At 58.9% G+C, this 56,595-nt stretch carries 54 protein-coding genes (2 of these 54 running past the window's edge); 24 read left to right on the top strand and 30 right to left on the bottom strand.

The annotated features are described in order from the left end of the window. A protein-coding gene (ccoN, locus tag BY454_RS03980; RefSeq protein ID WP_104415223.1) for a cytochrome-c oxidase, cbb3-type subunit I crosses the window boundary here: on the bottom strand, positions 1–1,422 show its 5' portion. 15 nt of this gene lie to the left of the window's left edge; the window shows 1,422 of its 1,437 coding nt (coding positions 1–1,422); its start codon is at positions 1,420–1,422; its stop codon lies off the left edge, out of view. A gap of 231 nt (positions 1,423–1,653) precedes the next feature. Here ccoN and BY454_RS03975 point away from each other — a divergent pair, with 231 nt between their 5' ends. Then, positions 1,654–2,307 (top strand): alpha/beta family hydrolase, encoded by a 654-nt coding sequence (locus BY454_RS03975; RefSeq protein WP_104415358.1) that lies wholly within the window; start codon positions 1,654–1,656, stop codon positions 2,305–2,307. A 24-nt stretch (positions 2,308–2,331) separates the two neighbouring features. Next, positions 2,332–3,402 carry a 23S rRNA (cytidine(2498)-2'-O)-methyltransferase RlmM gene (gene rlmM, locus BY454_RS03970; protein ID WP_104415224.1) on the top strand — a complete coding sequence of 357 codons (1,071 nt, stop codon included), beginning with the start codon at positions 2,332–2,334 and terminating at the stop codon, positions 3,400–3,402. Between the two features lie 2 nt (positions 3,403–3,404). Here rlmM and BY454_RS03965 read toward each other — a convergent pair whose 3' ends face one another. Next, complete coding sequence (locus BY454_RS03965; protein WP_104415225.1) at positions 3,405–3,695, bottom strand: antibiotic biosynthesis monooxygenase family protein; 291 nt, start codon at positions 3,693–3,695, stop codon at positions 3,405–3,407. 86 nt (positions 3,696–3,781) lie between these two features. Here BY454_RS03965 and tusA point away from each other — a divergent pair, with 86 nt between their 5' ends. Then, a complete protein-coding gene (tusA, locus tag BY454_RS03960; RefSeq protein WP_104415226.1) occupies positions 3,782–4,021 on the top strand; it encodes a sulfurtransferase TusA in 240 nt (79 codons plus the stop codon). A 9-nt stretch (positions 4,022–4,030) separates the two neighbouring features. On the opposite strand, the gene dsbD is transcribed toward tusA, so the two are convergent. Then, on the bottom strand, positions 4,031–5,917 hold the full coding sequence (gene dsbD, locus BY454_RS03955) for a protein-disulfide reductase DsbD (protein WP_104415227.1): 1,887 nt from the start codon (positions 5,915–5,917) through the stop codon (positions 4,031–4,033). A gap of 118 nt (positions 5,918–6,035) precedes the next feature. Here dsbD and BY454_RS03950 point away from each other — a divergent pair, with 118 nt between their 5' ends. The 3 genes from BY454_RS03950 to pdxB are packed head-to-tail and all read left to right on the top strand — an operon-like array spanning position 6,036 to position 9,076. Further along, positions 6,036–6,602 carry an elongation factor P hydroxylase gene (locus tag BY454_RS03950; RefSeq protein ID WP_104415228.1) on the top strand — a complete coding sequence of 189 codons (567 nt, stop codon included), beginning with the start codon at positions 6,036–6,038 and terminating at the stop codon, positions 6,600–6,602. A gap of 20 nt (positions 6,603–6,622) precedes the next feature. After that, positions 6,623–7,906 carry a DEAD/DEAH box helicase gene (locus BY454_RS03945; protein ID WP_104415229.1) on the top strand — a complete coding sequence of 428 codons (1,284 nt, stop codon included), beginning with the start codon at positions 6,623–6,625 and terminating at the stop codon, positions 7,904–7,906. 15 nt (positions 7,907–7,921) lie between these two features. Next, positions 7,922–9,076 carry a 4-phosphoerythronate dehydrogenase PdxB gene (gene pdxB, locus BY454_RS03940; RefSeq protein WP_104415230.1) on the top strand — a complete coding sequence of 385 codons (1,155 nt, stop codon included), beginning with the start codon at positions 7,922–7,924 and terminating at the stop codon, positions 9,074–9,076. Between the two features lie 155 nt (positions 9,077–9,231). Here the strand turns inward: pdxB and htpX are convergent, their stop codons facing one another. From htpX to BY454_RS03915, 5 genes are all read right to left on the bottom strand, one after another. Continuing rightward, a complete protein-coding gene (htpX, locus tag BY454_RS03935; protein WP_258075557.1) occupies positions 9,232–10,116 on the bottom strand; it encodes a protease HtpX in 885 nt (294 codons plus the stop codon). 88 nt (positions 10,117–10,204) lie between these two features. Beyond that, a complete protein-coding gene (locus tag BY454_RS03930; protein ID WP_104415232.1) occupies positions 10,205–10,678 on the bottom strand; it encodes a hypothetical protein in 474 nt (157 codons plus the stop codon). Between the two features lie 15 nt (positions 10,679–10,693). Further along, complete coding sequence (locus BY454_RS03925) at positions 10,694–11,908, bottom strand: pyridoxal phosphate-dependent aminotransferase (protein ID WP_104415233.1); 1,215 nt, start codon at positions 11,906–11,908, stop codon at positions 10,694–10,696. Positions 11,909–12,043: 135 nt separating this feature from the next. Beyond that, a complete protein-coding gene (locus tag BY454_RS03920) occupies positions 12,044–14,347 on the bottom strand; it encodes a hybrid sensor histidine kinase/response regulator (protein ID WP_308471487.1) in 2,304 nt (767 codons plus the stop codon). A gap of 37 nt (positions 14,348–14,384) precedes the next feature. Beyond that, positions 14,385–15,155: a hypothetical protein gene (locus BY454_RS03915; RefSeq protein WP_104415234.1), complete on the bottom strand. Its 771-nt coding sequence runs from the start codon at positions 15,153–15,155 to the stop codon at positions 14,385–14,387. Positions 15,156–15,364: 209 nt separating this feature from the next. Between BY454_RS03915 and BY454_RS03910 the strand changes: the two genes are divergently transcribed. Continuing rightward, a complete protein-coding gene (locus BY454_RS03910) occupies positions 15,365–16,375 on the top strand; it encodes a LysR family transcriptional regulator (RefSeq protein ID WP_104415235.1) in 1,011 nt (336 codons plus the stop codon). Here the strand turns inward: BY454_RS03910 and BY454_RS03905 are convergent. The 7 genes from BY454_RS03905 to BY454_RS03875 form a co-directional block, all read right to left on the bottom strand. Further along, positions 16,364–17,329, bottom strand: a complete 966-nt coding sequence (locus BY454_RS03905; protein WP_104415236.1) for a GNAT family N-acetyltransferase — start codon at positions 17,327–17,329, stop codon at positions 16,364–16,366. The genes BY454_RS03910 and BY454_RS03905 overlap by 12 nt on opposite strands. Positions 17,330–17,332: 3 nt before the next feature. Next, positions 17,333–18,484: a ribosomal protein uL16 3-hydroxylase gene (locus tag BY454_RS03900; RefSeq protein WP_104415237.1), complete on the bottom strand. Its 1,152-nt coding sequence runs from the start codon at positions 18,482–18,484 to the stop codon at positions 17,333–17,335. A gap of 16 nt (positions 18,485–18,500) precedes the next feature. Beyond that, complete coding sequence (purB, locus tag BY454_RS03895) at positions 18,501–19,868, bottom strand: adenylosuccinate lyase (RefSeq protein WP_104415238.1); 1,368 nt, start codon at positions 19,866–19,868, stop codon at positions 18,501–18,503. A gap of 78 nt (positions 19,869–19,946) precedes the next feature. Next, positions 19,947–20,567 carry a high frequency lysogenization protein HflD gene (hflD, locus tag BY454_RS03890; RefSeq protein ID WP_104415239.1) on the bottom strand — a complete coding sequence of 207 codons (621 nt, stop codon included), beginning with the start codon at positions 20,565–20,567 and terminating at the stop codon, positions 19,947–19,949. A gap of 2 nt (positions 20,568–20,569) precedes the next feature. Next, entirely contained in the window at positions 20,570–21,736 is a 1,167-nt protein-coding gene (gene mnmA / locus BY454_RS03885) for a tRNA 2-thiouridine(34) synthase MnmA (protein WP_104415240.1), read from the bottom strand. Between the two features lie 58 nt (positions 21,737–21,794). Further along, positions 21,795–22,244, bottom strand: coding sequence for an NUDIX hydrolase (locus BY454_RS03880; protein ID WP_104415241.1), 450 nt, complete (start codon positions 22,242–22,244; stop codon positions 21,795–21,797). Next, positions 22,241–22,885: a pseudouridine synthase gene (locus BY454_RS03875; protein WP_104415242.1), complete on the bottom strand. Its 645-nt coding sequence runs from the start codon at positions 22,883–22,885 to the stop codon at positions 22,241–22,243. The genes BY454_RS03880 and BY454_RS03875 overlap by 4 nt, the downstream gene beginning before the upstream one ends. A gap of 161 nt (positions 22,886–23,046) precedes the next feature. Between BY454_RS03875 and BY454_RS03870 the strand changes: the two genes are divergently transcribed. Further along, positions 23,047–26,751: an EAL domain-containing protein gene (locus tag BY454_RS03870; RefSeq protein ID WP_146082684.1), complete on the top strand. Its 3,705-nt coding sequence runs from the start codon at positions 23,047–23,049 to the stop codon at positions 26,749–26,751. Positions 26,752–26,760: 9 nt separating this feature from the next. Here the strand turns inward: BY454_RS03870 and BY454_RS03865 are convergent, their stop codons facing one another. Beyond that, complete coding sequence (locus BY454_RS03865; RefSeq protein ID WP_104415244.1) at positions 26,761–26,988, bottom strand: cold shock domain-containing protein; 228 nt, start codon at positions 26,986–26,988, stop codon at positions 26,761–26,763. A 448-nt stretch (positions 26,989–27,436) separates the two neighbouring features. Between BY454_RS03865 and clpS the strand changes: the two genes are divergently transcribed. Both clpS and clpA read left to right on the top strand, forming a co-directional pair. Then, entirely contained in the window at positions 27,437–27,796 is a 360-nt protein-coding gene (gene clpS, locus BY454_RS03860; RefSeq protein ID WP_104415245.1) for an ATP-dependent Clp protease adapter ClpS, read from the top strand. A gap of 17 nt (positions 27,797–27,813) precedes the next feature. Continuing rightward, positions 27,814–30,084: an ATP-dependent Clp protease ATP-binding subunit ClpA gene (clpA, locus tag BY454_RS03855; RefSeq protein ID WP_104425538.1), complete on the top strand. Its 2,271-nt coding sequence runs from the start codon at positions 27,814–27,816 to the stop codon at positions 30,082–30,084. Positions 30,085–30,145: 61 nt separating this feature from the next. On the opposite strand, the gene infA is transcribed toward clpA, so the two are convergent. The 9 genes from infA to BY454_RS03810 all read right to left on the bottom strand — a co-directional run bounded on the left by infA (position 30,146) and on the right by BY454_RS03810 (position 36,933). Continuing rightward, a complete protein-coding gene (gene infA / locus BY454_RS03850) occupies positions 30,146–30,364 on the bottom strand; it encodes a translation initiation factor IF-1 (protein ID WP_070057980.1) in 219 nt (72 codons plus the stop codon). Positions 30,365–30,445: 81 nt separating this feature from the next. Beyond that, complete coding sequence (locus BY454_RS03845) at positions 30,446–31,159, bottom strand: arginyltransferase (RefSeq protein WP_104415247.1); 714 nt, start codon at positions 31,157–31,159, stop codon at positions 30,446–30,448. Further along, positions 31,160–31,873, bottom strand: a complete 714-nt coding sequence (gene aat, locus BY454_RS03840) for a leucyl/phenylalanyl-tRNA--protein transferase (protein WP_104415248.1) — start codon at positions 31,871–31,873, stop codon at positions 31,160–31,162. Positions 31,874–31,885: 12 nt separating this feature from the next. Further along, positions 31,886–32,839: a thioredoxin-disulfide reductase gene (trxB, locus tag BY454_RS03835; protein ID WP_104415249.1), complete on the bottom strand. Its 954-nt coding sequence runs from the start codon at positions 32,837–32,839 to the stop codon at positions 31,886–31,888. A 109-nt stretch (positions 32,840–32,948) separates the two neighbouring features. Then, on the bottom strand, positions 32,949–33,860 hold the full coding sequence (locus tag BY454_RS03830) for an AAA family ATPase (RefSeq protein ID WP_104415250.1): 912 nt from the start codon (positions 33,858–33,860) through the stop codon (positions 32,949–32,951). A 7-nt stretch (positions 33,861–33,867) separates the two neighbouring features. After that, complete coding sequence (locus BY454_RS03825; protein ID WP_104415251.1) at positions 33,868–34,791, bottom strand: carbon-nitrogen hydrolase; 924 nt, start codon at positions 34,789–34,791, stop codon at positions 33,868–33,870. Beyond that, positions 34,788–35,840, bottom strand: coding sequence for an agmatine deiminase family protein (locus tag BY454_RS03820; protein ID WP_104415252.1), 1,053 nt, complete (start codon positions 35,838–35,840; stop codon positions 34,788–34,790). The genes BY454_RS03825 and BY454_RS03820 overlap by 4 nt, the downstream gene beginning before the upstream one ends. A gap of 99 nt (positions 35,841–35,939) precedes the next feature. After that, entirely contained in the window at positions 35,940–36,242 is a 303-nt protein-coding gene (locus tag BY454_RS03815; protein ID WP_258075555.1) for a hypothetical protein, read from the bottom strand. Between the two features lie 103 nt (positions 36,243–36,345). Then, positions 36,346–36,933: a PilZ domain-containing protein gene (locus BY454_RS03810; protein WP_104415253.1), complete on the bottom strand. Its 588-nt coding sequence runs from the start codon at positions 36,931–36,933 to the stop codon at positions 36,346–36,348. A 100-nt stretch (positions 36,934–37,033) separates the two neighbouring features. Here BY454_RS03810 and BY454_RS03805 point away from each other — a divergent pair, with 100 nt between their 5' ends. Together BY454_RS03805 and BY454_RS03800 are read left to right on the top strand one after the other, a co-directional pair. After that, positions 37,034–38,278, top strand: coding sequence for a lipoprotein-releasing ABC transporter permease subunit (locus BY454_RS03805; RefSeq protein WP_104415254.1), 1,245 nt, complete (start codon positions 37,034–37,036; stop codon positions 38,276–38,278). Beyond that, the gene (locus BY454_RS03800; RefSeq protein ID WP_104415255.1) at positions 38,271–38,981 is read left to right on the top strand and encodes an ABC transporter ATP-binding protein; all 711 of its coding nucleotides are present in this window, start codon (positions 38,271–38,273) and stop codon (positions 38,979–38,981) included. The genes BY454_RS03805 and BY454_RS03800 overlap by 8 nt, the downstream gene beginning before the upstream one ends. Here the strand turns inward: BY454_RS03800 and BY454_RS03795 are convergent. Next, positions 38,969–39,511, bottom strand: coding sequence for a DUF2062 domain-containing protein (locus BY454_RS03795; protein WP_104415256.1), 543 nt, complete (start codon positions 39,509–39,511; stop codon positions 38,969–38,971). The two genes, BY454_RS03800 and BY454_RS03795, sit on opposite strands and share 13 nt — an antisense overlap. A gap of 78 nt (positions 39,512–39,589) precedes the next feature. Here BY454_RS03795 and BY454_RS03790 point away from each other — a divergent pair, with 78 nt between their 5' ends. The 9 genes from BY454_RS03790 (at position 39,590) to murB (ending at position 48,488) form a co-directional block, all read left to right on the top strand. After that, positions 39,590–42,040: a DNA internalization-related competence protein ComEC/Rec2 gene (locus BY454_RS03790; RefSeq protein ID WP_104415257.1), complete on the top strand. Its 2,451-nt coding sequence runs from the start codon at positions 39,590–39,592 to the stop codon at positions 42,038–42,040. A 73-nt stretch (positions 42,041–42,113) separates the two neighbouring features. Beyond that, positions 42,114–42,740: a MotA/TolQ/ExbB proton channel family protein gene (locus BY454_RS03785; protein WP_104415258.1), complete on the top strand. Its 627-nt coding sequence runs from the start codon at positions 42,114–42,116 to the stop codon at positions 42,738–42,740. Between the two features lie 5 nt (positions 42,741–42,745). Continuing rightward, positions 42,746–43,171: an ExbD/TolR family protein gene (locus tag BY454_RS03780; protein WP_104415259.1), complete on the top strand. Its 426-nt coding sequence runs from the start codon at positions 42,746–42,748 to the stop codon at positions 43,169–43,171. Next, positions 43,171–44,940, top strand: coding sequence for a lipid A export permease/ATP-binding protein MsbA (msbA, locus tag BY454_RS03775; RefSeq protein ID WP_104415260.1), 1,770 nt, complete (start codon positions 43,171–43,173; stop codon positions 44,938–44,940). Before BY454_RS03780 ends, msbA begins: the two co-directional genes overlap by 1 nt. Then, positions 44,937–45,998, top strand: coding sequence for a tetraacyldisaccharide 4'-kinase (lpxK, locus tag BY454_RS03770; protein ID WP_104415261.1), 1,062 nt, complete (start codon positions 44,937–44,939; stop codon positions 45,996–45,998). The genes msbA and lpxK overlap by 4 nt, the downstream gene beginning before the upstream one ends. Then, positions 45,991–46,179 (top strand): Trm112 family protein, encoded by a 189-nt coding sequence (locus tag BY454_RS03765; protein ID WP_104415262.1) that lies wholly within the window; start codon positions 45,991–45,993, stop codon positions 46,177–46,179. Before lpxK ends, BY454_RS03765 begins: the two co-directional genes overlap by 8 nt. Before the next feature lie 20 nt (positions 46,180–46,199). Beyond that, entirely contained in the window at positions 46,200–46,985 is a 786-nt protein-coding gene (kdsB, locus tag BY454_RS03760; protein WP_104415263.1) for a 3-deoxy-manno-octulosonate cytidylyltransferase, read from the top strand. Further along, positions 46,978–47,460: a low molecular weight protein-tyrosine-phosphatase gene (locus tag BY454_RS03755; protein WP_219820598.1), complete on the top strand. Its 483-nt coding sequence runs from the start codon at positions 46,978–46,980 to the stop codon at positions 47,458–47,460. The genes kdsB and BY454_RS03755 overlap by 8 nt, the downstream gene beginning before the upstream one ends. Further along, entirely contained in the window at positions 47,457–48,488 is a 1,032-nt protein-coding gene (gene murB / locus BY454_RS03750; RefSeq protein ID WP_104415264.1) for a UDP-N-acetylmuramate dehydrogenase, read from the top strand. Before BY454_RS03755 ends, murB begins: the two co-directional genes overlap by 4 nt. Before the next feature lie 110 nt (positions 48,489–48,598). Here murB and BY454_RS03745 read toward each other — a convergent pair whose 3' ends face one another. Together BY454_RS03745 and BY454_RS03740 are read right to left on the bottom strand one after the other, a co-directional pair. Further along, on the bottom strand, positions 48,599–50,332 hold the full coding sequence (locus BY454_RS03745; RefSeq protein WP_104415265.1) for a proline--tRNA ligase: 1,734 nt from the start codon (positions 50,330–50,332) through the stop codon (positions 48,599–48,601). A 97-nt stretch (positions 50,333–50,429) separates the two neighbouring features. Beyond that, complete coding sequence (locus tag BY454_RS03740; RefSeq protein WP_104415266.1) at positions 50,430–50,927, bottom strand: Lrp/AsnC family transcriptional regulator; 498 nt, start codon at positions 50,925–50,927, stop codon at positions 50,430–50,432. Positions 50,928–51,063: 136 nt separating this feature from the next. On the opposite strand from BY454_RS03740, the gene leuA reads away from it, so the two are divergent. Then, entirely contained in the window at positions 51,064–52,752 is a 1,689-nt protein-coding gene (gene leuA / locus BY454_RS03735) for a 2-isopropylmalate synthase (protein ID WP_104415267.1), read from the top strand. Between the two features lie 88 nt (positions 52,753–52,840). Here leuA and BY454_RS03730 read toward each other — a convergent pair whose 3' ends face one another. Both BY454_RS03730 and xseA read right to left on the bottom strand, forming a co-directional pair. Further along, on the bottom strand, positions 52,841–53,050 hold the full coding sequence (locus BY454_RS03730; RefSeq protein ID WP_104415268.1) for a cold-shock protein: 210 nt from the start codon (positions 53,048–53,050) through the stop codon (positions 52,841–52,843). A 217-nt stretch (positions 53,051–53,267) separates the two neighbouring features. After that, a complete protein-coding gene (xseA, locus tag BY454_RS03725; protein WP_104415269.1) occupies positions 53,268–54,644 on the bottom strand; it encodes an exodeoxyribonuclease VII large subunit in 1,377 nt (458 codons plus the stop codon). 214 nt (positions 54,645–54,858) lie between these two features. On the opposite strand from xseA, the gene guaB reads away from it, so the two are divergent. Together guaB and guaA are read left to right on the top strand one after the other, a co-directional pair. Further along, positions 54,859–56,322: an IMP dehydrogenase gene (gene guaB, locus BY454_RS03720; protein ID WP_104415270.1), complete on the top strand. Its 1,464-nt coding sequence runs from the start codon at positions 54,859–54,861 to the stop codon at positions 56,320–56,322. A gap of 65 nt (positions 56,323–56,387) precedes the next feature. Then, positions 56,388–56,595 carry the 5' end (the start) of a glutamine-hydrolyzing GMP synthase gene (gene guaA, locus BY454_RS03715; protein WP_104415271.1) on the top strand. It continues 1,370 nt past the right edge of the window, so the window shows 208 of its 1,578 coding nt (coding positions 1–208); it begins with the start codon at positions 56,388–56,390; its stop codon lies off the right edge, out of view.

Below are 56,595 nucleotides of genomic sequence, written 5' to 3'. Positions count from 1 at the left end.
AGCTGCGTTGTCCTCTGCGACAGCTTCTTTTTGGCGTATGGTCATATACACGTTGTAAGCCATGAGGAGCATACCTACTACGAAGATGACGCCGCCAAGGAAGCGAACGAAGTAACCCGGATAGGATGCTTCCAGTGCTTCAACAAAGCTGTAGGTCAGGGTGCCGTCTTCGTTGACTGCGCGCCACATCAGGCCTTGCATGATGCCGTTAACCCACATGGAGGCGATATACAGAACAGTACCCACGGTCGCCAGCCAGAAGTGAACGTTGATCCATGAAGTGCTGTACATTTCCTTCAGGCCCCAGAGTTTCGGAACCAGGTGATAAATGGCACCAATGCTGATCATGGCAACCCAGCCCAGGGCACCTGAGTGCACGTGGCCGATGGTCCAGTCAGTGTTGTGGGACAGCGCGTTTACGGTCTTGATGGACATCATCGGACCTTCGAAGGTGGACATGCCGTAGAAAGACAGGGAAACCACCAGGAAACGCAGGATCGGGTCGGTGCGCAGTTTGTGCCAGGCACCAGAAAGGGTCATCATGCCGTTGATCATACCACCCCAGGACGGAGCCAACAGGATCAGGGACATAACCATGCCCGCGGTTTGTGCCCAGTCAGGCAGTGCGGAGTAGTGCAGGTGGTGACCACCGGCCCAGACGTAAGTGGCGATCAGAGCCCAGAAGTGCACGATCGACAGACGGTAGGAGTAGACCGGACGCTCAGCCTGCTTGGGTACGAAGTAGTACATCATGCCCAGGAAGCCGGCGGTCAGGAAGAAGCCTACTGCGTTGTGACCGTACCACCACTGCATCATGGCGTCAGTCACGCCGGCGTAGGCCGAGTAGGACTTGAACGCGCCAGCAGGCAGAGCCATGTTGTTGCCGATGTGCAGTACGGCAACGGTGATGATGAAGGCGCCGTAGAACCAGTTAGCCACATAGATGTGCGGCGTGCTGCGCTTCATGACGGTTCCGAAGAATACGATGGCGTAGACCACCCAGACAACCGCGATTGCGATGTCGATCGGCCATTCCAGCTCGGCGTATTCCTTGGATGTGGTCAGGCCCAGCGGCAGGGTGATGGCGGCGGCTACGATGATCGCTTGCCAGCCCCAGAACGTGAAGGATGCCAGACCGCCAGAGAACAGACGGGCCTGACAGGTCCGCTGAACTACGTAGTACGAAGTGGCAAACAGGGCACTTCCACCAAAGCCGAAGATAACGGCGTTGGTATGCAGCGGCCGCAGACGGCCAAAGTGCAGATGGAGGAAGGACAGGTCGAGGTTGAGGGATGGCCAAACCAGCTGTGCCGCAATCAGCACACCCAGAGCCATGCCAACAATACCCCATACCACTGTCATGATGGCGAACTGTCTCACCACCTTGTAGTTGTATGTCAGGTTTGCGTTTACTGTGCTCATAGCCTTACCAATGGGTTCAGGATGGGGGATTATGCGGGGGCAAGTATGGAGAAACGATTATTTCTTTGCAATGATCAAGATCAAGTAATGACATCCGTCAAATCCGCCCGAATCAACAACCTGGCCAGTAACTTGCAGGCAATTATTAATAAATCCAAGAAGGTGCGAGGCATTGAAGATTTGCTCTCAAATGCGAATGATAGCGGTCCTTCAAAACGGGACGGAAATCTTATGAATTGGATAACGACGGAAGGCTACGCCAAGGCTCCGGATTGTATCATGATTTTGGCCCACGGGGCAGGAGCGCCCATGGATTCGACGTTTATGGAAGCTTTGGCCGACTCCCTGGATCGGGAGGGCATTGCCTGCGTTCGGTTTGAGTTTCCCTACATGGTCAAGCGGCGGGCCGACGGCAGGAAGCGGCCACCGGATCGGGCGCCGGTGTTGCTGGAAGCCTTCCGGGAAGTGGTGGCAAAGGTCCGGTCGGAACAAGGACAGGGATGTACGCTCCTTGTCGGTGGTAAATCCATGGGTGGCAGGATGGCCAGTCTCCTGGCCAGTGAAGGTGCGGAAGGCATTGACGGTGTTGCCTGTTATGGCTACCCGTTTCACCCGCCAGGCAAAATGGATCGATGGCGCATCGGTCATTTTGAGAGGTTACAATGCCCGCTCCTGGTGATTCAGGGTACCCGTGACCCGTTTGGCAAACCGGCCGAAATAGAGTCGGTGGGAGCGATTTCCGGGCTCACCAGGCTGATTTGGCTGGAAGGTGGAAATCATGATTTCGAGCCGCTGAAAAAGCAGCCTGAAACACAGGAACAACTGATTGAGAGTGCCGCGATTGAAACCCGTCGCTTCGTCCAGGAGTGTCTCCTCGTCCGTTGAGCCGTTTTGCAATACAGGTGATTGATGCAACAGATAATGCTGGTATGCCGCCCGGGGTTTGAAGCCGAAGCCGGCCAGGAACTGACCGATCAGGCCGCCAATGTCGGAATGTTTGGGTATTTTATGCCCGGAAAGGGCGACGGCCTGGTCCGGTTTGTCATTGGCAGTGGTGAGGCGGGTGAGGAACTGATGGCCAGGCTCGCGCTTGAGGAGCTTGTCTTTGTCCGGGACTGGTTCGTGGTTTTGGGCGACTGTGCTCTTCCCAAGGAGGATCGCGTTGGGGCGGTGATCGATTTTTTGCGCGACCTGGGTTGGCAGAGTGATAACACGGCTCGCCTGGAGATCCGGCTGCCGGAAACCAATTCCGATCGGGATCTGGGCAATTTCGCCCGCAAGTGGGTTTCGCCCCTGTCGAAAGGCCTGCGTGGGGCAGGTCTGCTGCATGATCAACCCGATGCGCCGGCCCAACTGGAAGTGTTGTTGCTGGATTTCAGTACAGCAGTTATTGGCGTCAGTCTGAAAGACAACCGCTCTCCTTTTGCTGGTGGTATTCCGCGTTTGCGGCTGCCTGCCTCCGCGCCCAGTCGCTCTGCCCTGAAGCTGGAGGAGGCTTGGAAAGTGTTCATTCCCGAGAGCCAGTGGCTGGATTATCTCGGCGGGGGGAAGAGAGCTGCGGACCTGGGCGCTGCCCCGGGAGGTTGGACGTGGCAGTTGGTTAAAGAAGGCATGCTGGTGACCGCCGTCGATAACGGCCCCATGAACCCTGAGTTGATGGCGTCCGGGCAGGTAGAGCATGTGCGGGCCGATGGCTATAACTGGCGGCCACGGCGCGGGATTGACTGGATGGTTTGCGACATTGTCGATCAACCCCGGAAAACTGCGAGCATGGTTGTGGATTGGCTCGGTGAGAAGCTTTGCCGCTACACGATTTTCAATCTGAAATTGCCCATGAAGAAGCGCTACGAGGAGTGGTTGATCTGTCGGGAACTGATTGAAGAGGGACTGGAGAAAGCGGGCATCGACTATCGAATGCGAGCCCGCCATCTCTATCACGACCGGGAGGAAATCACCTGCTTCATTGAGCGGCTGGTTTGAGCTTAGACTGCGTTCTGTTCCAGGATCATGATGGTCTCGTCCTTATCCATCATCGGGATCAGTTGCGTCATCAGCTCCTTGCGCTCATCAGAGTGGTGCCAGCGCTCCCAGTCGGTCTCTGAGCGCCAGTTCGAGAGGGTGATCCGGTGGTTGGGGTCGTGCTTGTCGACCAGGGTTTCGCCGGAGATGAAGCCTGGCTGGGCCACAGAGTGTTGCAGGACCAACCTGGACTGTTGTTCGTAGGCAGATTCCAGGGATTCGGCGATGTGTCGCTCGATCAAAACACGTATCATGGTCTATCTCCAATAGTTTTAACTGCTATAAACAATAAGTTATCACGGATTCGCCAAAATGGCCTCATTTCAGAAGGAGATCACGCGTGGCCGCGCCCGAGTTTGATGCCGAATTGGATGCCAGAGGACTTTATTGCCCGGAGCCAGTGATGATGCTGCATAACCGCATCAATGACGTCGCCCCTGGGCGCATACTGAGGGTGATTGCAACCGATCCGTCCACCACCCGCGATATTCCCCGCTTCTGTCAGTTTCTGGGGCACGAGTTGGTGAACGAAACCGAGCAGGACGGGGAGTTTGTGTACCTGATACGGCGAGGTGAATAAGTCGGGCGTTTAGCCCGGAATCGGCAATTGTCGAAGGTGGGCGAGGAACTCTTCCTTGTCCATTTCCCCCAGCACCCGGTGCTGCTCAAGTTCTTGCCCGTTGCGCTGATAGAACAGGATCGCCGGTGGGCCGAACAGACCCAGTTCGTCCAGCAGTGCCTGTTGTGCCGGCGTGTTTTCGGTCATGTCCAGTTGCAGAAGGGTATAGGACGAGAGCGCGTCGCCCACTTCAGCAGTACTGAACACATTTCGTTCCATCACCTTGCAGGAGATGCACCAGTCGGCGTAGAAGTCGAGCATCACGGGCTGTCCCTGCTCACTGGCCGCGCCAAGCATCTCCCGAATTGTTTCCGGATCCGCCACCCTGGTGAACTCGGTATGGCTTTCCCGGCTGGTTGCGCTGACTGCCGGGGAGGCGGCCGTGAATGGCGCCAGTGGTTTCAGTGGATCCTGGGCGCCGGAAACCGCACCGGCCAGGAGTGCCAGGCCGTAGGCAAACAATACCAGTCCCAGGCCCTTGCGCGTTCGCTCCCAGCCGGCCTTGGCGGCGTCGAAGGCGCCGAGCTGAACGCCGGTTATGCCCACCAGGAGCCCCCACAATGCCAGGCTGGCCCAGGCCGGAATCATGCGCTCCACCAGCCAGATGGCGACAGCAAGCAGCATGACTCCGTAGAAATGTTTGACGGTAGTCATCCAGTGACCCGAGGTGGGCAGCAGTTTCCGGCCGCCTACCGCCACCAGTATGAGGGGAACACCCATCCCGAGGCCCATCGAGAACAGCGCGGTCCCGCCAATCACGGCATCCTGGGTTGTGGAGATGTACAGGAGGCTACCGGCCAGAGGTGCCGAGACGCAGGGTGAAACGATCAGTGTGGAAAGAACACCGATGCCAAACAGGCTCAAGACCCGTCCGCCTGTCAAGCGCTGGCTGGCGCCGTTGATGGATTCTCGTAGAACCCTCGGCATCTGGATTTCGAACAGGTCAAACATCGACAGGGCGAAAATCACGAAGAAGGCGGCAAAGATGCCGAGAACCCAGGGCGACTGTAATTGCGCCTGCAGGTTGAAACTGGCACCCAGGAGGCCGGTAATGACCCCGGCCGCGGCGTAGGTCGCCGCCATGCCCAGTACGTAACTGCCGGACAGCATCAAGGCCTGGCCCGTACTGTGGGTGTTGCGGCCCGAGACCATGCTGGAAATGATGGGCACCATGGGCAGGACGCAGGGCGTAAACGTGAGCCCGAGGCCAAGCAAGAAGAACACCCCGGCAATGACCAGGGTTGACTGGCTGGACAGGAAACCGGCCAGCCCGGTGGCACTTGAGGTGTCCGGCGCTGTCGTGAAGTTGTCGGGCGAGGCTGTTGAGGCATTGGCCTCATTCACAGTTGGCGCCGCCGAATTGTCGCCAGATCCGGGATAGTAGAGGACGTTTTTGGTTTCCGGCGGGTAGCAGAGACCGGCTTTCGCGCAGCCTTGATAGCGCACCTGAAGCTCCGCTTCGTCCATTCCGTCGGGAAGGGTGACGGGAACGCGTGCTGTAATGGGGTCAAAAAAGACCGTGCTCTCGCCAAAATACTCATCATTGGTGACCGTGCCCGCGAGCGAGAATTCGGGTTCGCCCAGAACTACCCCCTCCGTCATGGATGTCACCCGGATTCTGTCCTTGTACAGGTAGTGGCCGGGGGTGATGTTCCAGGTTAAGACCACCGCTCCGTTGCCCGTGGTGTAGTCAAATGGCAGGGCTTCATCCACCGGCAGGAAATCAGTTCCGGAGCCAAAGAGAGAATTGCTGCCGCCCAGCGCGTGAGTCTGGCCAGAGACTAAAAGCAGTGCCAATGTCAGTGCGTATAGTAAAGGAGCGGTGAAGGGCCGTCGGAGAGTGGAAGCTGCCGTCATGGAACCTACGATATCCTGGGTCAAACATGCGTGAGAGTGGTTGCTGACAATGGACCTGAGCGTTACGGCAAAGTTCCCTCTGGAATTGCCAGCACTAAAGTCGCACAATAGCCAACCGATGAAGCACAATCCAGACGATCTTATCATGCTGTTCAATGACCTGTTCCGGGAATCGCATCGGACGATACTGGTCAGGGGCGGCGGCGAACCGGAATACCTACCCGCCAGCAAGCCAGGCGCGCTTGCTCAGGTGGTGTTTGCCCGTGGTTTTTTTGCCAGCGCACTGCACGAGATTGCGCACTGGTGCATTGCCGGTGAACACCGTCGCACCCTTTACGATTACGGCTACTGGTATTGTCCCGATGGCCGCACACCTGAACAGCAGCGGGCTTTTGAACAGGTGGAAATCCAGCCTCAGGCAATGGAGTGGCTATTTGCCCTGGCGGCAGGTTCCCGCTTTCATATCAGCGTGGACAACCTCGCTGGTGACGGTGCTGCCGACGAGCAAACGTTTCGCCGCCGTGTAAATGACCAGGTGGCAGACTACCTTGGTAAGGGCCTGCCTCATCGGGCCCGGCAATTTTTCGAGACTCTTGCAGATTTTTACGGGACCCGCGGCCAGATACATCGTCATTGGCAACAGGATCAGCATCGCATCCTGCCGGCGGAACCCGAGCATGCTTAAACAAGGATTATCCGACTTTTATGACCTCTGAAACCACCCACACCAGCGAACTGCGTTTTTCCGAGCTGAATCTGGACCAACGCCTGCTGGATGCCATCAGTAAAATCGGTTTTGAATACTGCACGCCGATCCAGGCGGAAACCCTGCCCTGGACCCTGGCCTGTGAAGACCTGATCGGCCAGGCTCAGACCGGCACCGGCAAAACCGCCGCGTTCCTGATTACCGCCATTCAGTCTCTGCTGGAAACCCCGATCCCGGCCAAAGACCGCTACGCCTCCGAGCCGCGGGTTCTGGCTCTGGCACCCACCCGGGAGCTGGCCATGCAGATCGCCAAGGATGCCGAGCAGCTCTGCCACTTTACCGGCCACAACGTGGTCACCGTGGTGGGCGGCATGAACTATGACAAGCAGCGCGAGCAGCTCCAGAACGAAATTGTCGATGTCCTGGTGGCCACGCCCGGCCGTCTGATCGATTTCCTGGGTTCCCAGGATGTGTTCCTCGACCAGCTCGACATCCTTATCCTGGATGAAGCCGACCGCATGCTGGACATGGGCTTCATCCCGGACGTGAAGCGCATCATCCGCAAGTGCACCCCGAAAGACGACCGCCAGACACTGCTATTCAGCGCCACCTTCAACCAGGACGTACTCAACCTGGCCTCCATGTGGACCCGCAATGCCGAATTTGTGGAAATCGAGCCGGAGCAGAAAACGGCTGAGCGGGTGCAGCAGACCGTGTACCTGGCCTCTGACGATGACAAGCTGCAGGTGCTGACCAACTATCTCAAGCGCCCGGAAGTGGAAAAGGCCATCGTCTTCGCCAATCGCCGGGACCAGTGCCGGGATCTGGAAGAAGATCTGAAAAACCAAGGCGTGAAAGTGGCCCTGATGTCCGGTGAGATTGCCCAGAACAAGCGCCTGAAAACCCTGGACCAGTTCAAGAAAGGCGAGATCCAGGTGTTGGTGGCCACCGACGTGGCCGGCCGGGGTATTCACGTGACCGGCGTGACCCATGTCTTCAACTACAACCTGCCGGACAACGCCGAGGATTACGTGCACCGCATTGGCCGTACCGGGCGAGCCGGGAGCACGGGCGTTTCCATCAGCTTTGCCGGCGAGGAAGACGCCTTTGCGCTGCCCGCCATCGAGACCTATATCAGTCAGAAGCTGAAAACCGAAGTGCCCGACGAGGCATTGATGACGCCACTGGAAAAACCCGCCATACAGCGCAAACGTGGTGGTCGACGAGGCGGTGGCGGGCGTTCTCCCTCCAGACGCGGTGGGCCGCGCCAACGCCGGAACTGACAGGAGCCTTGTGGCATGCTGATCGTAGCTGACGAGAACATCCCGTTATTGGAGTCATTTTTCACGGACATTGGCGAGATTCGTCGCGTCGCCGGTCGCCATATGACGGCTGACGACGTCCGCGATGCCGATGTGCTTCTGGTCCGTTCCGTTACTCCCGTGGGCCCTGAATTACTGGAGGGCAGTCGTGTTCGTTTCGTTGGCACGGCGACGATTGGTACTGACCACGTGGATGTCGGCTGGCTCAAAGAGCAGGGCATCGGTTTCTCGGCCGCGCCGGGCTGCAATGCCAACAGTGTGGTTGAATATGTGCTGTCGGTTCTCTCGCTGCATGCCGAGCGTTGTGGGCTGGCGGATGGTAATGAGCTGAGTGTCGGTATTGTTGGCGTGGGTAACGTGGGTGGTTGCCTGGCCGGCCGGCTCCAGCGTCTAGGCTTCAAGGTTCGCCTCTGCGACCCGCCCCGGGCGGAGGCAGAAGGGCCCGAGGGGCCGGAATTTACCTCCCTGGAAGAAGCCCTGAAGTGCGATGTTATTAGTCTGCACACCCCTTTGACCCGTGAAGGCTCTCACCCGACCTATCACATGCTCGACGAATCCAGACTCTCCCTGCTGGGCAGCAACCAGTTGCTGATCAACAGCGGCCGGGGAGAAGTGATCGACAACCAGGCGCTGAAAGCCCGACTGTCTCAGGCCAACGCACCGTCGGTGGCGTTGGATGTCTGGGAAAATGAACCGGGGATCGATCCGGAACTGGTGGGCTCCGTCTGGCTGGCCACTCCTCATATTGCGGGCTACAGCCTGGAAGGCAAGGTGCGCGGCACGGAGATGATCTACCAGGCCCTGAGCCACTATCTGGGCCTGCCGGTACGCAAGAAAGCCGGTCAGTACCTGCCTGAACCGCCACTGAGTAAATTGACCTTCACAGCCACGGCGGACGAACAGAAGGCCCTGAGAACCGCCCTGAGAGTCTGCTACGACCCCCGAACCGACGACGTGAAATTGCGACTGGCCATGCGCGGCAGCGCGGATGAGCGTGCGGAAGCGTTCGATGCGTTGCGTCGGGATTATCCGGTGCGGCGGGAGTGTTCCAGTCTGAAAGTCCAGCTAAAAGGGGCGGGGCGCTCCATGCAGGATAGTTTCAAGGCGGTAGGGTTCAAGCTGAAGATCTAGTCTTTAGTTCGGAGTAACGCCGGGGTCAGGCACCCCTCCCGAAAAGCGCTCCTGCGGCACATCCCTGTGGCGCTTATGCTCCGCCATCCCTGGCTCCGCAAATTTTCGGGAGGGGTGCCTGACCCCGGCTTGTCGAACTTCCGGAGATGGCTACCTTAAAGCTTCGCGTCCTGCAAAGCCCGAATACGATCTTCCAGCGGCGGATGCGTCATGAACAGGCTCGCCAGGCCATGGCGCGCGCCACGGTTGATACCGAAGGCCTGCAGCGTATCCGGCATCTGGTCCGGCACCTCGCTTTCCTGCTTCAGGCGCGCCAGCGCGTTGATCATGGCGCCACGGCCAGCGAGCTGCGCGCCAGCAATGTCGGCCCGGAATTCCCGGCGACGGGAGAACCAGAACACGATGGTGCTGGCCAGGATACCCAGCACAATCTCCGCAACAATGCTCACTACAAAGAAGCCGATGCCGTGGCCCTCTTCGTTCTTGAACACCACCCGGTCCACGAACGAGCCGATCACCCGGGAAGCAAAGATCACGAAGGTGTTCACCACGCCCTGGATCAGGGTCAGGGTCACCATGTCGCCATTGGCCACGTGACCAATCTCGTGGCCGAGTACCGCCCGGATTTCGTCCTTGTTAAAGCGTCCCAGCAAACCCTCACTGACGGCCACCAGGGAAGCGTTTTTGTTCCAGCCGGTGGCGAAGGCGTTGGACTGGGAGGCCGGGAAAATGGCCACTTCCGGCATGCCGATACCGGCATTTTTGGCCAGTTCGGCCACGGTTTCCATCAGCCAGCGTTCGGCGGGCGTACGGGGCGTTTCAATGACTTTCGCCTTGGTGCTCCATTTTGCCATGGGCTTGGAGATCAGCAGTGAAATAAAGGCACCGGCAAAGCCGAACACCGCCGCGAAGATCAGCAGTGAACCGTAGTTGATGCCCTGTTGGGCCAGGTAACTGTCCACACCCAGCAGGCGCAGGGTGAAGCTTGCAACCAGAATGACGGCCAGGTTGGTGGCCAGGAAGAGCAGGATGCGCATGATTGTTTTTCCGTTAACCTCTCGCAGTTTAGCGATCTTTCTGACCGTTATATGCGGTCCGGGTTCACCGGTTCAAGCGCGTTAAACGGATTTAATGAAGCTGGTCGGCCAGGGAGTCGGCAAAAAAGGTCGATTGTATCGCGAGGCTGATCCTGTCCGAGCTGCCGCTTTTGATGGCGGACCGGATCAGGTGCACATAGGACGACAGATCCCGCTGGACGGAGCGGGGAAGGGAGTCGTCAGGGGCGGAAGCATCCAGGGCTGCGACCAAGGAGCGTGGGGCGGGCGCGCTCAGGCGCACGAAGGCTTTCTGGGTCAGCACGGCCTGGTCGAGCGCATCCTGGCGAATGGTGTCCACGTAACGCAGCAGGCCTTCCTCTTCCAGCCAAAGCAGCGCCCCGAAACAGGCCATGTGGCGGGGGCTGTGCAGGCCGAATTCGTCTGGCTCGTCCGGTCCGGCTATGTCTTCCACGAACAGGTTTGTGCGCCGGGGAAACACCGAATACAGCTGGATCAGTGCAACGGCCACATCCTTGTAGAATTCCTCGACGTGTATGTCGGCCATGTCTGCTCCCGTTGCTTATTGGCGGTAGTGTTCCAGGAAATTGCCCAGCCGTCCCATGGCATCGACCATGGTGTCCTCGCGGGGCAGGAAGACCACCCGCAGGTGCTGCTTGTCGTCAATGTTGAAAGCGGAGCCCTGCACCAGCAGGATTTTTTCCTGCAGCAGCAGGTCCAGCACCAGCTTTTCATCGTTCACGATCGGGAAGCGCTTCGGGTCCAGCTTCGGGAACAGGTAAAGAGCTCCTTTCGGCTTGACGCAGCTGACACCGGGAATATCGTTCAGCATTTTCCAGGCGGTTTCCCGCTGTTCGTAAAGCCGACCACCGGGGGCCACCAGGTCATTGATGGACTGGTAGCCGCCCAGAGAGGTCTGGATGGCAAGCTGGGCCGGCACGTTGGCGCACAGGCGCATGTTCGAGAGCATCTCGATGCCCTCGATCAGGTCGGTAGAGCGATGTTTGGCGCCACTGATGATCATCCAGCCCGAGCGATAGCCGGCGGCGCGGTAGTTCTTGGACAGACCGTTGTAGGTGAAGAACAGCACGTCGTCCGCCATGGAGGCGATGGAGGTGTGCTGGGTCTCGTCGTACAGGATCTTGTCGTAGATCTCGTCCGACAGGATGATCAGGTTGTGCTTGCGAGCCAGCTCGATCACCTGCTGCAGCAATTCCTCGGAATAGACCGCCCCGGTCGGGTTGTTCGGGTTGATCAGGACAATGGCACGAGTGCGGCGTGTGATCTTTTTCTTGATGTCCTCGATATCCGGGAACCAGTCCTGTTCTTCGTCGCAGCGGTAATGCACCGGCTTGCCGCTGGAAAGGGTGACGGCGGCGGTCCAGAGAGGGTAATCCGGAGCCGGAATCAACACTTCGTCACCGGTGTTGAGCATGGCCTGCATGGACATCACGATCAGCTCGCTGACGCCATTGCCCAGGTAGATGTCGTCAATGTCCACCCGGTCGATGCCGCGCTGCTGGCAATAGTGCATGACCGCTTTGCGGGCGGAGAACAGGCCCTTGGACTCCACGTAGCCCTGGGCCTGGTGCATGTTGTAGATGACGTCCTGCTGGATTTCTTCCGGTACGTCCAGCTCAAAGGCCGCAGGGTTGCCGATGTTGAGTTTCAGGACCCGATGGCCTTCCTCTTCCAGCCGACGCGCCTCACGCAGAACCACGCCACGGATTTCATAACACACATTATCGAGCTTGGCGGATTTGAAGTAGTTCTGCATGGGAATGTGATTTCCTTGAAAAAACAGTCTGTAAAAGTCGGCAACACCGTGAATCTAAGGCTACCATTCTAGCGGACGTAAGTACCCGGGCAACAGGGGGAATCTGCCGGAATTGAGTAGTTAAACATCTTTTCATCACACTAGTGTCCAGCGTGAGATCACCTCGCTGAGCTGTTCCCGATTATAGGGCTTGGTGATGTAGTCATTCATGCCGGCATCCAGGCAGGCCTGTTTGTCGCCCTCCAGAGCGTTGCCGGTGACCGCGATGATGGGCAAGGTTGCGTAGTCGGCGTCATTGCGAATCGCCCGGGTGGCCTCGAACCCGTCCATAACGGGCATTTGGCAATCCATCAGGACCAGGTCATAGCGCTGTGAACGCACCGCTTCCACGGCCCGTTTGCCGTTCTCGGCGTGGGCCACCTGGTGGCCGAGTTTTTTCAGCAGTGTGCTGGCCACCAGTTGATTCACCTGGTTGTCTTCCACCAGCAAGATGTCCAGGGCTGTCTGGTTGGAGCGGTCTGGAGAGTCCCCGGCCCTATTGGGGGACGGCAGTCTCGATCCCTTGGCGACATTGCACAGGCAATCAAACAGTTCGCCGCGCCGTAATGGCAATGATAGGAGACAAGTGGTGGCCCCGGGATTGTTCAGGTTGCCCAGTCGGTCTGCCAGAAGAACGCCTTTGCCCTCCCAGTCCTGAGCTCGCCGTGGGTCGGCGGTCATGAGAATGCTTCCCGGCCTGCTTTCGGTTGAGCCAACCGGAATGCTCCATGCCCTCAACTGCGATTCGATGGCAAGGCGATGAGGGTCTTTGTTGTCAATGTCCATGGCAACGCCAATGCGCTGCAGGCTGTCCAGCATCGGTTGAGGCAGCGGGGGTGCGGTCGCCTGATGCACGGGAAGGGGCAGTGTTACGTTGAAGTGACTGCCGCTGCCTGGTTGCGAGCTGACGGTGATCTGCCCTTCCATGCGTTCCACCAGTTGCCGGCAAAGGGCTAGCCCGAGCCCGGTCCCGCCATAACGGCGCGAGGTGTCCGGACCGGCCTGGGAAAAGGCCGAAAAAATGTGCTTCTGGGCGTCTGGGGACATGCCGATGCCGGTATCAATTACCTCAAGTGTCAGTTGGGTGCCGGTGCAACCGGCGCGCACCCGAATGGTGCCGGTTTCGGTGAACTTGATGGCGTTGCCCAACAGGTTGTTCAGGATCTGGCGGGTTCGGGTGGGATCACCCAGGAACATTTCCGGCAGGTCGGGGCTGGTTTCATTCACCAGGTCGATCTGTTTGCGATGAGCCTGGTGAGCGTGCAGGGTTGCCGTTTCCTCTACCAGAGCGCGGACGCTGAACGGAATTTTCTCAAGGCTCAGCTTGCCCGCCTCGACTTTCGAGACATCAAGAATGTCGTTCAAAAGGTCCAGCAGGCTGTGGCCTGCATTAAGCGCAATTTCCAGCCGGTTACGCTGGGCCCGGTCGTGAGTGCTGTCCAGTGCCAGATCCAGCATGCCCAGCAGGCCGTTCAGGGGCGTTCGTATCTCGTGGCTCATGCTGGCGAGGAAGTCGGCCCGTGACCGCGCACGGCGCATGGCGTCCTCTTTGGCCTTGACCAGGGCCCGATTGCCCTGTTGTAGGGCCTGGTTCTTTTCGGAAATCTCCCGGGTCCGATCCTTGACCTCCCGCTCCAGTTGGCTGGAATAGTTTTTCATCGCGCTTTCGGCGGCCTTCAGTTGGGCCACGTTGCTTTCCATGTGTTCCAGGTGCTGATTCACGATGCCCACCATGGTACCTATTTCGTCATGGCGGTGATTTTCCGGGACCGGTAGACGGATTTTTTCCGGCGAACTGGCCTTAACCCGCCCGAGGGTATTGATCATGCCCATCATGGGGCGGGTCAGCACGAAATAGAAAATGGCCAGTAGTACCGCCGACAGCGCCAGGCTTTTTACGAGCCCGATCAACAGGGTATAGGCGGCCCGTTCGAGAAACTGTATGCCGTAGTGGTAGGTGTCAATGGTGAGCTGAAGCTGCCCCAGGGGTAGGTCTTCCAGTTGGGGTACCTGCAATTCGGTGGAAAAGACCCGGCTTTCCCCGAACAGCTGATTGCTCAGCCAGCGGTATCTGGAGGAGGGCACGCTCTGGCTGGCCGCCGACATGGTGCGGCCCTCTGCATCCAGAATTTTGGCTTCCTTGGTGGCGGGGTGTTGCAGTAGGCCGTCCAGAAGCTCTTCGGCCAGTCGGATGTTGATGTTGTAGGCAATTTGAGAGGCCGGACTGTGGCTGATGCGCATCAGAGCCCGAACTTCCTCTTCCATGGACTCCCGGGCTGAGAAGTAGTCGTGGGTAATCTGAATCAGGTTGAGGATGAGCCCGAGTGCCATGGCGACCAACACGGTGTCTCGGGTCAGTCGCCAGGAAAGCCGTTGTCTGAATCGGTCAAACAAGGGCATGGTAGTCGATCATGGTCATCGGTTATGCCGCGTCGGGCTAATCATCGTAGTCGGCTTTTTTCTTCCAGGACTCATCTTCCTGAAGGAAGTTGTCCCATTCCTTGTCCAGCTTGGAGTTGCCGGCTTGCTCCACATTGCCATCCGCGATCTGGGCTTCCAGTTCCTTGATGCGCGTACGGAAGCTTTTCACGGCTTTCATGGCCAGCGGATTGTCCTGGGATTTGCCCATTTCGGTGCTGGCCAGGTGGTAGGCGTGAATAGCCTTTCGGGTTTCGTTCTTTTTCAGGTGATCCCGGGCCTGGAAAACGAAGAGGTCAGCATGGGTTTTGTGAACCAGGAAAAGCACGTGCTTCAGGTTCTTTTTTGCCTTGGCGGCGTCAAGGCGACCGGCCTTGTGCATCGCTTCAATCATGCTGAACAGCGTTTGCAGCAGCTTTTTGATGTAGTTGGCCTTGTCCGGGGAGTCGATCTTGACCGCCGGGCGACTGTCCTGTTTATCGAGCACCTGTTGCCGGGTCTGGCGAACGCCTTCGAGCCAGCGGCTGACGGGTTGATCGGAGTTCAGTCGTTCAAGGCCCAGGCAGGCGTCTTCCATGCGTTTGAGCAGCAGCAGTTTGAGCTCATCGGTCAGGTACTGTCCCGGCAGTTCAGAGAGCAGACGATTGGCCGTGTTGAAAGTGTCTTCCAGTGCGGTCATCCGACGGGCACGCTCAATGCGGGCTTTTTCACGCATCTGGCTGATAACAATGATGATCAGCGACACACCAACAATGGCGGCGAGCAATAGCACAATGGTGATGGCATCCATGGTGTCAGTAGAGACTCCGGTAATGGGTCAACGCAAAAGTATGACTATTTGGTAAATGCAACTGATCCTAGCAGATTTATCGCAGGCCGTCCGTTTCCGGTTGTAAATAAGGGCACGTATATCAATTCAATGAATGCCTATTTTGCTGTATATTAATGGCGTGAATGCTGTGCATGGCCATGGCTCTTGCTGAAATATAGGAGACGACGATGGACGTATCCCGTGTGGACCTCAATTTGCTGGTGTATCTGGATGTCTTGCTGCGCGAGCGCAACGTCACCAAGGCGGCCAACCATCTGGGCATCACACAGCCAGCCATGAGTAACGGCCTGCGTCGTCTCCGGGATCTGTTTGGCGATCCGCTGCTGGTGCGCACCAGCGAAGGTATGAGTGCCACAGAGCGAGCCCGGGAACTGCAGCCGATGGTACGTACGATTCTCGCCGACATCGAGCAGGCGGTGCAGGAGAAAACACCATTCTCCGCCCGGGAAAGCCAGCGGGTGTTCCGAATTATGGCCAGTGACTACGCCGAATCCTGCCTGATGCCCCGGGTGCTGCGTCGCCTGCGCCAGGAAGCGCCCGGCATCACTCTGGATGTGCTCACTCCCAGTGACGTCAGCTTCCTGGATGTGGAGCAGGGTCGGTTGGACATGGCGATCAACCGCTTTGACAAGATTCCCCAGTCGTTCCACCAGAAAACCCTGTGGACCGAGTACTTTGCCTGTTCCATGAACTCCCGCAACCCGATTCTGAAAGAGCCTTTTACCCTGGAAACCTACCTGGCGGCCAGTCACATCTGGGTGAGCAAGACCGGCTTTGGCGTGGGCGTGGGAGTGAACCCCAAGGACGTCCAACGCCTGGGCTGGGTGGACGAGGCATTGGGGCGCATGGGCCGGAAGCGGCAGATCTCGGTGTTCACCCGGCACTACCAGGTGGCCATGTTGCTGGCCGAACAGCACGACCTGATCGCCACCCTGCCATCAAGGGCGGCCTGGCTACAGAAAGACAACCCGAACCTGGTGGTGAAAGTGCCGCCCTTCAACATTCCGCCCTTCGAGCTGAAGATGGCCTGGAGCCCGCTGTTGCAGCACAACACGGACCACCAGTGGCTGCGGCGGCTGATTGTGGAAGTGGCGGAAGAGGTGGATGAGGAGTTTGCCCCGTTTGGTGCCCGGTTCGAATCACCCCAGACGTTGCAGGGGCGTCATTCAGAGCGGTAGTTCCCTGAGCTCCATGGAGGGACGGGCGGCGTCCCACATGCGCTGGAAGGCTTCTTCTTTCAACTTGATGCGACCGGCGCCGTGGAAGCTGGCAAAGCCTTCCGGCTTGTCGAATTCGTGGCGGTGCATCAGGCCTTCCCGGTCGACGAGCATGAAAGGCTGGCTCTCACTGGGATAATCCGGATTAACCAGACGCAGCTCCACCCGACTGGAGATCCGACGCATCAGTTCCACCAGTTGGTGTCGGCGCTTGACCAGTGTTTTATCGTCATGAATCAGCAGGCGCACATCGCTAAGCCGGTGAGAGCGGGCCAGCTCTGAAATCAGATCCCGGAACCGCGCCCGATCATAGAAGTCGTGGTCCAGAATGTGGTCGTACAACCACAGCCGCTGGCGGGCCTGGCCGGCCAGTGAATCCATTAGCCCCAGCATGCGCGTCTGATCGCTGAACAGCCAGCTTTCCTCATCGCGGCCCAGTATCAGTGGGGCCTGGCGATGAGGGGCTGCTTCACTTGCCAGGGCCGGGGCCAGGCAGCGCATGCTCAGGTGCGGAATGCCCGCTTCCTGGTAGACCTCAGAGCAGATGTGGAAGCCAGCGCCTTCATAAAGGCCGGTGGCATGCTGTTGCGAGGACAGGTGCAGTTCGTCATAGCGGCCGGCGGATTCGGCCATGAGGTGGCAGAGCAGGGCGCGGCCCACGCCCTTGCCCCGGTATTCCGGCAGTACGGCCATCCGGCCAATATGGCCGACCTCTTCCAGGGTGGAAAACAGTCGGGCGGTGGCAATGGGGGTATTGTCGGCGGTGACCGCCAGGTAATGATCCGCTATTTCGTCGGTGTCGTCCCATTCCAGTTCGGGCGGCACCTTCTGTTCGTCAGTGAACACTTGCCGGCGGATATCCCGAAGGGCCGCCGGGGCCAGTTGCCAGCTGTACTTGCGGAAGGTCAGTTCCATGGCTTACTCGAAATAGATGGAGCCCTGGTTATAGAGGTTGGTGAGCAGGCCAAGCAGTGCCTCGTCACCGGCAAACTCCGCCAGGGCGGACATGTCGATGTAGGCGCCGGCGCACAGTAAGGGAGCCAGCGGCCGGGCATCCCCCCTGAGCAGGTATTGCTCTCCGTCCACGAACAGGGCGGTGTCGTTATCAAATTCATGATAGGCGAAGCGGGAGCCTTCGTTCCAGCGCAGTTGTTCATGGGCTTTGATGGCCTCTTCCAGGTCGGCGGGTTCCGCCGGTTCCTCGGCGGGCACGACGATGTCCATGCTTTTGGGGGCGGTGGTGAACTGGCCAAACCACAGGGCCATCTGCCGACGGTCGCCCAGCTGTTCACGGATTACCGCATCCACCCGGTCAATCACTTCGTTGCCAATGGTGCCCGGGTTTTCCTGAAGCTGAAGGTCCGGATCGTCCAGGTGCTCATCGGCCTGGGGGCGCTGGGACAGGAAGTCGGTGAAGCTGGTCAGCACATCGTCCACAGTGGGTGAGCGGAAGCCCACCGAGAGGGTGATGCAGTCGTCCTCGGCCACGCCGTAATGGCCAATGCCGGGAGGAAGATAAAGCATGTCGCCCGGCTCAAGCACGACGGTTTCCTCGCCTTCCCAACTGCTCAGGATGCGAAGCGGAGTGCCTTCCACTCGCGGGCAGGTGTGGTCGCATTTGCCGCCGAAGGTCCAGCGGCGATGGCCCTGGGCCTGCAGCAGGAAGACATCGTACATGTCGTAGTGGGGGCCAACGCTGCCGCCTTTGGGGGCGTAGCTGGCCATGATGTCGTCCAGCCGCCAGTTGGGAATGAAGCGGAAATGCTCCAGCAAATCGGCAACGTCCGGCACCCAGTGGTCCAGGCCCTGTACCAGCAGGGTCCAGTCCTGTTCCGGCATTTCGGCAAAGCGATCCGGGGTGAACGGGCCGTTGAACAGTTGCCACGGCTTGCCGTTGTGTTCCTCCACCACGATGCGGGATTCAACCGCTTCTTCGCAGGCCAGGCCAGCCAGTTCATCCTGGCTGACCGGGCACTGGAAGCCGGGAAATGCCTGGCGGATCACTAGCGGCTTTTTCTGCCAGTAGTCCCTTAAAAACTCCGAGGGGCTGATGCCGCCAAGCATGTCCATGGTGCTTCTCCTGCGATTAAATGTTGCGGGCCTGCTCGATGGCATTGCCGATGTAGTTATCCGGCGTCAGGCTGCGCAATTCGGCTTTGGCCTGTTCCGGAATATCCAGCGTCTCGACAAAATTCTTGATCACCTCGGGTGTCATCGCCTTGCCGCGCGTCAACTCTTTGAGCTTCTCGTAGGGCTTTTCGATGTTGTAGCGACGCATCACGGTCTGGATCGGTTCGGCCAGGACTTCCCAGGCGTTGTTCAGGTCTTCGTTCAGGCGCGCCGGGTTGATTTCCAGCTTGCCCAGACCCTTCAGGGTGGCCTCGTAGGCGATCAGGCTGTGGGCAAAGCCAACGCCCAGGTTGCGCAGCACGGTGGAGTCGGTCAGGTCACGCTGCCAGCGGGAAATCGGCAGTTTGGCCGCCAGGTGGTCCAGCACGGCGTTGGCGATGCCCAGGTTGCCTTCGGAGTTTTCGAAGTCGATCGGGTTCACCTTGTGGGGCATGGTGGAGGAGCCCACTTCGCCGGCGATGGTCTTCTGTTTGAAGTAGCCCAGGGAGATGTAGCCCCAGATGTCCCGGTCCAGGTCCACCAGGATGGTGTTGAAGCGGGCAATGGCGTTGTACAGCTCGGCGATGTAGTCGTGGGGCTCGATCTGGGTGGTGTACGGGTTCCAGTCCAGGCCCAGGCTCTCGATGAACTCTTCGGCGTTCGCCGCCCAGTCCACGTCCGGGTAGGCAGACAGGTGGGCGTTGTAGTTGCCCACGGCGCCGTTGATCTTGCCCATGATCTCCACTTCGCGGATCTGCATCAGCTGCCGGCGCAGGCGGTAAACCACGTTGGCCAATTCCTTGCCCACGGTGGTGGGGGAGGCAGTCTGGCCGTGGGTGCGGGACAGCATGGGCTGCTCGGCGTGTTCTTTGGCCAGCTCGGTCAGTTTGTCGATGACCTTTTCCATGCCCGGCAGCAGACCGTGGTCCAGGCCTTCGCGCAGCATCAGGCCGTGGGACAGGTTGTTGATGTCCTCGGAAGTACAGGCGAAGTGGACAAATTCGGTGACCGCGTGCAGTTCGGGCACGTCGGCAATTTTTTCCTTGATGAAATACTCGACCGCTTTCACATCGTGGTTGGTGGTGCGCTCGATCTCCTTGATGCGCTCGGCGTCTTCCAGGCTGAACTCACCGACCAGCTTGTCCAGTGCCGCGTTGGCTTCGTCGGAGAAGGTTGGCACCTCGGTAATGGCCGGGTGGTTGGCCAGCTTCTGCAGCCAGCGGATTTCGACGGTTACCCGGTTACGGATCAGGCCGTATTCACTGAAGATGCTGCGAAATACGCTGACTTTGCTGCCGTAGCGGCCATCGACCGGGGAAATGGCGGTCAGGGCGGTGAGTTCCATCGAAAACCTCTCAGTTGTTCAAAGATGCGGATCGGTAAAATTTGAAGATGCGTATGATACACCAGCTGGAGGCGTGAATCAGCGCAGCAAGTCCCGGGCGTGATGAATCACTTTCCGGCGATTGAAAATCAGCTGCCAGCGGCGTCCGCCGCTCTGGCGCCAGAGCACTGCCGAACGAATACCGGCCAATAACAGCGCCCGGACTTTTTCGGCGTTTTCATCGCGTTGGAGGATCTGCGGGCTGCCACTAACCTGAATGCGCAACCGGAAGGTGCTGATGGTGTCGGTGTAGATGGCCGCCAGGTTGCCAACTAGGTTGGGGTGGGTGTAGCCGAAATGGGCGGCGGTGTGCCGGGCCTGCTCGATGCGGCTGCCAATGACATCCAGCATGTCCTTGCGGCCCTTGAGTTTGGATTCCAGGTTAATCAGGTTCAGCACGTAGCGCAGGATTTCCATGTCCTGGGGGCGGGATTGCTGGGCCAGGGAGGTGGAGAGGGCCTGCAGGCCTTCGCGAATGTCGCTGATTTCGCCACCGTAAACGTCCAGCGTGGTGTCCGGGTCGGTGGCAAACAGCGAACGCAGGCAGCTTTCCAGTGCGGCCTGGTCGCATAGGCCCCGATGGGCAATTTGATGCACCAGGGAAGCCGCCTGGAAGACGCCCGCCAGGGCCAGGGTCTGGTCGTGCAGGGAGCGGCTCATGATCAGGCTTCCATTTCCGGGTTAATGCGGGCTGGCAGAGGCTCGCCGTCGCGCCAGGTCTGTTCGATCACGCCGCCGCCCAGGCAGACGTCATCGACATAGAACACCACGGATTGTCCGGGGGTAACGGCCCGCTGGGCTTCGTCAAAGACCACTTTCACCCCGCCGTCGATCACCGTCACGTTGCAATCCTGGTCCGGCTGGCGGTAGCGGGTCTTGGCCTTGCAGCGGAACTGGCCGGAGGGCGCTTCGCCGGCGATCCAGTCGATGGGCCCGGAGACCAGGCCCCGGGAGAACAGCAACGGGTGGTGCTTGCCCTGGACTGCAATGAGCACGTTACGGGTCAGGTCTTTTTCCGCCACGTACCAGGGCTCGTCGCCGAATTCGCTCAGCCCGCCAATACCCAGGCCCTGGCGCTGGCCAATGGTGTGGTACATCAGGCCCTGATGCTTGCCGATCACCTGGCCATCCGGTGTTTCAATATCGCCGGGCTGGGCCGGCAGGTACTGCTTGAGGAAGTCCCGGAACTTGCGCTCGCCAATGAAGCAGATGCCGGTGGAATCCTTCTTGTCGTGGGTGACAAAACCCTGCTCCTCGGCAATGCGCCGGACCTCGGGTTTTTCCAGTTCACCCACTGGGAACAGGGTGCGGGCAATACGCTCGCCGGACACCGCGTGCAGGAAATAGCTCTGGTCCTTGTTCGGGTCCAGGCCCTTGAGCAACTGTGCCTTGCCGCTGCCGTCGTCCAGCGGGCGCTGGCGGGCGTAATGGCCGGTGGCGATGTAGTCGGCGCCCAGGGTAATGGCGTAATCGAGAAACGCTCGGAATTTGACTTCCTTGTTGCACAGGATGTCCGGGTTTGGGGTGCGCCCGGCGCTGTATTCGGCCAGGAAATGTTCAAACACCCGGTCCCAGTATTCGGCGGCGAAGCTGGCGGTGTGCAGGGTAATGCCGATGGCATCGGCCACGGCCTGGGCATCGGCCAGGTCGTCCATGGCAGTGCAGTATTCGGTGCCGTCGTCCTCGTCCCAGTTTTTCATGAACAGGCCTTCGACCTGGTAGCCCTGGTCCTTCAGTAGCCAGGCGGCAACGGAGGAGTCCACGCCGCCGGACATGCCGACGATCACGCGGGTGTTTGCGGGAGCTTGGGGATCGGAATTCTGAGTCATGAGTCTTCTGGGAACCGTTTACCGGGAATAAAAGCGGGATTTTAACAGCTTCTGGGGGCTACGTCTGTGCGTCCACCACCACATCCAGCGGGAATCGCCGGCCGTTGCGGTAATCCTCGATACACTGCAGCACCAGCGGGCTGCGCAGCTTGTCGCCCAGCTCGCGGATCTCCTCAAGGGTCAGCCAGTGCGGAGCGATGATGTCGTCGTCCAGTTCACGGGTGACCTCGCGCACGGCGCGGGCGGCGTAGCAGAAGCGGAAGTAGGTGACGCCATTGGCAGGCGCCTTGTAGGTATACACCCCAAGGAAATGGGTGGGCTCGATTTCCCAGCCGGTTTCCTCCAGGGTTTCCCGGTGCACGGCATCGAGCACGGCTTCGTTTTCCTCGATGTGTCCGGCGGGCTGGTTGAACACCACCTTGCCGTGGCTGACTTCCTCCACCAGCAGAAAGCGGCCCCTGGAGTCTTCGGCGATCACGGCGACGGTGGCGTGGGGTGTCCAGGTCATGCTTTTTTGGTTCTCCGTTTTCTGCTCTGGTTTCGGCGGCCGGTTTTACCGCCAGTCCCTGGCTTGCCCCGGCCAGTGGCTGGCCGAGGTAAATGCACGGTTTCGCGCCGGTAGTCGCCCGGCTGAAGGCCGGCGATGGTCCAGTCTCCAATCCGGCAGCGTATCAGTCTCAGAGTAGGGTAGCCCACGGCGGCTGTCATCCGCCGGACCTGCCGGTTACGACCTTCGGTGATGGTCAGCTCAAGCCAGGAGGTGGGTACGGATTCTCGGTGGCGCACGGGCGGTGTTCTTGGCCATACGTCCGGCTCCGGTATCCGCTGCGCCTTGGCGGGGCTGGTGACACCATCTTTCAGAGCAACGCCCTGGCTCAGCTGCTCAATGGCGCTGTCCGGGATTTCGCCTTCCACTTGCACCCAGTAGGTCTTGGGCATCTTATTGCGGGGCGATGCGATGCGGTGCTGGAGGGCGCCCTCGTTGGTAAGCAGTAACAGCCCTTCGGAGTCGTAATCCAGTCGGCCAGCGGGGTAGAAACCTGGCTGGTCGATCCACTCAGCCAGTGTCGCGCGACGCCGGTCTGCGCGTTCATCGGTGAACTGGCTCAATACCTGAAAGGGTTTGTTGAAGATGATGAGTTCCGCCATACCGGCTCCTGTTCGGATGGATTCGGAATGGTACCCGAAAGGGGAATGCTCAGACCAATGTCGGGCCGGAATAGATTCTATTGGGTGTTTTGTTGCTTGTTGTCGGCTAGCTTATTGGGTAATTTCGGCTACACGTCCTGAATAGTTGTTGGAGTCACATATTGTTTTTTAGCCCTTTGTCCCTGCGTTGGCTCCGATCGCTCCTGGTCGCCGTCGTTTTATCCATGGTGCTGATGTTGACCAGCCTGGCGTCTGTGGTGGCCAAGGGGCCGGACTTTGAACAGGTCTTTCTTGAGTCTGGCATTCCCATGCTCCTGATTGAGCCGGACACGGGGCGGCTTGTGGAAGCCAACGCCGCGGCGGCTGACTTTTATGGTTATCCGGTGTCGACGCTTCAGCAGATGACCATCCAGCAGATCAATACCTTTACTGAAGAACAGGTGGCCCAGGAGCGTCGGCTGGCCCGGGACGAAGGACGCAACTATTTCATATTTCGCCATCGCCTGGCCGATGGTGAAATTCGCACGGTGGAGGTGCATTCCCGGCCCTACGAGTTTGATGGGCGTCGGTTGTTGTTTTCCGTGATCAATGACATTACGCCGGGGCGCCACGAGTCCCAGGATCTGTGGCATTACCAGAGCCGTCTGGAGGAAATGGTCGATGCCCAGATAGCGGAACTGGAGCGCACGCGGTTGCAGCAGATCTGGCTGCTGGCTGGTGTGCTGCTGGCGCAGGCTATTGTCATTGGCTTGCTGGCGCTGAATATTCGCCGGCGCCGGCAGCTGGAGAAGGAGCGCAAGAAAGCCACTGAGGCCCTGCGTTACAGCACCGAGCGTCTGGCGGAAGCCCAGCGCATTGCCCAGGTGGGCAGTTGGGAACTGGACTACTCAGGCGGCCGCTATCGGCTTACCTGCTCGGAGGAAATGTTCCGGATTCTGGAGCTGGATCCCCAAACCACCGATTGTTATCGCCAGGCCCTCTTGAGAATACACCCTGATGACCGACCTTTGGTATTCGACGCCTACCAGAGCGCAGCCCAGACGGGCGAGAGCTATGAAATCGGCCATCGACTGAAAATGCCGGATGGGCGTATCAAATACGTTCAGCTTCGGGGTGAAGCCGTTTCCCAGGCAAAGGGCGCAAGTCGTAAAACGCTGGGTACGGTCCAGGACACCACCGAACATCAGCTGACCCAGAACTCGTTAACGGCCCTGGCCAGCACCTTTGCCGGTCTGGAGGGCGAGGATTTTTACCGGGCGGTTAGTCGCCATCTGGTGGAAGCCCTCGGGTTGGACTATGCCTTTGTGGCCCGCTTTGGTCATCACTTCAATCAGGCCAGTGTGCTGGCTGGTTGGGCAGGCCAGCAATCGATTGATCCTTTCAGTTATTCGCTAAAAGGCACCCCGTGTTCGGATGTGCTCTGTCAAAAACTGCTTTTGCTGCCCGAGGGCGCTCGTCAGGCGTACCCGGACGACGCCTTGCTGGTCGAGATGGGGGTTGAGTCCTACATCGGCAGTGTGTTGTTTGACAAAAATCGTCAACCGATGGGGCTGCTGGTCGGTATGAGCCGGTCTCCCATGTTGCAGAAGGAGCTGGTAAGAATCCTCGTGCAACTGTTTGTGGACCGTGTCAGTGCGGAAATGCAGCGTAGCGAGGCCGAATCCCTTATTGAGCGGGCCGATCGCTATCGCCAGATCGTCCTCAAATTTTCCAGCCGATTTATTAACCTGCCGCTGAACCAGGTTAATAGCGCGGTGCACGAAGCCTTTGAAGAGGTCGGGACCTTTATTGGTGCCGATCGCTGTTACCTGTTTACCTATGATTTTGATCGGGGGACCATGTCAAACACCTACGAATGGTGTGCCGACGAGGTCTCTGCCCAGATCGACCACTCCCAGGATTTGCCGCTGGATGAAATGCGGGAGTGGACCGAACGCCATGACAGGGGGCAGCCAATGATTATCCCCAGTGTGGCTGAATTGCCGGATGGTTATCTCAAACAGTGTTTGCAGAGGCAGTCGGTAAAAAGCCTGGTCAACCTGCCTCTGATGAGTGAGGGGCAGTGTGTTGGCTTTGTTGGTGTTGATTCTGTGATCGAGGAGGAGAAGTTTGGTGAGCCGACGGTGGAATTGCTGCGGCTGTTTGCGAACCTGTTGGTCAATATTGAACAGCGCCGACGCAACGAAAGTGAGCTTCGGCTGTCGGCCAGCGTGTTTGATAACGCCAACGAAGGCATCATGATTACCGATGCCGAACATCGCATCGTTAGTGTTAACGCGGCGTTCACCCGTACCACCGGTTACCCGGCAGAGGAAGTATTGGGGCATACGCCCGTAATCCTGAACTCCGGGTACCACAGCAAAGTGTTTCACCGCAAAATGTCGAAGGCATTGGAGCGCCAGGGGCACTGGGAAGGGGAAGTCTGGAACCGTCATAAGGATGGTCAACTCTATACCGTGCTGCAAAAGGTGAGCGCCCTGAAAAACGAGTCGGGCCAGCTTCAGGGCTACGTCTCGCTGCTGACGGACATCACTACCCTGAAACAGCAGCAGAAACAGCTGGAGCAGATCGCCCACTTTGATCCGCTGACCGGCCTGCCTAATCGCACCTTGCTGGCCGACCGTTTGCAGCAGGCCATGGCCCAAAGCCTCCGACACGGCACCAGTATTGCTGTGGTGTTTATTGACCTGGATGGCTTCAAGGCCGTCAACGACACTCACAGTCACGCCGTGGGGGACCAACTTCTGGTTCAGGTTGCCAGGCAGATGAAGAGCGGCATGCGGGCTGAGGACACCCTGGCCCGGCTTGGCGGAGACGAGTTTGTTGCAGTCTTGCTGGATCTGGATGTGCCCGAGGACAGCATTGAGGCCATTGATCGTTTACTTGCGGCCGCCGCGGAACCGGTCATTCTGGATGGCCTTGAACTGTCGGTGTCAGCGAGTATCGGGGTTGCCTTCTACCCGCAAAGTGAGTCGCTGGAACCAGATCAGCTGTTGCGACAGGCTGACCAGGCCATGTACCAGGCCAAGCAGGCCGGCAAGAATCGCTACTGCCTTTTTGATGCCGAGCGGGAGCGCGCGGTGCGAGACCAGCACGAGAGCCTTGAACGCATTCGGGAGGCTCTGGCGAATGAGGAGCTTGTCCTGTATTACCAGCCCAAGGTCAACATGCGCACCGGCGAAGTGATTGGTGCGGAGGCCCTGGTGCGCTGGCAGCATCCTGAGCGTGGGCTATTGCCGCCGGCCAATTTCCTGCCGGTCATTGAAAACACCTCTGTGGCCATCGAGCTGGGTAACTGGGTGATGCGCACAGCCATGGACCAGATTGTGCGTTGGAAAGAATCAGGGCTGCATTTGCCGGTCAGCATTAATATTGATGCCATCCACCTTCAGCACTCTGATTTTATGGATTGGCTCACTGCGGAGTTGGAGCGTCGCCCCGCGCTGGAGGCAGGGGACCTCGAACTGGAAATCCTGGAAACCGCCGCGCTTGGGGATATTGTGCAGGTATCGAATATTATCACTGCCTGCAATGAGCTGGGCGTTGGGTTTGCCCTGGACGACTTTGGCACGGGCTATTCATCGCTCACCTACCTTAAGCGTCTACCCGCTCAACTGCTCAAGATTGACCGTAGTTTCGTGCGTGACATGCTGGAAGACCCCGATGACCTGGCCATCCTTGAGGGCGTCATCCGCCTGGCAGAGGCGTTCCGTCGCAATGTGATTGCCGAAGGCGTTGAAACGGAAGCTCATTGCCAGTCATTGCTGGCCCTGGGTTGCGAGTGGGGGCAAGGGTACGCCATTGCCAAGCCAATGGCTGCAGATGCCCTGCACACCTGGGTAACCAACAGGCTTGGCGATGACTAACCCCGTTTGTCAGGCGTGGGCGGCTCCGGGCGGGGTTTCGGGAATGATGTTGACCGCATGAACACCCCGTTCGCTGGGTTTCTTGTCAAAGGTCACTGGCTGTCCTGCCTTCAGGGTTTTGTAGCCGTCCATCTGCACGGATGAAAAGTGGGCAAAGAGGTCGTCGCTACAGCCATCCTCAATGATAAAGCCATAGCCCTTGGCGTTATTAAACCATTTGACCTTTCCTCTGGGCATGTTGAACTCCCTTGTATTTGTACTGTCTGAGCCAGAGACCTGGATGGCCTCTTTTGTTGTTGAGGGTGCACCGAGCAGCCTGTCGGACTCAAGATTAATCTACTGCGCCGGTGGGAAAATGGCTCAAATTCCCCGGCTTTTTCGTTGCATAGGCCCACTATGCGCCTCAAAATCCAGAAAATTTGCGCTCATCTTCTCACCTTGCTCGTGACGATTACTTAAGTCCGACAGGCTGCTAGTGATTAAAGGTGCATCTTTAAACATTGTTCAAGAACTGTGGGGTGTCAAGAAACCGGTGGTTTTTGGATGGGAGTGGTTGAGCCGGGGGTGGACGCGGTATGATGGAGCCATGCAAAACGAAGGTTAGCCGGGCGCCACTAACGCTTGAAAACGCCGCCCGTGGCAACCACATTCTATTCAGTCAACCGAGAAACCGGCAAACAGAATCATGCGGACAATCGAGAATTCTCTACTAGTATTCAATCAAGGGGAGGACGATCAGCCCGAGCGTCACGATGGCGTGAGTGTTGCGCCCGAGAAGCCCGCGCTCAAGCGGCCGGCGCGCTTTCGAGTCGTGTTACTCAATGACGATTACACGCCCATGGATTTTGTGGTAGAGGTGTTGATGAAGTTCTTCGCAATGAACGAAGAAAAGGCGACGCAGGTGATGCTGCTCGTCCATACGCAGGGAAAAGCCGTATGTGGGGTATATACCCGAGACATCGCGGAGACAAAGGCAGCACAGGTGAACCAGTATTCCTCGGAATGCGAACATCCGCTCCTTTGCGAGATTGAACGCGCGGACTGACAGACGTAGGGGTGCCCATGCTGAGCAAAGACCTTGAAATTACGCTGAATACGGCCTTCAAGAATGCCCACGACAAGCGTCATGAATTCATGACCGTGGAGCATTTGTTGTTGGCCCTGCTCGATAATGAGTCGGCAGTGGGCGTCCTGAAAGCCTGTGGGGCTGACCTGCAGGGCCTGGAAGACGAACTCATTGAATTTGTCGATTCCACAACCCCATTGATTCCCAGCACAGACACCGAGCGCGAAACGCAGCCCACCCTTGGGTTCCAGCGGGTACTTCAGCGGGCGGTGTTCCATGTCCAGTCCTCTGGCAAGAAAGAGGTAACCGGCGCCAATGTGCTGGTGGCGATCTACAGCGAACAGGAAAGCCAGGCGGTCTATCTGCTTAAGAAACAGAATGTGAACCGCATTGATGTGGTCAATTTTGTCTCCCACGGCATTTCCCGGGTGCAGGGCGCCGAAGACGAAGAGGGCGCTGATCATGCCGCCCAGGAAGAAGTGGGTGAAGAAGGCGTGCAGTCCCGCCCGCTGGACAACTACGCCACCAACCTGAACGAACAGGCCCGCCAGGGCCGGATTGATCCGCTGATTGGCCGCGAGCACGAAGTTGAGCGGGTGGTGCAGATCCTGGTGCGCCGGCGCAAAAACAACCCCCTGCTAGTGGGCGAAGCCGGTGTGGGCAAAACCGCCATTGCCGAAGGTCTTGCCAAGCGGATTGTTGATGGCCAGGTGCCGGAGGTCATCTCCGATGCGGTGGTCTATTCCCTGGACATGGGCGCGCTGCTGGCTGGTACCAAATACCGGGGCGATTTTGAGAAGCGCCTGAAAGGCCTGTTGGCGGACCTGAAAAAACAGAACCACGCGATCCTGTTCATTGACGAGATTCACACCATCATCGGTGCCGGTTCGGCGTCGGGTGGCGTGATGGATGCCTCCAACCTGCTCAAGCCCATGCTGAGTTCGGGCGAGCTGCGCTGCATCGGTTCCACCACCTTCCAGGAGTTCCGTGGCATCTTCGAGAAAGACAGCGCCCTGGCGCGTCGTTTCCAGAAGATCGATGTCAATGAGCCCAGCGTTGAGGATACCTACCAGATTCTCAAGGGCCTGAAGAGCAATTTCGAGAAGCACCATGATCTCGAGTACACCGACCAGGCGCTGCGGGTGGCCGCTGAATTGGCGGACCGCTACATCACCGACCGTCACCTGCCGGACAAGGCGATTGACGTGATCGATGAGGCGGGCGCACGGCAGCGGTTGCAGCCGGAGGACAAGCGCCGGTCCACTATCGATGTGTCAGACATCGAGGATGTGGTGGCCAACATCGCCCGCATTCCGCCGAAGAACGTCTCTACCAGCGACAAGGACCTGCTGCGCAACCTGGAGCGGGACCTGAAAATGGTGGTCTTCGGACAGGATCCGGCCATCGAGTCCCTGTCCACCGCCATCAAGCTGGCACGTGCCGGCCTGAAGGCGCCGGAGAAACCGGAAGGTGCCTTCCTGTTCTCAGGTCCCACCGGTGTCGGCAAGACCGAGGTCACCAAGCAGCTGGCCAAGGTGCTGGGCATTGAGCTGGTGCGTTTCGACATGTCCGAATACATGGAGCGGCACACTGTCTCCCGCCTGATTGACGCGCCCCCCGGTTATGTCGGTTACGATCAGGGCGGCCTGCTGACCGAAGCGGTGAGCAAGCAACCGCACTGTGTACTGTTGCTTGATGAAATCGAGAAGGCGCACCCGGAAGTGTTCAATCTGCTGCTGCAGGTGATGGACCACGGCACGCTGACGGACAACAACGGTCGCAAAGCGGACTTCCGTCACGTGATCCTGGTGATGACCACCAACGCCGGTGCAGAGAGCATGGCGCGACGGTCCATCGGTTTCAGCGAGCAGGACCACAGCACCGATGGCATGGAGGTGATCAACAAGACCTTCACCCCGGAATTCCGCAATCGTCTGGACGGCATCATTCAGTTCCGCGATCTGCAGAAGGACACCATCACACACGTGGTGGACAAGTTCCTCACCGAACTGCAGGCGCAGCTGGATGAGAAACATGTGGTACTGCATGTGGATGACGATGCCAAGCTTTGGCTGGCCGAGCGTGGTTACGATGTGACCATGGGGGCCAGGCCCATGGCCCGCCTCATCCAGGACAAGATCAAGCGGCCGCTGGCCGAGCAGATCCTGTTCGGGCGCCTGTCCGATCACGGAGGCGATGTGTTCGTTCACCTGCGGGACGATGAGCTGGTGTTCGAGTACGAAGACGAGCCCGCCGAAGCGGTATAAAACTCACTGGCATAAAAAAGCCCCGCCATGGCGGGGCTTTTTTATGGAAATCTCTGAAGCATTAGCGGGCGCGGTAAACGATGCGGCCCTTGCTCAGGTCGTACGGCGTCAGCTCAACCTTGACCTTGTCGCCAGTCAGGATGCGGATGTAGTTCTTGCGCATCTTGCCGGAGATGTGAGCGGTAACAACGTGGCCGTTGCTCAGCTCAACGCGGAACATGGTATTGGGAAGGGTGTCGATAATAACGCCTTCCATTTCAATAGCATCTGACTTCGCCATTCAGTAGAAACCTCGCTTGGAATACTTTCGTGTGATTTTAAATGGCGCAATTCTGCCTGAATTCTTACCGTTTGGCAAAATTCAGTCAGTGTCCATTTCGCGCCAGTGGCCGTCCCGCAATGCTTCGATGGGACGGAACCGGGTTTTGTAATTCATTTTACGGCATTCGCTGATCCAGTACCCCAGGTACAGGTGCGGCAGTTGTCGTCTTTGGGCTTCCTCTATCTGCCAGAGTATGGCGAAGGTGCCCAGGCTGCGATGCTCCATTTCCGGCGAAAACACCGTGTAGATCGCCGAAATGCCATCGTCCAGCATGTCGAGGGCCGCCAGGCCAATCAGTTCTCCATCACGAGTCATTTCTACAAACCAGGAATCGGTTGCGCCCTCTACCAGGAATGAGATGAACTGATCCCGGGAGGGCGGGTACATGTCGCCGTCCCAGTGACGCTCTTCAATGTAGTGGGCGTAGAGCTGGTAATAACGCTCCTGGAAGGTGGCGGGCACCAGCCGGCATTCAATGTCGCTGTTTTTGCGAAGCACCCGGCGTTGACTGCGATCCGGCTGGAATTCGTTGACCTTGAGCCGGACCGGAACGCAGGCATTGCAGTGCTCGCAATGGGGGCGATAGTAATGGGAGCCACTTCTGCGAAACCCAAGGGCAGTGAGTTGGCTGTAGAGTCTTTTGTCCACATCTGCCCGGGGATCGACAAACATGGTGGTGGCTTCACGATCCGGCAGATAACTGCATTCGTGGGCAGGTGTCGCGAAGAATACCAGAGTTCTGAGGTTGCTCATTCAGGCCTCCGGACCTGGCCAGTGCCAGGTGAACGTCCAGTTCGGCTGATCCGGTTTGCGATCCACGCATGCCCTGAGTATAGACAGAAATTCGGCCCGGGGAATGCTCCGTGCCCCCATGCTTAGCAGGTGATCACTCTCCACCTGGCAGTCGATCATCTGATACCCCCATTCCGACAGTTGGCGGGCCAGATGCACCATCAACACCTTGGAGGCGTTGGTTTCCAGCGAGAACATGGACTCGCCAAAGAAGCAGCGCCCCAGAGCCAGGCCATACATGCCGCCGACCAGCTCACCATTGCGGTTCCAGGCCTCAATGGAATGGGCGTGGCCCATCCGGTGCAGCTCGGTGTAGGCCGCCAGCATGTCATCGGTGATCCAGGTACCTTCGGGCCGGGTATTCGCACACAGTCGGATGACTCGGCTGAAGCTCTGGTCAGCCGTGATACGGAATTTCTGCTGGTTGAGTGTGCGTCTCAGGCTTTTGGAAACGTGGATTTCATCCGGAGGCAGCACGCAGCGGGGGTTGGGCGACCACCAGAGAATGGGCTGGTCGTCGCTGAACCAGGGAAAAATGCCATTGCGGTACGCCAACAAGAGGCGCTCAGGACGCAGGTCACCTCCAAGCGCCAGAAGCCCATCGGGGTCTTCCAGCGCTTCATCAGCCGGCGGAAACCAGAGCTGATCCGGGGCGAGCCAGGGCAGGGAGGTCATTGGAATGGCGCGTTACTCTGATTGATCAAGAAACTTCTCGGCATCCAGGGCCGCCATGCAACCAAAGCCGGCCGAGGTCACCGCCTGGCGATACACATGGTCCGCCACATCGCCGGCAGCAAAAACGCCTGGGATGCTGGTCTGGGTGGCCATGCCGTTCAGGCCGGACTGGATTCGGATGTAGCCGTTGTCCATGTCCAACTGGCCTTCAAACAGGCCGGTGTTCGGCTTGTGGCCGATGGCAATGAATACGCCTGCCACGTCCAGGTCTTCGGTGGTGCCATCGTCGGTGCTCTTGATACGGATGCCGGTAACGCCAGTGCCATCGCCCAACACTTCATCCAGTGTGTGGTCCCAGACAATGTTGATGTTGCCGTGTTCGGCCTTCTCGAACAGTTTGTTCTGCAGGATCTTTTCAGCGCGCAGGCTATTCCGGCGGTGTACCAGGGTAACTTCGTCGGCAATGTTGGACAGGTACAGCGCTTCTTCGACTGCGGTGTTGCCGCCGCCGATCACAGCAACTTTCTGTTTCTTGTAGAAGAAACCATCGCACGTGGCGCAGGCGGACACGCCCTGGCCCTTGAACTTTTCCTCGGACTCCAGGCCCAGGTACATGGCCGAAGCGCCTGTGGCGATGATCAGCGCATCGCAGGTGTACTCGCCATTGTCGCCCTTGAGGCGGAAGGGGCGGTTGTTCAGGTCGGTTTCGTTGATGGTGTCGTAGACAATCTCGGTCTCGAAGCGCTCGGCGTGCTGCTGCATGCGCTGCATCAATTCGGGGCCCTGGACGCCGTTGTTGTCGCCCGGCCAGTTGTCCACGTCGGTGGTGGTGGTCAGTTGGCCGCCCACTTCAATACCGGTGATCAGTGTTGGGTTCAGGTTAGCCCGTGCCGCGTATACGGCAGCGGTGTAGCCGGCCGGACCGGAACCAAGAATGATCAGTCGCGAGTGTCGGGTTACGCTCATGTGTGTCTCCAACCAGAAAAAAGTGTCAGAAGGCTATCACGAATTCCGGGCGCTGCCATTCGTTTCAGCCAATGCGGTTTATAAAGCTTTGCTATGTGGTTAGGGCCGGTTATTCAAGAACCGAAACGGTCGTCAGCAACTGGCGCACGCGTTCGGCACTTTTGCCGGCTTCGCCTTGCTCCAGGCGGTGCCCGGCAACGGCGGGAAATACCGCTTGGAGGTCATCCGGCAGTACATGATCCCGGCCGGCCATCAGGGCCCAGGCCTTGGCGGCGCGCAGCAGGCCCAGGCCCGCCCGGGGAGACAGGCCATAGATCAGGCCCGGCATGCGACGGCTCTGTTCGAGCAGGCGCTGCAGGTAGTCCAGCACGGCAGGGCTTGCCTTGACCCGTTCCACGGCCTGCTGCAGTGATTGCAACTGTTCCCGGGGAAGAAGGGTGCCCAGGCGATCGGTCAATGCCCGGCGGTCTTCGCCCTCAAGCAGTTCACGTTCGGCTTTGGGGTCCGGATATCCCAGGCGCAGGCGCATCAGAAAACGGTCAAGCTGCGATTCCGGCAGGGGAAAGGTTCCGCCCTGTTCAATCGGATTCTGGGTGGCGATGACAAAAAACGGTGTTGGCAGAGGGCGGGTTTCGCCTTCAATTGAGACCTGCCGCTCCTCCATGGCCTCCAGCAATGCGCTTTGGGTCCGGGGCGAGGCCCGGTTGATCTCGTCGGCCAGAACCAGTTGGGAAAAGATCGGGCCGGGATGAAATACCAGATCTCCGGCCTGTTTATCGAACATGGCGTAACCAAGAAGGTCAGCCGGCAGCAGATCGTTGGTGAACTGGATGCGCTGGTAGCTGAGCCCCATGATTTTGGCCAAGGCATGGCAAAGGGTGGTTTTGCCCATGCCCGGGATGTCTTCAATGAGTAGGTGGCCTCGGGCCAGGAGGCTGCAGACGGCAAGTCGCACCTGGGGTTCCTTGCCCAGCAGTATGGTGTTGAGCTCGCTGACGACGCGGTCGATGGTCTGTTTCATGCGGTACTTAATCCCTCACCCGCTTGAGAATGTCTCCGTAGGCGTCGATACGCCGGTCCCGGAAATGTGGCCAGATGCGCCGGATGGCTTCGGTGCGCTCCCGGTCCAGTGTGGCCGTGAGGACGGTTTGATTGTGGTCGTCCGCCCGGGCGAGGAATTCGCCCTGGGGGCCGCAGATGAAGCTGTTGCCCCAGAAACGGATGCCATCACTCTGGCCGGATGGGTCCGGCTCTGTGCCTATCCGGTTGGGGGCGATAACCGGCAGGTTGTTGGCCACGGCGTGTCCGCGTTGGACGGTTACCCAAGCTTCGAGCTGGCGTTGCTGCTCGTCGGCATCGTCGGTGACGTCCCAGCCAATCGCAGTGGGGTAGATGAGCATGTCAGCCCCGGCCAGTGCCATCAGGCGGGCGGCTTCAGGGTACCACTGGTCCCAGCAGACCAGTACGCCAAGTCGCCCGACCGAGGTGTCGATGGGCGTGAAGCCACTCTCGCCACTATTGAACCGGGCATCGCCGGGCGTGAAATAGAATTTCTCATAGAAGCCGGGATCATCGGGGATGTGCATCTTGCGATACAGGCCGGCGAGACTTCCGTCCTTTTCGAAGACCACGGCCGTGTTGTGGTACACACCGTTCATGCGTCGCTCGAAGATCGATCCGACCAGTACCACACCCAGCTCTTTTGCCAGCACTGACAGTCGGTTGCTGGTGGGGCCGGGGATCGGTTCGGCCAGCTCAAAGACCGAAACGTCCTCGGTCTGGCAGAAGTACAGGGTGGCATGCAGTTCCTGCAGGACAACCAGTTGGGCGCCACCGTCAACCGCTTCTCGGATCAGGGCTTCGGAGGTGGCCAGGCTGGTTTCCTTGTTATCTGAGCAGGTCTGCTGGATGGCCGCAATGTTCAGCTGGCGGGACTCTGAGCCGCGGGTCATACCTTCAGCACTCCTTCAGGAATCTGCATGGTTATACAGTGCAGGCTGCCGTGCTGATGGATCAAGGGGCGGCAGTTGATGGGCACAACCTCCCGGTCCGGGAATATCTCGGACATAATGCGGACTGCTTCCTCGTCCTGGGCCACCTGATACACCGGGAGCAATACGGCATTGTTGATAATCAGGAAATTGGCATAGGTGGCCGGCACCCGCTGGCCGTCTTCATCGTAAAGGGCATCTGGCCAGGGCAGGGCGGTCAACTTGTAGGGTTGGCCGTCCTTGCAACGAAACTCCTGCAGCTCTTCGGCCATGGCTTGCAGTGCATCAAAGTGCTCGTCGGTTTCATCCGGGCAGGTCACATAGCAGATGTGGTCCGGTGCGCAGAAGCGCGCCAGGGTATCGATGTGGCTGTCGGTGTCGTCGCCCGCCAGGTAGCCGTGTTCCAGCCAGAGCACCCGCTCGGCGCCCAGGTGTTCGGCCAGTTTCTGTTCGATGGTTTTCCGGTCCATCGACGGGTTCCGGGTAGCGGTCAGCAGGCATTCGCTGGTGGTGAGGATGGTACCTTGCCCATCCGATTCAATGGAGCCTCCCTCCAGGACCAGATCCACCGGCTGCATGGGGTGGCGGCCAAAGACGCCGGCACCGGCCAGGTGAGTATTCAGGGCGTTGTCTTTCTCCCAGGAAAATTTGTTGCCCCAGGCGTTGAACCGGAAGTCGAGCAGGGCAAAACCTTCGTCGGTGGCTATGGTGATGGGGCCATGGTCTCTGGCCCAGGTGTCATCGGCCGGGGCCGGCACGGTAACCGCTCGGCCGGGCAGGTTGTTGGCTTCTGCCCAGGCGTTGAGTTCTCGCCCCAGCTCCTGCACGCGGGTAACAAATTCGCAGCTGATCAGCACGTGCTCGAACCGGAGTATGGCCTTTGCAATCTCCATAAACACCGGTTCAACGTCTGTCAGCATGTGGACCCAGTCCGTTCCGGGATGTGGCCACGTCAGCATAACCCCGCTTTGGGGAGCCCATTCCGCAGGTAGTACTGGTCTGGATGTCACTGGTCTTGCCCTTTGAAGCTCAAAAATCGATATTCTATCTGACCACCGTTATGGCGTCAGGTACCTGGCCTTCAAAATAAAGGTATCGAAAGTACGCGATTACCGACTGCGCTTCATCACGGTATGCAGCACCGTATCCCCTTCAAAATAGACAATGAAGTCCGGGTAATGCCACTGGCTAATGGGTGGTTGGCCGACGGGTTGGCGAATTTCCTGGGGTGGCCCCCAGCGCTCCTCGACGGCCTTCTGGCTCATGCCATTTTCCGGAAAGCTGGCGTGGCTCCGGTCAGCCTGGGTTCCCACCGGAACAGTCACTTGTTCAGCCTGAATCTGGCCGGCAATTCCCAGACCCAAGGCAAGGGTTAGGGTCAGCGTGGCAAAACGGGTTCCATTGTTGTGCATGGCAGTCTTCCTCATTGATACCGGGTCTGTATCGAATCCAGTGGGGTATGAATGAAACGTAATATCCCATAAACCCTGACAAAAAAGCAGGGCCGAGGGAAGTTTATTCTTTTTGTCTCTGGCGCACTTGCCACCGCATCACATGACGGGCAATTTGTTGACGATCGCTGTCATCGATGTGGGTAAACTCCGTGTGAACCCGCACGGTGCCGCGGTCGTCAGCTTCAAGGTCGGATACCTCGGCGATGGCCTGGGGTTGATAGAGTTCCGGTGGCAAGGTCATTCGCAGGGCCATGGTGTCGCCTTTTTCCCAGGCGCGGGGTATGGCGGAAAAGGACAGGCCGCCTTCGCTCAGGGTCACATCCTGCCAGTCTTCCGGTTGCAAGGGATTTTGCTCAAAGGCGATAATGCGGCCCAGCGTGTCGATTTTGCTGTTCAGGGATTTAATCAGCCCTGCCAGGGAGCGGTCACGCTCGGCCAGAGTGACCAGGTGGCTTTTGACATCCTGATCAAGCCGGCGAAATTCGGCCTTGAGGGCCTCTTCCGGTGAATCGTTGAAGGGATCGGTGTCAATGTCCTGATCGCCCTCCAGTCGACGAATTTCCAGACCAATACGATCATTTATACGGAAAAACTCCCGGCGGTCGCCGGACTGCGGGGTGGGTGGGGCAGTATTTTCGGTGCCTGGCATCCTATCTCCGGTTGGATTCTTTTGGTTGTTGATTCAGTGAAGACAGTTTAGCAGTTTCCAGACACGACAGACCCGAAGGTAGCAACAGGCACCTCTCTTTATGTTTAGACCCTTATCGCTATACATTGGCTTGCGGTACACGGCGGCCAAACGCCGCAATCACTTCATTTCCTTTATCTCCCTGACATCCATAATCGGCTTGATGCTCGGTGTTGCCGTCCTGATCATCGTGCTTTCGGTGATGAACGGTTTTGACCGTGAGCTTAAGCAACGCATTCTTGGCATGGTGCCGCACGCTACGATCCAGGGGGCGAATGGCCCGCTGGAGGACTGGCGGCGGGTGGATGCGCTGGTACAGGAACATCCTCGCGTAGAAGCTGCCTCACCGTTTATTCGGGGCCAGGGCATGGTCACGGGAGGCGGCAATGTCCGGGGGGTGATGCTCAACGGCGTATTGCCGGAAGAAGAAGCCTCGGTCTCGATCATCGAGGATCATTTTGTTCAGGGATCACTGGGTGACCTCAAATCCGGTGAGTTTGGCATTATTATCGGTCAGTTGATGGCCAACAGCTTGCGGCTGGGGATCGGTGATCGGTTGACGGTGGTGTTGCCAGAAGCTTCGGTCACTCCGGCCGGGGTATTACCACGGCTCAAGCGCTTTACCGTGAAGGGCATCTTTAGTGTTGGCGCGGAGCTGGATGGCAACTACGCGCTGGTACACATGGACGATGCGGCCCGGCTGATGCGCACCGGTGGCCGAGCCGAGGGCATCCGGCTGCTGGTGGACGACCTGTTTGCCGCACCCGCCGTTGCCCGTGAGGTTGCCAGAACCCTGGACGGTCGTTACTACGTTTCCGACTGGACCCGAACCCACGGCAACCTGTTCCAGGCCATCCGCATGGAAAAGACCATGATCGGTCTTCTATTAATGTTTATTGTGGCAGTGGCCGCCTTCAACATCGTATCCACCTTGGTGATGGTGGTGACCGACAAGACCGCCGATATTGCCATCCTCAGGACCATGGGCGCGACACCAGGCAAGGTGATGCGAATTTTCATTGTCCAGGGTGCGGTGATCGGTGTGTTCGGTACGCTGGTGGGTACCACCCTGGGGGTGCTTGGTGCCTGGTATGTGAGCGACATTATTTCCTGGGTGGAGGGATTGTTGGGCCACAAGTTCCTCAGCGCCGATGTCTATTTCATCAGCTACCTGCCTTCCCAGCTGCAATGGAACGATGTGTTTATTATCAGTGGCGCCGGTCTGGTCATGAGCCTGCTGGCTACCATCTATCCGGCCTGGCGGGCATCGCGGGTCGAACCGGCGGAGGCGTTGCGTTATGAGTGATCGTCATCAGGAGCAGGATGCCACCCCGGCGGTGATTGACTGTCGTGAGGTGACCCGCACCTACACCGAGGGGCCGGAAAAGCTCACTATTTTCTCCGACATCTCTCTGCAGGTGCGGCCGGGTGAAACGGTGGCCATTGTTGGTAGCAGCGGCGCGGGCAAGACTACCCTGCTAAACCTGTTGGGCGGACTGGACCGTCCGTCCTCGGGCCATATCCGGATTTGTGGCCAGGATATTCACCGGCTCTCGGAAGCGGGCCGCGCGAAATTCCGCAGTGGTCATCTGGGGTTTGTCTATCAGTTCCACCATTTGTTGCCGGAGTTTTCCGCGCTGGAAAATGTGATGATGCCCTGTGCCCTGGCAGGCATGAAGCCGGCCCAGGCAAAAGAGAAGGCAAAAAGCCTGCTGGTCCGGGTGGGGCTGGCCGAGCGGCTGGAGCACAAACCGGCGGAGCTTTCAGGCGGCGAGCGGCAGCGGGTGGCCATTGCCCGCGCCCTTGTAAACGACCCTCAATGCGTGCTGATGGATGAACCCACCGGGAACCTGGATGAGCAGACGGGTGAAGGCGTTCGAGCCTTGATTGAGGATTTGCGCGATCAGTCAGGTACAGCGTTTGTCATGGTGACCCACGATATGACCATGGCCCGCAGCCTGGGCCGGGTGTTGCGTCTTGAGCAGGGAAGGCTGGTTCAGGAAGTATAGGAACCGCGGGTTTGCTTGAGTCGGGTCATCCGGCGCGAGCGCCAGTCGTTTCGTATTTTGCGGCGCCACAGGTACTGGATGGCCAGGTAGGCAACGCAGGCAGCGACGGTCGCGACAATCAGCGACCCCAGGTAAAGCGGAATCCCGATATCCACCAGCCGGTGGCTGAGCCAGGGCAGGGACAGTTCGAATTCGAAGGCCAATAGCGGGCGATCCAGAATCCAGGCGCCAATACGGTAATTAAAATAGAACATCGGCGGCATGGTGAGGGGGTTGCTGATCCAGACCAGGACGACGGATAGCGGAAGGTTGGCATTGAACCAAATGGCGAAGAACGCGGCGGCAATCATCTGGAACGGCATGGGAATAAAGCAGAACCAGACGCCAACCAGGAAGGCCCTGGCGACGCAGTGCCGATTGATGTGCCACAAGTTGGGTTCATGAAGAACATCACCGAGAAAGTGCAGTGAGCGAATCGACTGCACCTTTTCCGGAGTCGGCAAATACCGCTTCATGAACTTCTTCGGCATTAAATATCCGGCCTGTGATCTGAGTCAGGTGATAACCGGTGGTTGGGATCACCGGCCAAAAACAACGGAGGACAAGGAATGTCCCGAATCAGCGCTCGCCTGCGGGTGCCCCGCCTGAGGGCACCGGGCAACGCTTACCTCATCGCGTTTTGTTCCGGCGTCATCTTACTGTATAGATTGGCGCTATGGCCAGCCTCTGTGTGGTGGTTGGCAGTAGCAATGCTGGCAGCCGCTATCTGGTGGTGGTCTCGCCTCCCTTCCCGGCGCCATTTGGCTCCCGCATTGCTGTGCTGTTTCCTGGTGGGCCTCCTGTGGGCTGGCTGGAGCAGCTTCCACCGCCTGGATCAAAAGCTGGGTGAGTCCGAGCAGGGGCGTACGGTCGGCGTTTCGGGGTACCTGTGCAGCCTGCCCAGCCCCGGGAGTTTCGATAGTCTGCGTTTTGATTTTTGCGTGACCGGCTGGCTGGATGAGCAGAGCGCCGCCCCTTCAATCCCCCGACCGCAGAAACTTCGGCTGGCCTGGTATGGTCGTGAGGGCAGGGAGCTGCCGGATCATCGGCTGCGTTTGGACGTGGTGCTTAAACGCCCCCATGGCAATCTCAACAGCGCCGGATTCCGCTACGAGGACTGGCTTTTTCGCAACGGCATCCGGGCGACGGGCAGCATTCGCGATATTGCCGCTGCGCCGGGCATAACCTGTGGGTGGGTATGCCATTACCATCAGCGGTATCGGCAGGTGGCTCAAGTGGTTCATGAGCGTTTCCGCGAGGCCGAATACTACCCACTGATTGCGTCTCTGTTGATTGGCAATCGAAACTACCTGACCGATGAGCATTGGCAGACCCTGAAGGCGACCGGCACGATTCATCTCGTCGCCATTTCCGGTCTGCACCTGGGGTTGCTCGCCCTGGCGGTTGGTGTGAGTGTTCGCAAGTTATTGTTATTGCTGCCAGTAGTCTGGTTGCCGGAGCATCGCATTCGTCTCTGGACATTCTGCCTGGTGGTTGGTGCCTGCTTTCTCTATGCCCTGCTGGCAGGGTTTGGGGTGCCAACGCGCCGGGCGCTGATCATGGTGGGGATTGGCGGCTGGTACCTGTTACTTGCCCGGGAAACCAGTCCCTGGCGACCGTACCTGCTGGCGTTGACCCTGGTTTTGGCGTTAGATCCGTTCGCGCCACTGGACCAGGGCTTCTGGCTCTCGTTCGGTGCCGTGACGGTGTTGCTTTTGGCCTTCGCCGGCCGGTTCTCGGCTCCCGGCTGGTTGAAAGGCCTGGTCATTGCCCAACTCGCCATTTTCGCGGGCCTGTGGCCAATACTGACGGAACTCGGTCAACAACAGCCCCTGGCGGGTATGGTTGCCAACCTGGTGGCGATTCCCTGGTTGTCGCTGGTGGTCATGCCGCTCCTGTTTGCGGGTGTCTTATTGGGTGTGCTGTTGGGCGCGCCTGTGCTCAATGGGGTGATGTCAGTCTTTGATCTGGTCCTTGGCGTTCTTTGGTCCTGGTTGCAGCTCGTTCAATCCCTGTCGTTGCCGTCCCTGGCAGACCCGCCCGGTTTATTGGTGGGTCTGCTGGCCGTTTGCGTGCTTCTCGCGTTGCGGTTCCCGATGGCCTGGTTTCGGACGCTGACAATGTTGGTAGTGTTGGTCTGGGGCGGGTTGGTGATCTGGGATACGCCGGCCCGGGCCAATCTGCCGGTGCCCGTTCCGGAGGTGGTAATCTGGGATGTCGGGCAGGGGTTGTCGGTTCTGGTGCGTTCTGAAAGCCGGGTACTCATATACGACACGGGCCCGGGTGTGGAGGGTGTGTATTCGTCAGTCGAATCGGTGCTGATTCCTGGCCTGGAGGCCCGGGGTGTCCGCCGTATCGATGACCTGGTGGTTAGTCATGGCGACAACGATCATGCCGGAGGCCTGTCGCTGTTGTTGCAAAGCCTGGAGATAGGGCGATGGTTCAGTGGCGAGGCTCAGGCGATTGCTGAAAACCTCGACTCTGTTGTGGCAGCCCGCATCCAGCCTTGTCCGGATGGTGTCCGGTATTGGGCGGGGCTGGCGTTGAATTTCTGGCATTCCTCTGTGGCTGACGAGGGCAACGCCGCCTCCTGCGTTCTGGAGGTGTATCACCCGGGCTCTGGAACCAGTCTGTGGCTGACGGGCGATATCACCAAAGCGGTGGAGCGAGAAATGCTGGAAGCTGGCGTTCATCGAAGGCTGGCTGAGCGGCGTGCTCAACAGTGGGTAGTGGCGCCACACCATGGCAGCAGGACCTCCTCGTCCCCTGATTGGATTCGTGCCATGGCGCCTGACGAGGTGATATACACGGCCGGTTATCAGCACCGATATGGTCATCCCCATCCCGAGGTGACGCGGCGTTACCGTGACGCCGGCGCGCAGGCCCTCAACACGGCCTGTTCGGGAGAGATTTCCATAACCTTTAATGGCGAAGGTCCGGTCATCCACGAACGCCGGCATTTTTCGCCCTTTTGGATTGGTGGTGCTGGCCTCGCGCGTGATCAATGTCAGATCCCGTGACGATGCGGGTGTGGCCTGGTGATGCTCCTATGCTAAAGTAGCGCCCGCTCGTTATTAATCAGGGAGATCAAGCGTGTTCGAGCTTCTGAAAGCTGGTGGCATCCTGATGGTGCCCATTGTTGCCTGTTCCATTCTGGCTCTGGCCATTATCCTGGAGCGGTTCTGGTCCTTGCGGGTATCCAGGGTTGCACCGTCCCAGTCCGTGACTGAACTCTGGCGCTGGATCAAGAAGAAGGAGCTGAACAGCAAAAAGCTGAAAGCGCTCCAGGCATCATCTCCACTCGGGCAAGTGCTGGCGGGCGGCCTGATGAACGCCAAGCATGGCCGGGAAATCATGAAGGAAAGCATCGAGCAGGAAGCCAGCCAGGTTATCCATCAGCTTGAACGTTTCCTGAATCCGCTTGGGACGATCGCCACCATCACGCCATTGCTGGGTCTGCTGGGTACCGTTATCGGCATGATCAAGGTTTTCGCCGAGATCCAGTTGGCGGGCGTTGGCAACGCCGGCAACCTGGCCGGGGGCATTTCCGAGGCTCTGATCACCACGGCCGCCGGTCTGAGTGTCGCCATTCCCGCCCTGATTGCTCACCGTTATTTCATCCGCCGCGTGGATGAGCTGGTGGTGAATATGGAGCAGGAAGCCATCAAGCTGGTTGAAGTGGTCCATGGTGACCGCGAAATCGACGTCGAAGGAGCCTGAACGTCGTGAAGTTCAAACGCCAGAGAAGCAAGGAGGTCGGGGTCGACCTGACACCACTGATCGATGTGGTCTTCCTGCTGCTGATTTTTTTCATGGTGTCCACCACCTTCACCCGGGAAAGCCACCTGCAGGTTGAACTGCCGGAAGCCAGTGGTGAGCCGGCATCGCCTGCAGAAGTGCAACAGATTGATGTGGTGATCAACGCCGATGGCCAGTACATCCTCAATGACAGGACACTGGTCAACAATCGCCGCGAAACCCTGGAGCGGGGCGTTCGGGAACTGGCGGAAGGGGATAACACCCTGCCGTTCATTATTACCGCCGATGCCCGTACTCCTCACGAGTTTGTCGTCAGAGCCATGGACGTTGCCGGTCGCCTCGGATTCGCGAAACTGAGCATAACCACCGAACGAGAGGCTGAAAGCCCGTGATGAATGCAAGGCCGGAGCCATTAAAGGCGCCGCCAACCAGCGGTTGGGAAACCTACAAGCGGCTGCTGCGATACGTAAAGCCCTTCTGGCTGGCGTTTTCGCTGGCGGTTCTTGGCAATGTTATCTACGCCGCGGCGTCCACCGGTATGGCGGCGGCGATGGAGTATGTCATTGCCGCTATCGAGAATCCGACCGCCGAAAACCGGATCCTGCTGACCGGTATGATTGTTGGTGTCTTTGCCCTGCGGGGGATGGGCACGTTCTTCAGCCAGTATTTCATCAGCTACGTGGGGCGCAACGTGATCAACGCCTTGCGAAACGACGTCTTTGACCGACTGATGACCCTGCCTTCCCGTTATTTTGACAACAACGCCGCCGGTCGGCTGGTGTCCAAACTGACCTTCAACGTGGAACAGGTGGCGGAAGCCACCACAAATGCGGTCACCATCACGTTGCGTGAAGGTCTCACCATTATTGGCCTTCTGAGCTTCATGATCTACACCAACTGGAAGCTGACACTGGTGTTCCTGATTGTGGGCCCGATTATTGGTTTGGTGGTGAACTACGCCAGCAAGCGATTTCGTCGCATCAGCCAGCGCATCCAGGGCTCCATGGGCGACATTACCCATGTAGCGTCTGAATCCATCAGCGGGTACCGGGTGGTGCGGACCTTTGGTGGCGAAGACTATGAGCGGGACCGTTTTCGTGATGTCAGTGCCCGCAACCTGAAGCAGAGCCTCAAGATGGCTTCCACTCAGGCCATCAGTGTTCCGGTAATCCAGGTGTTGGTGGCTATAGCTATTGCAGCGTTGGTGTGGACGATGCTGTCGCCGGAAATCCGGGGCGAAATGTCCACGGGTGAATTAGTGGCCTTCATTACCGCTGCTACCACCATGGCCAAGCCCATCCGTCAGGTGACTTCAGTACACTCCAAAATCCAGAAAGGGGTGGCTGCCGCGTATGATGTGTTCGAGACCATGGACGAAGAGCCGGAGCACGATGAAGGCACCTACGCTCCTGAGCGGGTTGATGGACACATCGAGTTTGACCGGATGTCGTTCCGCTATCGGGATCAACTGGACAACGTACTCGACGACATCACGCTCGACATTCCCGCAGGCCAGAGTGTGGCTCTGGTGGGCCGCTCTGGTAGTGGCAAATCCACGATGGTCAGTCTTCTGCCGCGGTTCTATGAGTACACCGGCGGCGATATCCGCATTGATGGCCATTCGCTGAAGGACTACTCCCTGAGCGCGCTGCGCGCCCAGATTGCGTTGGTCAACCAGAACGTGGTGCTGTTCAATGACACCATCGCTGCCAATATTGCCTACGGTGCCCTCCGGCACTGTACCCGTGAAGAGATTCGGGAAGCGGCGGAAAAGGCCCATGCCTCGGAATTCATTGATCGCATGCCCGAGGGGATGGACACCCTGATTGGCGACAATGGCCTGATGCTGTCCGGTGGCCAACGCCAGCGACTGGCCATTGCCCGAGCCATCCTCAAAGATGCGCCTGTCCTGGTCCTGGACGAGGCCACGTCTGCCCTGGATACGGAATCCGAGCGCCATATTCAGGAAGCGCTGGAGACTGTTATGAAGGGGCGGACCACGCTGGTGATTGCGCACCGCCTGTCGACCATTGAGAAGGCCGATCGCATTCTGGTGATGGACAACGGCCGTATTGTTGAGTCCGGTACGCACGAGGAACTGCTGGCCCAGGAAGGGGCGTACGCCCAGTTGCACCAGATTCAGTTCAGTGAACACGCATGAGTAAGGACCTGGTTGAAACGCTCTGGTACGGCCACGGCCGCCCCCTGGCGCCACTGACGCCGCTTACCTGGCTTTATCGTGCCGTTGCGGAATCAAAGCGTAAAAAGGCCCTGCGTGAAGCAGCACAGCCGTTGCCGGTCCCGGTGGTGGTGGTCGGCAATATTACGGCCGGCGGTACTGGCAAATCGCCGTTGACCGCCCGGCTGGTCCAGTTAATGAAAGAGCAGGGCTGGCGGCCGGTGATTCTGAGCCGGGGGTATGGCGGTAAAAGCGAAGAGTATCCCCTGGAAGTAACAGAAGGCACGCCTGCCGGTGTCTGTGGTGATGAGCCGCTGATGTTGTCATTGGCCACCGGCTGCCCGGTGGTGGTGGACCCGGATCGCCTTCGGGGTGCTCACCATGCCATCGAAAAGCAGTTGGGCGATATTCTGATTTGCGATGATGGCATGCAGCATTACCGTCTGCCCCGAGACTTGGAGCTGGCAGTATTCGATGCTAGGCGCGGGGTCGGAAACGGCGCCCTGATTCCGGTCGGCCCATTACGTGAGCCGCTGGATCGTCTGAACACCGTGGATTTCGTTATTCTGAATGGCGAGCCCTTTCCCGAATCGGGCCAGTCAATCGCCCGGTTTGCCGGCGTGACCCATGAGGATATCCACGCCATGGCGCTTGAGCCGTCGGCACTGGTCAATATCAATTCCGGCGATACTCTGCCTCCAGAGGCCCTGCACAACCGGGGCGTTCGAGCGGTGGCGGGTATTGGCAACCCCACCCGATTCTTCGATGCCCTGAAAAATCTGGGCGCCCGGGTGACGGAAAAGCCTTTCCCCGACCACCACCATTTTCGCCCCGAGGACCTGGGCTTTCACCGTGGCGAATGGCTGGTCATGACCGCCAAGGATGCGGTGAAGTGCAGGGGATTTGCCCCCGACAACGCCTGGATGTTGACGGTGGAGGCCAAACTGTCGGAACCTTTTGAACAACATTTCCTGGAACGGCTGGCCGCCTGTTCTGACCGCTCCGTGCATCACGAGACAGAGAGACCGAAACATGGATAAGAAACTGTTGGCTATGCTGGCCTGCCCGGTGTGCAAGGGCGAGCTGAAGCTTAATGACGCCCGTACCGAACTGATTTGCTACCAGGACGCAATGGCCTTCCCCATTCGTGAAGGTATTCCGGTGATGCTGTCAGGCGAAGCCCGCACCCTGACCACGGACGAACGTCTGGATAAACACTGATCGTACAAAGGTTATCAAGTATGTCATTTACGGTTGTCATTCCTGCCCGCTACGCCTCCAGTCGCCTGCCGGGGAAACCATTGGCGGACATTGCCGGCAAGCCGATGATCCAGCATGTTTTCGAGCGTGCAGGAGAGAGCCGGGCAGCAAGGGTGGTGATTGCGACTGACGATGCTCGCATTGAAGAGGCCTGTCGTCAGTTTGATGCCGAGGTCGTGATGACGTCGCCCTACCATGCCAGTGGTACCGACCGGCTGGAAGAAGTGGCCCGCAAGCTGGATCTGGAACCGGACCATCGGGTCGTGAATGTTCAGGGCGATGAGCCACTGATTCCGCCCGCCTTGATCAACCAGGTGGCTGAAAACCTGGAGCAGTACCCGGAAGCGTCGATTGCCACCCTGTGCGAGCGCCTTCACGACGTGCACCACGTGTTCAATCCCAACGTCGTTAAGGTGGTCTGTGATGCCCGTGGCATGGCCCACTATTTCAGCCGGTCCCCGATTCCCTGGGCCAGGGATTTGTGGCCGCAAGGCGCCCATCCCGACGAGCTCGACCTGCCGGACAATATCGGCTATTTCCGCCATATCGGCATCTATGGTTATCGGGCCAGCGTCCTGAGCCAGTTTGTGCAATGGCCACCGGCGCCAACCGAACAGATCGAATCCCTGGAGCAGTTGCGGGCTCTCTACAATGGTGCCCAGATTCACGTGGACATCGCCGAGCGCCCACCGGCACCGGGTATTGATACCGAGGCGGACCTGATTCGTGTTCGTGCATTGATGGAAGCCGGGGGCCGCGGTGTCTGAGCAGAAAATCCGTATATTGTTTGTCTGCCTGGGCAACATCTGCCGGTCACCGAGTGCCGAAGGTGTGTTTCGCCAGTTGGCGGAACGTGAAGGGCTGTTGAGTACGCTTGAAATCGATTCCTGCGGCACGGGCCACTGGCACATTGGCAAGAAGCCGGATGCCCGGGCGACCGCGGCCGCTGCCCGGCGTGGCGTGGATCTTAGTGGTTTACGGGCCAGGCAGATTGAGCCGGAGGATCTGGACCGGTTTGATTATATTCTGACCATGGATCGCGCCAATCTCGCAGATGTGCGGGATATGTGGCACCAGAACGGCGGTACCGAGCCACAGCTGTTCCTCAGCTTTGCCAGTGCCGACGCCATGGAAGTGCCCGATCCGTATTACGGTGGCGAGGATGGTTTTGACCAGGTGCTGGATCTGATTGAGCAGGCCAGTGAGGGCCTGCTGCGGGAGATCCGGGAGCGTTTGGCTTGAAGCCGGCCTGCTCTCCCTGTGAACAGGTCGATCTCGTTGATCTGAATAGCCTTCGGGTGCACGCCTCGGCCAGCTACCTCATCAACGTTCATTCGGTTGACGATCTGAATCACGCCCTGGCGTGGGCCGAAAAGCATAATGTGCCGCTGCAGGTATTGGGCGGTGGCAGCAACCTGGTGTTTGTCGATCACTTCCCGGGATTGGTCCTGCACATGGCCATGAAAGGGCGTCAGCTTGAGCCTCTGGATGACGATCAGGCCATGCTGGTTCTGAAAGCGGGTGAGAATTGGCACGAAGCCGTGTTGTTTGCGGCCCGTGCCGGTTACCGGGGCATCGAGAATCTGGCGCTGATCCCCGGCACCGCCGGCGCGGCTCCGGTGCAGAATATTGGTGCCTACGGCGTGGAGCTGTGCGACACCCTGGAATCACTCACCGCCCTGGACCGTTCTTCTGGTCAGCTGGTCACCCTGACGGCGGCCGACTGCTGCTTTGGCTACCGGGACAGTCGATTTAAGCACGAACCCGGCCGGTACATTATTGTTGAAATCCGGTTGCGGCTTTCCCGCTCGGCGCCTTTCCGGCTGGGGTATGGCGACCTTCAGGCCCGTTTGCCTTCCAGAGATGCCGAGTTGACGCCTTTGGCGGTGGCCCAGGCGGTGATGGCCGTGCGCCAGGAAAAGCTGCCGGACCCATCGGTATTGCCCAACGCGGGCAGTTTTTTCAAGAATCCGGTGGTGTCCCAGGCCGATTACCAACAACTGCAGGCGCGCTTTCCCGGGCTTGTGTCCTATCCGGTGGAGCAGGGCGTGAAGCTGGCGGCGGGCTGGTTGATTGACCAGGCCGGCTGGAAAGGTTTCCGCAACGAACGGGTCGGGGTGCACGATCGCCAGGCTCTGGTTCTGATTAACCATTCCGGCGGGTCTGGCCGGGATATCCTGGCGCTCGCCAGGGATATAAGGGCGTCGGTGCAGGAGAGATTCGGGGTGGCGCTGGAAATGGAGCCCGGTATCGTTGGAACCGAAACTTAAACAGCGGTTAGCTGGTACGTCCTGAGAGCCAACCACATAAAAAAGCCATCCCGGGCAACTCCCGGGATGGCTTTTTTGGTTGTGATTCGGCTTCTTGCCTTCTTACGCGCTTACAGGCCGCCCTTGGGGGAGGCTTTCACCAGGAACGGCAGGGCTTCTTCCAGCGGAATGTCCTGCTTGTCCGCGTCACGACGGCCCTTGTATTCCAGGGTGCCGGCCTGCAGGCCGCGGTCGGATACCACGAAGCGGTGTGGCAGTCCCATCAATTCCATGTCGGCAAATTTCACGCCCGGGCGTTCCTTGCGGTCGTCCAGCAGCACGTCGTAGCCGGCCTGGCGCAGTTGCGCGTACAGCTTCTCACCGGCCTCGGCCACGGCTTCGGATTTGTGGCCGTTGAGGGTAACAATGGCTACTTCGAACGGGGCAATGGCGTCCGGCCAGATGATGCCCTTGTCGTCGTGGTTCTGCTCGATGGCAGCAGCGACGATCCGGGATACACCAATGCCGTAGCAGCCCATCTCCAGGGTGACCGCCTTGCCGTTTTCATCCAACACGTTGGCGTTCATGGCCTCGCTGTATTTGTTGCCCAGCTTGAAGATGTGGCCCACTTCGATGCCCCGGCGGATTTCCAGGGTGCCCTTGCCGTCCGGGCTCGGGTCGCCTTCAACCACGTCACGCAGGTCTTCCACGCGGCCCAGGGCGACGTCGCGCTCCCAGTTCACGCCGGTCAGGTGGTAGTCGTCCTTGTTGGCGCCACAGACGAAGTCCGCCAGATGAGCGGCGCTGCGGTCCACAATCATCGGCACCGGCAGGTTGACCGGGCCGATGGAGCCGGGCTTGCAGCCGATGGCCTTTTCGATCTCTTCATCGGTGGCCATGGTCAGCGGCTCGGCGATGCCGTCCAGCTTTTCCGCCTTGATTTCGTTCAGGTTGTGATCGCCGCGCAGGATCAGCGCCACCAGGCCGGACTTGCCGTCTTCATCCGGCTCACCCTGGACCAGCAGGGTTTTCACGCTGTTTTCCGCTGGCAGGTTCAGGAATTCCGCCACCGCAGCAATCGTTTTCTGGCCCGGGGTGTGCACTTCGACCATCTCCTGGGATGGCGCCGGACGATCACCGGCCGGGGCAACGGCTTCGGCCTTCTCGATGTTGGCGGCGTAATCGCTGTCGGTGGAGAACACGATGTCGTCTTCACCGGAGGAGGCCAGCACATGGAACTCGTGGGAGGCGCTGCCGCCGATGGCGCCGGAGTCGGCCTGCACCGGGCGGTAGTTCAGGCCCAGGCGGTCAAAGATATTGCAGTAGGTCTGGTGCATCACCTCGTAGGTTTCATCCAGGGAGTCCCGGCTGATGTGGAAGGAGTAGGCGTCCTTCATCAGGAATTCCCGGGCCCGCATTACGCCAAAGCGGGGACGGCGCTCGTCACGGAACTTGGTCTGGATCTGGTAGAAGTTGGCCGGCAATTCCTTGTAGCTCTTCAGCTCGTTGCGGATCAGGTCGGTGATGACTTCCTCGTGCGTGGGACCGAAGCAGAAATCACGACCGTGACGGTCGTTCAGGCGCAGCAGCTCGCCGCCGTACTGTTCCCAGCGACCGGATTCCTGCCAGAGTTCCGCGGGCTGTACGGCCGGCATCAGTACTTCCTGGGCGCCGCTCTTGTCCATTTCCTCGCGAACGATGCGCTCTACCTTGCGCAGGGTGCGCAGGCCCATGGGCAGCCAGGTGTACAGGCCCGCGGCCAGTTTGCGGATCATGCCGGCGCGAAGCATCAACTGATGGCTGATGATTTCGGCGTCGGCCGGGGTCTCTTTCTGGGTGGCAATCAGATAACGGCTTGCTCGCATGGTGTTTTCCGCTTTCCTGCAAAAATAAACGTTGGAGTGAACATTGCCCTTTATTGTACGGAGCCCGCCCCTTCAGGTACAGCCAGACCAATGGCGGTCATGACAGGTACCCCAGGGGCAGGGCGGTGCTGTCCAGTACCCGTCGTAAGACGAAGCTGGAATGCACACCACTGACCCCCGGGATACGGGTGATGTGGTTAAGCAGGAACTGGTGGTAGTGGTCCATGTCCGGGACCACCACCTTCAGCATGTAATCGGCGCTCTGGCCGGTGATCAGGTAGCACTCCTGGACTTCCGGAAACTCCGAAACGGTGTCCTCAAAGGCGGCAAATCGCTCCGGCGTGTGGCGGTCCATGCCGATCAGGATGATGGCGGTCAGGGACAGGCCCAGTTTCTTGTGGTCCAGGATGGTGGCCGTGTGCATGATGATGCCGGCCTCCTCCAGCGCCCGAACCCGGCGCAGGCACGGAGAGGGCGACAGGCCCACTTTTTCTGCCAGTTGTTGGTTGGTCAGGGAGCCGTCTTTCTGCAGGCACTCCAGGATTTTTCGGTCCATTCGGTCGATTTTTGCCAGGGGCTTATTGTTTTCCGGCATTAGCTGTCTCCGATGTGATGTATTGCGCAATAATATATCCAAAAATATCGGCAGGATGGAAAAAACGCAAACAAATAGCGTGGATCTGGCACTACACTGTGGGTAAATCGGTAATTCACAGAAGGAAGTTCTCGATATGGCTTTTGATCATCGCAAATATGCCCCCTTCAAGCCTGTTGGCAAGAAGGATCGTCGCTGGCCGGATCAGGTGATCGATAAGGCGCCTGACTGGTGTGCGGTGGACCTGCGTGATGGTAACCAGGCGCTGGTCAAGCCCATGACCGTGGCGCAGAAACAGCGGTTGTTCGACCTTCTTGTGAAACTGGGTTTCAAGGAAATCGAAATCGGCTTTCCGGCGGCCAGCCAGCCGGATTTTGATTTCTGCCGCAAACTGATCGAGGGCAACCGAATTCCCGACGACGTGAAAATCCAGGTGTTGACCCAGGCGCGCCCGGAACTGATCGAGCGCACCTACGAAGCGCTTGAGGGCGCCAAGCAGGCCATCGTGCACGTCTACAATTCCACCTCCACCGTCCAGCGCGAGCAGGTGTTCGGTATGGACCGGGCCGGTATTCGTGACATTGCCATTCGTGGCGCAAAAGTGGTGCAGGACTATGCCGCGAAATACCCGGATACCGACTGGACCTTCCAGTATTCACCGGAGAGCTTTACCGGCACCGAGCTGGATTACGCTGCGGAGGTGATTGATGCGGTAAACGATGTCTGGCGTCCGGACCAGGGCCAGAAGGTCATCATCAATCTGCCGGCGACGGTGGAAATGGCGATGCCCAACGTGTTCGCCGACCAGGTGGAATGGATCTGCGACAACATCCGCTACCGTGACGACATTCGCATCAGTCTGCATACCCACAATGACCGGGGTTGTGCCGTGGCGGCGGCCGAGCTGGGTGTGATGGCAGGTGCCGATCGCATTGAAGGCACCCTTATGGGTAATGGTGAGCGCACCGGTAACATGGATCTGGTGACCATGGCCATGAATCTGTATTCCCAGGGCGTGGACCCGGAAGTGGATCTGTCCGGCATGGCCGAGATCACCGAGGTGGTGGAAGCCTGCACGGAAATTTCCACGCATCCCCGTCATCCCTATGCGGGCGAGCTGGTGTTCACGGCGTTCTCAGGTAGTCATCAGGATGCCATTCGCAAGTGTTTGGCCCGGCGCAAGGATGGCGAGGTCTGGAATGTGGCCTACCTGCCCATTGATCCCTCGGATCTGGGGCGTCGTTATGAGGAAGTGGTGCGTATCAACAGCCAGTCCGGCAAGGGCGGTGTGGCCTATGTGCTGGAGCGGGATTACCAGATCACCCTGCCGCGCTGGTTGCAGATTGAGTTTGCCAAGGTGGTTCAGCGTGAGGCAGAAACCAATGGCGGCGAGATCGATTCCGACACCGTTCACCGGTTGTTCGAGGAGCGCTATCTGGCGGTACCCGAGGACTGGGCGCTGCGGTCTTACGACCTGCATCGTAATGACGAGGGCGTCAGTGCGGAAGTGTCCATGGGCTCAGACGGTTCGCCGGTCAGCATGCAAGGGCGTGGCCTTGGCGCTGTGGAGGCGGTTTCGGATGCGCTGAACAAACAGTTTGGTGTGGCGATTGCCGTGGAAGCCTACGATGAATTTTCCCTGGGCGAGGGCACCAACGCCAATGCGCTGGCCTGTATCCGTCTAACGGCCAATGGTCAGCACTGCAGTGCCGCCGCCCTGGCGGAGGACACCACGTCCGCCACGCTGCAGGCGTTGTTCTCGGCGGTGGCCCAGGCTGTGGGCACGGCGGTGCGTGGGAAAAACGAGGCGACCGCCGAAGCCTGATCAATCCGGCGCCCATAAAAAAGGCCAGCATGTTGCTGGCCTTTTTTCCTTCTGCCCGTGAGGGGCATCCGGCAGATGACGTAATCGCTTACAGGGGCGTTACGTTTTCCGCTTGCGGGCCTTTCGGGCCCTGGGTCACGGTGAATTCCACCTTCTGACCCTCTGCCAGGGTACGGAAACCGTTGGCGTTGATGGCGCTGTAGTGAACGAACACGTCACTGCCGCCTTCCTGAGCAATAAAGCCAAAGCCCTTGGCCTCGTTGAACCATTTGACCTGGCCGGTTTTGGTATCAGACATTGATCTATCCTGTCGTACTTAAAAGTTTGCCCTCACGGGACCTTCTTATGCCGGGATGTCTGGAGCGTACTGAGGAAGGAGTAACGGACCCTGCCGGGCCGGTGTAACGCATTCGCCAAATACCGCTGCAGATAATCACAGCAATTTCAGTATAGACCGACTTCCGGGGGCGTCAATACAATGATTGGCCTTAAATTCCGGTAACTGTAATCCCGGATTAATCTTGGGAACTCAGGGGGTTAGTTGTGTCTGTGTCGACGCTTGTAACCTCGGCCTGGATGCGTCCCTGCCCGAGGTGGGCGGCGATGGATTGGCCTGGGCTGAGCTGGTCCGCACGGCGCACGATGCGATCCTCCTCGTCTTTGACGATGGCGTAGCCCCGCCCGAGGGTTGCCAGGGGGCTGACCAGGTTCAGCGTCTGGGCCAGGTGCTCCAGGCGTTCTCCCTGGTGCTTCAGGCTCTGCTGCATGCCCATGGTCAGGCGCTGTTGCAGTTGTGCCACCTGCTCGTTGGCCCGGGTCAGGGTCTGGCGGGGGGACTGGGTGCTCAGTCTCTGGTATAGGTGTTCGGCACGCACCTGGTGCCGCTCCAGCCGCTGGCGCATGCTTTGATGCAGGCGGATTTCCAGCTCGTCCATGCGCTGGGCCTTCTCCTGCAGTTCCCGTCTTGGGTCGCGAAGGCGGGCGTGAAGGTGGTCCAGTTGAGTCTGAAGGCGTTGGAGCTGCCGGCGGGTTGCTTGTGTCAGGCGGGCTTCCTGCTCCACTAACCGGCGCAGCCAATCCCGTTGGTCGGGCGAGATTTTCTCGGCCGCCGCAGAGGGTGTGGGGGCCCGCAGGTCCGCGACAAAATCGCCAATGGTGACATCCACTTCGTGGCCCACGGCGCTGACGGTGGGAATAGAGCAGGCGGCGATGGCGCGTGCAACCGCCTCTTCGTTAAAGCACCACAGATCCTCCAGCGAACCGCCGCCCCGGCCGATAATCAGAACATCCGCCACGTTGTGGCGCTGGGCCTGTTCGATGGCGCGAACGATGTTGGCGGTGGCCGCCTGGCCCTGAACCGCCGTCGGGTATAGCGTCACCGGGATTGCCGGGCAGCGGCGAGCCAGCACGGTCAGGATGTCGTGAATGGCGGCGCCAGTGGGGGAGGTGACCACGCCAATGTGTCTTGGCGGATGCGGTAGCGGCTTCTTGCGGGCCGGATCGAACAGACCTTCGTTCTGGAGTTTCAGCTTCAGGGCGTCGAACGCCTGCTGCAGGGGCCCCAGGCCAGCCGGTTCCAGGTGTTCCACAATGATCTGGAAATCGCCCCGATTTTCGTAAAGCGTGACCTTGCCCCGGATGCGAATCTGGTCGCCTTCTTTCGGAATATCCCGCAGGCGCTGGTTGGCGCCCCGGAACATAGCGCAGCGAATCTGGCATTTTTTGTCCTTCAGGGAGAAATACCAGTGTCCGGACGAGGGGCGAGCAAAACTGGAGAGCTCGCCTTCTACCCACACCTGCATGAAGGACGACTCCAGCAGGTGCCGTGCCTGATGGTTCAGTTCCGAAACGGTCAGGGCGCGGGGGCGGGAATCCGGGTAGGGCGTTGTCAAGGTGCTCGCTCCGTGGTTGTTCGTACGCAATAGCCGAAGGTTGGCAGGCAAAAATAACGTAAATTCAGAAAGATGCAATAAATCGGCAAAAACCGCGCGGTTTACTGTAGGCGATCACGACTTTATAATAGATCGATTAAGGATTTTGCTTTGCTGTGCCAGCAATGGCGCAGTGCAGAAATCTCAACTTAGCACGTTCAAAAGGCGGATCCCAATGCTGCGTATTGCCGAAGAAGCCCTCACGTTTGACGACGTTCTGCTCGTTCCCGGATATTCCGAAGTCCTGCCCCATCAGGTCGACCTGAAGACCCAGCTGACCAAGGGTATCACGCTGAATATCCCACTGATCTCCTCGGCTATGGATACCGTGACCGAAGCCGAGCTGGCCATCGCCATGGCCCAGGAAGGCGGCGTTGGCATCATGCACAAGAACATGACCGTTGAGCAACAGGCCGCCGCGGTGCGCAAGGTCAAGAAGTTTGAAAGCGGCGTGGTCAAAGACCCCATCACTGTCAGCCCCGGTACCACCGTGCGGGAGCTGGTGGACATCACCATGGCCAACAACATTTCCGGCCTGCCGGTGGTGGACGGCAACGATCTGGTCGGCATCGTGACCGGGCGGGACATTCGCTTTGAAAGCCGCATGGATACGCTGGTTCGGGACATCATGACCCCGAAGGAAAAGCTGGTCACCGTGAAGGAAGGCGCAGATGTGGAGGAGGTCAAAGAACTCCTGCATCGCCACCGCATCGAAAAGGTTCTGGTGGTCAATGATGACTTCCAGCTGCGTGGTCTGATTACCGTTAAAGACATCCAGAAGGCGAAGGATTACCCGCTGGCCTGTAAAGATGACCAGGGGCGCCTGCGTGTCGGTGCTGCTGTCTCCACCGGCGGCGACACCGAAGCCCGCATCACTGCGCTGGCCGAGGCTGGTGTGGATGTACTGGTGGTGGATACTGCCCACGGCCATTCCAAGGGCGTGATTGATCGCGTGCGCTGGGTGAAAGAAAATTTCCCGCAGGTTCAGGTGATTGGCGGCAACATCGCTACCTCCGAGGCTGCCATCGCCCTGGCCGATGCCGGCGCTGATGCCGTTAAAGTGGGTATTGGCCCCGGTTCCATCTGTACCACCCGCATCGTGGCCGGTATCGGTGTACCCCAGATCTCCGCCGTCTCCAACGTCGCCGCAGCCCTGAAAGATCGTGGCGTGCCATTGATCGCTGACGGTGGTATCCGTTTCTCCGGCGATATTGCCAAGGCACTGGCAGCCGGCGCCCACTGCGTGATGATCGGCAGCCTGCTGGCCGGTACCGACGAAGCGCCGGGTGAGGTGGAGCTGTTCCAGGGCCGGAGCTACAAGGCCTATCGTGGCATGGGTTCCATCGGTGCCATGGGTCAAGGCTCCAGCGACCGCTACTTCCAGGACGCCAGCAAGGGCGTCGACAAATTGGTGCCGGAAGGCATTGAAGGTCGTGTGGCCTGCAAGGGCCCGATGCGCAACATCGTGCACCAGTTGGTGGGCGGTATTCGCGCCTCCATGGGCTACACCGGTTGTGCCACTATGGAAGAGATGCGCAACAAGCCGGAATTTGTTCGCATCACCAACGCCGGTATGCGCGAAAGCCACGTACACGATGTGACCATTACCAAGGAAGCGCCGAACTATCGTGTCGGCTAACCCCGCCTGATTCGACCCGGCCCGCTTAAGGGCCGGGTTTGTTTTTTGACAGCCAGAGGACACCCATGGCCCAGAATATCCACGACCACCGCCTCCTGATTCTTGATTTTGGTTCCCAGTACACTCAATTGATTGCCCGCCGTGTGCGTGAGATCGGTGTGTATTGTGAGGTCAAAGCTTTTGATATCACTGACGAAGAGCTGAATGACTTCAACCCGAAAGGCATTATCCTTGCCGGTGGCCCCGAGTCCGTTACTCAGCTTGACTGCCCTC

This window comes from Marinobacter persicus, assembly GCF_002934325.1.
Lineage (GTDB): Bacteria > Pseudomonadota > Gammaproteobacteria > Pseudomonadales > Oleiphilaceae > Marinobacter > Marinobacter persicus_A.
This window is presented reverse-complemented; position numbering and strand designations above follow the sequence as displayed.

Bases quoted from the DNA above. Each gene is read 5' to 3' on its own strand.
- BY454_RS03800 (WP_104415255.1), top strand. From the start codon at position 38,271: ATGAGTGATCGTCATCAGGAGCAGGATGCCACCCCGGCGGTGATTGAC.
- infA (WP_070057980.1), bottom strand. From the start codon at position 30,364: ATGGCGAAGTCAGATGCTATTGAAATGGAAGGCGTTATTATCGACACC.
- BY454_RS03930 (WP_104415232.1), bottom strand. From the start codon at position 10,678: ATGGCCGACATACACGTCGAGGAATTCTACAAGGATGTGGCCGTTGCA.
- BY454_RS03730 (WP_104415268.1), bottom strand. From the start codon at position 53,050: ATGTCTGATACCAAAACCGGCCAGGTCAAATGGTTCAACGAGGCCAAG.
- BY454_RS03845 (WP_104415247.1), bottom strand. From the start codon at position 31,159: ATGAGCAACCTCAGAACTCTGGTATTCTTCGCGACACCTGCCCACGAA.
- BY454_RS03765 (WP_104415262.1), top strand. From the start codon at position 45,991: ATGGATAAGAAACTGTTGGCTATGCTGGCCTGCCCGGTGTGCAAGGGC.
- trxB (WP_104415249.1), bottom strand. From the start codon at position 32,839: ATGAGCGTAACCCGACACTCGCGACTGATCATTCTTGGTTCCGGTCCG.
- rlmM (WP_104415224.1), top strand. From the start codon at position 2,332: ATGCAACAGATAATGCTGGTATGCCGCCCGGGGTTTGAAGCCGAAGCC.
- leuA (WP_104415267.1), top strand. From the start codon at position 51,064: ATGGCTTTTGATCATCGCAAATATGCCCCCTTCAAGCCTGTTGGCAAG.
- guaB (WP_104415270.1), top strand. From the start codon at position 54,859: ATGCTGCGTATTGCCGAAGAAGCCCTCACGTTTGACGACGTTCTGCTC.
- BY454_RS03865 (WP_104415244.1), bottom strand. From the start codon at position 26,988: ATGCCCAGAGGAAAGGTCAAATGGTTTAATAACGCCAAGGGCTATGGC.
- purB (WP_104415238.1), bottom strand. From the start codon at position 19,868: ATGGAACTCACCGCCCTGACCGCCATTTCCCCGGTCGATGGCCGCTAC.
- BY454_RS03945 (WP_104415229.1), top strand. From the start codon at position 6,623: ATGACCTCTGAAACCACCCACACCAGCGAACTGCGTTTTTCCGAGCTG.
- BY454_RS03965 (WP_104415225.1), bottom strand. From the start codon at position 3,695: ATGATACGTGTTTTGATCGAGCGACACATCGCCGAATCCCTGGAATCT.
- BY454_RS03920 (WP_308471487.1), bottom strand. From the start codon at position 14,347: ATGCCCTTGTTTGACCGATTCAGACAACGGCTTTCCTGGCGACTGACC.
- BY454_RS03910 (WP_104415235.1), top strand. From the start codon at position 15,365: ATGGACGTATCCCGTGTGGACCTCAATTTGCTGGTGTATCTGGATGTC.
- BY454_RS03740 (WP_104415266.1), bottom strand. From the start codon at position 50,927: ATGCCGGAAAACAATAAGCCCCTGGCAAAAATCGACCGAATGGACCGA.
- BY454_RS03830 (WP_104415250.1), bottom strand. From the start codon at position 33,860: ATGAAACAGACCATCGACCGCGTCGTCAGCGAGCTCAACACCATACTG.
- BY454_RS03900 (WP_104415237.1), bottom strand. From the start codon at position 18,484: ATGGACATGCTTGGCGGCATCAGCCCCTCGGAGTTTTTAAGGGACTAC.
- BY454_RS03925 (WP_104415233.1), bottom strand. From the start codon at position 11,908: ATGCAGAACTACTTCAAATCCGCCAAGCTCGATAATGTGTGTTATGAA.
- BY454_RS03745 (WP_104415265.1), bottom strand. From the start codon at position 50,332: ATGCGAGCAAGCCGTTATCTGATTGCCACCCAGAAAGAGACCCCGGCC.
- aat (WP_104415248.1), bottom strand. From the start codon at position 31,873: ATGACCTCCCTGCCCTGGCTCGCCCCGGATCAGCTCTGGTTTCCGCCG.
- kdsB (WP_104415263.1), top strand. From the start codon at position 46,200: ATGTCATTTACGGTTGTCATTCCTGCCCGCTACGCCTCCAGTCGCCTG.
- BY454_RS03810 (WP_104415253.1), bottom strand. From the start codon at position 36,933: ATGCCAGGCACCGAAAATACTGCCCCACCCACCCCGCAGTCCGGCGAC.
- BY454_RS03975 (WP_104415358.1), top strand. From the start codon at position 1,654: ATGAATTGGATAACGACGGAAGGCTACGCCAAGGCTCCGGATTGTATC.
- BY454_RS03825 (WP_104415251.1), bottom strand. From the start codon at position 34,791: ATGACCCGCGGCTCAGAGTCCCGCCAGCTGAACATTGCGGCCATCCAG.
- BY454_RS03905 (WP_104415236.1), bottom strand. From the start codon at position 17,329: ATGGAACTGACCTTCCGCAAGTACAGCTGGCAACTGGCCCCGGCGGCC.
- BY454_RS03795 (WP_104415256.1), bottom strand. From the start codon at position 39,511: ATGCCGAAGAAGTTCATGAAGCGGTATTTGCCGACTCCGGAAAAGGTG.
- hflD (WP_104415239.1), bottom strand. From the start codon at position 20,567: ATGAGCCGCTCCCTGCACGACCAGACCCTGGCCCTGGCGGGCGTCTTC.
- BY454_RS03950 (WP_104415228.1), top strand. From the start codon at position 6,036: ATGAAGCACAATCCAGACGATCTTATCATGCTGTTCAATGACCTGTTC.
- msbA (WP_104415260.1), top strand. From the start codon at position 43,171: ATGAATGCAAGGCCGGAGCCATTAAAGGCGCCGCCAACCAGCGGTTGG.
- BY454_RS03805 (WP_104415254.1), top strand. From the start codon at position 37,034: ATGTTTAGACCCTTATCGCTATACATTGGCTTGCGGTACACGGCGGCC.
- pdxB (WP_104415230.1), top strand. From the start codon at position 7,922: ATGCTGATCGTAGCTGACGAGAACATCCCGTTATTGGAGTCATTTTTC.
- clpA (WP_104425538.1), top strand. From the start codon at position 27,814: ATGCTGAGCAAAGACCTTGAAATTACGCTGAATACGGCCTTCAAGAAT.
- clpS (WP_104415245.1), top strand. From the start codon at position 27,437: ATGCGGACAATCGAGAATTCTCTACTAGTATTCAATCAAGGGGAGGAC.
- dsbD (WP_104415227.1), bottom strand. From the start codon at position 5,917: ATGACGGCAGCTTCCACTCTCCGACGGCCCTTCACCGCTCCTTTACTA.
- lpxK (WP_104415261.1), top strand. From the start codon at position 44,937: ATGAGTAAGGACCTGGTTGAAACGCTCTGGTACGGCCACGGCCGCCCC.
- BY454_RS03915 (WP_104415234.1), bottom strand. From the start codon at position 15,155: ATGGATGCCATCACCATTGTGCTATTGCTCGCCGCCATTGTTGGTGTG.
- mnmA (WP_104415240.1), bottom strand. From the start codon at position 21,736: ATGACTCAGAATTCCGATCCCCAAGCTCCCGCAAACACCCGCGTGATC.
- BY454_RS03880 (WP_104415241.1), bottom strand. From the start codon at position 22,244: ATGACCTGGACACCCCACGCCACCGTCGCCGTGATCGCCGAAGACTCC.
- BY454_RS03790 (WP_104415257.1), top strand. From the start codon at position 39,590: ATGTCCCGAATCAGCGCTCGCCTGCGGGTGCCCCGCCTGAGGGCACCG.
- BY454_RS03875 (WP_104415242.1), bottom strand. From the start codon at position 22,885: ATGGCGGAACTCATCATCTTCAACAAACCCTTTCAGGTATTGAGCCAG.
- BY454_RS03815 (WP_258075555.1), bottom strand. From the start codon at position 36,242: ATGCACAACAATGGAACCCGTTTTGCCACGCTGACCCTAACCCTTGCC.